Genomic DNA, 57,671 nt, shown 5'->3' with positions numbered 1-57,671 from the left:
GATTATCTTTCCGTTTTTAAGGAGATAGTCCAGAAAAGGGTGCAGAGAATCAGGCGTCGAATCGTGTACCTGGCTTAGAATGTCCTGAGTGGTGTTTGTGTTTTCTTCCATTTAAAGGAAAGCCTCCATAGAATTGATGGAATTTTGCATGAAAGTCAAAGAGCGCTTTATAAAGCAGTCTGACAAAAAGGTCAAAACCGAAAGCGCGAAGCAACTGGCCGTAAAACCAGAAAAAATGCAAAAGCTGCTGAAAAAGGTTACAAAAAAAGGAAAAATAATTTTGCCCGGTATATTGCCGTAACAGCTTCTGTTCGGGGACAGTGGTAAATGTTAGTTGACTTTTTTGCAATATCCCTAGTAGCCATTTTGTGTCGAATGAAGGAAAAATTGATATTTCAGTTAATATACATATCCAGAGGTGGAAATAATGAGTTTTTTTGAAGCAATGAAAAAAGTGGCTTCCAAAGCCAGGGAGGCTTCCCGCAAGGTTTCCTGTGCCGAGGGCTCAGCCAGAAATCTGGCCATTACCGAGCTCGCCGAACTGCTGCAGGCGGAAAAGGATTTCATTTTTGCGGAAAACCGCAAAGACCTTGAGGCAGCCCGAAAGAACGGGCTCGATGCCGCCCGGCTGCAGCGTCTTGAAATTACGGAATCCGTGCTGGAATATATGATCAAGGGATGCGAGGAAGTCGCCGCACAGGGTGATCCTGTCGGTGAAATTTCAAAGATGGAAAGGCGTCCCAACGGCATGATGGTCGGGCGCATGCGTGTGCCCATGGGCGTCATAATGATGATTTTCGAATCCAGACCGAACGTTACGGTTGATGCGGCTGTTCTGTGCCTCAAGGCCGGAAACGCGGTCATCCTGCGCGGAGGCTCCGAGGCTATTCATTCCAACCTTGCTCTGGCTGCACTGCTGCGCAAGGCTTTGGAACGGGCCGGACTTCCCGGAGATGCGGTGCAGGTCGTAGAGGTCACCGATCGTGAGGCGGTGAGTGAACTGCTCAAGATGGACGAGTACATAGACGTGGTCATTCCCCGTGGCGGTGAAGGTCTGATCCGTGCCGTTGTTCAGCAGGCGACCATGCCTGTTCTCAAGCATTACAAAGGGGTCTGTCATATCTTCGTGGACAAGAGCGCGGAAATACCCAAGGCCATGGATGTGATCAAGAATGCGAAAGTCCAGAAGCCCGGCGTATGCAACGCTCTGGAGTGTCTGCTTGTTCATGAGGACATTGCCGAGGATTTCCTGCCTTCGCTCGGAACCCTGCTCAGTGCCTGCGGTGTGACCCTGAAAGGCTGTCCCCGCGCCATGCCCCTGCTGGGAGAAAAGGCCGTTGCCGCAGAATTTGACGACTGGGGCCGCGAGTTTCTGGACCTGACCCTGGCCGTCAAGGTTGTCTGCGGACAGGATGAGGCTCAGGAACATATCGCCCGTTACGGTTCCAACCACAGCGAGGTCATCCTGACCAGAGACCATGCACGGGCCATGCGTTTTATCCGCGAAGTGGATGCGTCCATGGTCGGTGTAAACGCCTCCACCCGTTTCAATGACGGCGGACAGCTTGGACTTGGTGCCGAAATCGGCATTTCCACTTCCAAACTGCATGCCTACGGTCCCATGGGAGCTACCGAACTTACGTCGACCAAGTTCGTCCTGCTCGGAGACTGGCACATACGTAATTAGTTTTTCAGGTGACGCCGGGGTGTCCCGGTGATACCGGCGGGCCCGGGGGAAACTCTGCAATGTTCCCCCCGGGTATTTTGTCCGTCAGGCGCATCCGTCCTTCCATTATCCGGTGTCCGGAAGTCTTTGGCGGTTTTTCCCCGGCAGGGGGAACCCTCAGACGTTTAGGAACCGGGCAAACCACGGAACTTATGAAAATCGGTCTTTTCGGCGGCAGTTTCAACCCCGTTCATTCCACACATATTGATGTGTCCAAGGCGGTCATGGATCGTCTGGGGCTGGACCGGATACTTCTTATTCCGGCAGGCAATCCCTATCATAAGGGCAGGGAAGATATGCTTCCCTGTGAAATGCGTTATGAGATGGTCCGGCTGGCGGTGGAAAACCGGCCCGGCCTTGAGGTCTGTGATATCGATATGGGGGCAGACGGTCCTACCTACACCGTGGATACTCTGACCGAGGCCGCAGCGCGTTTTCCGCATGACGAGCTTTTTTTCATCATGGGGCAGGATTCTTTTGAAACTTTTTCCCTGTGGAAAGACTGGCGGAAAATCCCGGAACTGGCCAACATCGTGGCCGTCAGCCGTGCGGAAGCCGATCACGGCGCAATGGCCCGTGAACTGGCCCGGATATTCACCGGACTTGAGCGGACCGGAGAGAATGTCTGGAAGATACATGGCGGAAAATCAATTTACATCATTGATGATTTAGATTTTGCCATAAGTTCCACCCTGGTCCGGGAGGTCTGGGAAAACGGCGGAGATGTTGCGCAATACGTGCCCGGAGCTGTCGCGGATTACATCCGTTCTCACGGCCCGGAACTGAAACGGTTCTGGCGTTGAAATTGCTAAACTAAGGAAAGACTGATCAATTTTCCATTTGATGCGCTTCGCGTTTTTGATAATTTGATTTCGCCGCCGGCGGCCAAAGGGGATAATCCCCTTTGGAATCCCTAACTGTTTTTAAATTATTATGTTAAGATAGATGCTTAGGCCTGAAATCCTTGTGGGGCCAAAGCAATAACCATATCGCAATATGGCTTTAATCAAAGTCTTTCTAAGTTAATAGTCATGTCTAGAAAATAAATATTTATTCTCGCGGTTTATACTGATTTTTTATCAAACATTCAGTTGACTCATGATCCCGGCCATGACCATGTCCGGCGAGAGATCCCGCAAGCATTTGCGGTCCTTGGTGCAGTGGTTTTTCCCGTGCAGGGAGCAGGGACGGCAGTCCATTTCCGACTCCAGTATCACATCCCGCTTACCGGAAGGGTAAAACCCCCAGGCCTTTGAAGTCGGCCCGAAAAGAGCTGTGACCGGAGTTCCTACAGCGGCGGCCAGATGCATGGGGCCGGAGTCGCCGGTTACGAGCAGCTCGGCTTCGCGCAGGATTGCGCATGTTTCGCGGAGCTTAAGCTTGTTGGTCAGATTTCGGTCATTGCCATGGTCCGTAAAAACATTATTATCCCTGCCGATTATGATCCTGCAGATGCCTTTTTTGTCCAGCAGATTTATAAGTTCGGTCCAGTTTTCGCGCGGCCAGGCCTTGTCCGGGTGGGTGGCGTATGGATGAAGGGCCACGAATTTCCCATCTAATCCCAGTTTCTTTTTGAGATCGCGGGCAAAGGTTGTTTCCGCATCGGTCAGGTGAATGCGGGGCCGGAGCCGTTCTGCGGCAACCGGTTCGCGTTTCAGTGCAGCGGCGTAGCGCTGAGTCACGTTCAGGCTTTCAAGCTTTTTCCGCAAACCCTGACTGCGGGTAAGTTTGAACAGCCTGCGTTCAAGGGAAAATTTACTGTACCGGGTGACTTTGCCTTTCCATCTGGCACCGAGTATTGCGGAGCGCAGAGTCGAGTGCAGGTCAATCAGTTCACAGCCTGCGTATTCGGCAGCTATTTCCCCGGATTTTCTTATCCACGCAAGGTCTCCGAGATCATTTTTTTCCAGCCCGATCACATTGCTGATATGTGGATTGTTCTCCAGTACGGGCACATTGCCCGCCCTGGTTATGACGGTGAACGAGAACCCGTATTGCTCGGCCCAGTACTCCATAACCCCGGTGGTCAGGACCACGTCGCCGAGTGCGCTCAACCTGAAAATTACTTTGTGGGAATTTGTATTCATGACGCGCACATTCTAATGTCCAGCCTTGCGGAGTCAATGTATATTTTCCGGTCCGGTCTGCAGCAGCCGGAATGCCTGATCTGCAAGCGAATCCTCCTATGCCGGAAAGATGTCCATGCAGTGATGTATTGCATTATTTCAATTTAGGACTTATTTTGAACCATAACCGTCTGGAATCCGGCTGAGCAGACCTATTTCTGTTGCGCCACTATCTGGCTTCTGGTAATGCTCCGATTATCTGATCCGTTACAGACCGGTGCTTTTGCAACCCTAACAAAAAAATTAATGCTGGAATTAATACTTGCTGTAAGTGCAGCCTCACTTATATCCGCTTACTGTTCAGTCAGCGAAGCCGTTCTTTATTCCTTTCCCTGGAGCAAGATCGAAATCCTGCGTCGTGAAGGACGCAAGTCCGGTCAGATACTTCACAAACTCCGTACCAATGTCGACAGGCCGATAACGGCTATCCTGACTCTCAACACGGTGGCGAACACTGCGGGGGCTTCCTTTGCAGGTGCGGCATGGATCGCGGTTTACGGACCGCAGAGCCTGCCCTGGTTTACCGTCGGATTCACAATCCTCATACTACTCTTCTCAGAGATTCTCCCCAAAACAATAGGGGTGGTCTACTGTCAGCCGTTGGGAAGGGCGCTCGCCCGGCCTACGGAAATTTTAATCTATATATTCCTTCCGGTAATCTGGATCTGCGGATTCATGTCCCGCCTTGTGAGCAGGAAAGGATCCGGTCCCCAGGCCACGGAAGAAGATATAAGAGCAATGGTCAACCTGACCCGAAGATCCGGGGCGATCAAACCGTATGAAGCCCTCTCGATTGCCAACATCCTGTCGTTGGACGACAAGATTGTTGAGCAGATCATGACCCCCCGGACCGTAGTCTTCTCACTTCAGGCGGACATGACCGTTGCCGAGGCCCACGACAAATTCAGCGCGTGGCCTCACAGCCGTATCCCTGTTTATGAAGGGGATGATCCTGAGGATATTGTCGGTGTCATTTACAGACGCTCGGTCTTTGAAGCGCTTGCAGATGACCATGACGACGTCAAACTCTCGGAATTGATGAAGCCGGTCCGGTTTGTGCTGGAGAATATAACTCTGGACAAGCTGCTGGTGAAATTCCTCGAAAGCCGCATGCACCTTTTTGTGGTGCTTGATGAGTACGGGGGAATGTCCGGGGTTGTGACCCTTGAGGACGTAATGGAAGAGATACTGGGCAGCGAGATTGTCGATGAAACCGATCAGGTGGTGGACATGCGCGAACTCGCACGCCGCAGACGAAAAGAACTGCTCGTCGGCACGGACGATGTCCGGGCGGACGTTTCCAAATAGTACGGAGTTTATAATGGCCAGAAAAGGTGGAAAAGGCGTCTATATTGCCGCCCTTATCCTTTTTCTCGGTGGTCTGGGCTATCTGATTTATTCGGGTATATCCCAGGACAGCGTGTATTTCCTCAATGTTTCCGAAGCTCTTGCGATGGATGAAAGCGAGCTTGGACAGGCCCGACTGTTCGGTAAAGTCGCCCCGCATAATATCGCCCCCAAGGAGGGCGGGCTCGGCGTGTCTTTTGATCTTGAGGATCAGAAGGAGGCAGTCCGGACCATTCGGGTTGATTACAGCGGAGCAGTTCCGGACACCTTCAAGGAAGGGGCGGAAGTAATAGTGGAAGGGAATTTCGTTAATGGTAACAAGGAATTCCGGGCCACATCGCTGATAACCAAGTGTCCTTCCAAGTATCAGAAGAAAAACCGGGAAGGTTAGTCTCCGGCCGGAATCAGCGAGCCTGCCGCCGTGCGGTTCGTTTTCCGTCTTTAAACAGCTTTTATCCATTTATGGAGTAAATATTATATGCAGCTTTTTGCCAACCTTATGCTCCTGATTGCCCTTCTTGCGGCACTCGGGGCAGGGGCTTACGCATGTCTTTCCCTGCTTACCGGCAGACGCAATGTCCTGGTCCTCATAGAACGGGCCAACATGGCTGTTGCCGGTTTTGTGCTTCTGGCAGGCGTCATTATGACCGTGGCCCTTGTTTCAAGAGATTATTCATTCAAATATGTTTACGAGTACGTGGACAACACCCTGCCCATGTTCTACACCGTTACGGCTTTCTGGGCCGGCGCGGACGGTTCCCTGCTTTTCTGGATGCTTTCCATAGCTGTTATGGGAGTTGTGTTTTCCCGGATGAAACTTTTCAGTGAGTTTTCTGAAAAGACCCGGTTGAATTACTGGCTGTTCTACATGCTCATTCAGGCATTTTTCCTGCTCATACTGACCAGTTGGTCCAACCCTTTTCTCGAACTGGTTCCGTCGCCTACAGACGGGCACGGGCTTAATCCGCTGCTGCGCAACCCCGGAATGATTTTTCATCCGCCGTTGCTCTTTCTCGGATATGCCGGATTCACCAGCCCGGCGGCGCTTGCCCTTGCAGCCTATGTTTCCGGTGAAACAAAATCCTGGGTATCCTTCTGCCGCAACTGGAACATTCTCGCCTGGATATTCCTTACAGCCGGTATAGTACTCGGCTGCTGGTGGTCCTACATGGAATTGGGCTGGGGCGGCTACTGGGCCTGGGACCCGGTGGAAAACGCATCGCTCATTCCCTGGCTCAGCGCATCCGCTTTCATGCATACGGCGATCATTCAGATTCGGCGCAGGGCGCTGCAGCGTGCCAATGTCTTTTTGATGGGGCTGACGCTGCTTCTGTGCATATTCGCCACCTATCTTGTCCGTTCCGGAGTCGTGCAGTCGCTGCATGCCTACGGTGAAAACGGCGTCGGTCTGCCGCTGCTCCTGTTCATGCTCGCCAATCTGGCCTTTATCGGGCTTGTCCTGGCATTCGGTCCCAGACCGGAGTTCCGGACGCTGTCCGGTCTCGGCAGCAGGCAGGGCGTGCTGGTCATGGCCGCCTGGGTTTTCCTCGGCATCGGTCTGGTCGTAGGACTGGGCACCATGTGGCCTGTTATCAGTAAGATGTGGAGTACCAACCCCGTAGGGCTGGACGCGAGATTCTATAACAGGGTCTGTCTGCCTCTGTTCAGTCTGCTTATACTTCTTTTCACCGTCTGCCCCTGGTTTGACTGGAAAGAAGGCGTTGCGGACAAAAAGGGACTTTTTCTGGTGGGCGGTGTTTTTGTCGGAGCAGGGGCCGTAAGTTACATCTGCGGACTGCATAATCCGCTTGCGCTCGTAACAAGTGCCGCTTCTGTTGCGTCAATTGTCGGGATACTCGCGCTGTTTATCCTTAAGCCCGGCATGCGCAAGGCCGGTTCGGTCATCGGCGTTTACGGACTGCATCTGGGGGTGGCGCTTATGTTTCTCGGCGTTGCCTGGTCCGGTCCGAACAAAGTTGAACAGGAATTTGTGGTCAAGCAGGGCGATAGCGTCCAACTTGGATCATATACAATGACATTTAAAAAGCTGGTCGAAGGGCAGACCCCTGAACTGGCCAGCATTACATCCATAATCGAGGTCAGCGAGAACGGAAAGCCCGTGGGCTTACTCAGTCCTGAACGCAGACTTTACCGTAATTTCAGGCAGCCTTTTGCCGAGGTTTCGGTCATACCCGGACTCGGCAGCGAACTTTACGCAACCCTGCTCAGTGTGGATGAAAAAGGAAACGCGACCCTGAAGATGAGCATCAATCCGCTGATCAACTGGCTGTGGATCGGCGGAACGCTTACGTGCCTCTTCGGTCTGGCGGCTTTCCGCAAACCTCGTTTAAGCTAGGCGGAGAACCGTGGCGAACAGTGAAAGCATAGCTCTCAAGGTACGGAACGCAGCCAAGTTCTTCGGGACCAGGCTCATATTCAAGAATGTCAGTTGTGATGTCCGGCGCGGGGAAATAATGCTCGTGGTCGGACGTAACGGTGCGGGTAAGACCACGCTCCTGAAGATCATGTCCGGGCTTTCGAGACCGTCGGCCGGATCGGCGGAGATTCTTACCGCGCCCGAAAAAACTGCATATCTCGGACATTCCACCTTTATTTACCCGCGTATGAGCGGGCGGAGCAATCTTTCCTTCTGGGCATCCATGTACGGACTGTCTCCTTCCCGTGACAGGCTGGCGGAACTGCTGGCCAGAGTCGGGCTGGAAAGGGCGGCCGAGGAACCTGCCGGATCATATTCGCGCGGCATGGCCCAGCGTCTGAACCTTGCACGGGTTTTTCTGGTTGAACCGGAACTTCTTTTTCTGGACGAACCGGGAACCGGGCTTGATCAGGCTTCGCTGACTCTGTTGCGCGATGAAATTGTTTCCTTGCGGGACAGCGGAACCGCCGTGGTCTGGATAAGCCATGACGTGAATCACGACTGCACGCTTGCGGACACCGTGCTCGGCCTGTCCGGTCACAAAACCGGTTATCTGGGGCCTGCATCGGAATTCGATCCCAAGTCGATCGCGGGGGTGGACAATGCTTAGACGCGGACTGACCATAGCAGCGAAAGACCTGCGTCTGTCCATCGGCGGAGGCCAGGGGCTGACTCAGGCCGTTCTATTGGGACTGCTGCTCATTTTCGTGTTCAGCCTTTCCCGTCCCGCAGGACAGCTGGTGGATCCGCAGGCGGCTTCGGCCATTTTCTGGCTGGCTTCATCCTTCGGGCTGGTTCTGGTCTTCAATACACTGTTCGCGATGGAGGAGGCCAACGAGGCCCGTTTGGGACTTCTTTCCTCTCCCGTTCCGCTTCACGCGGTCTGGCTGGGAAAAGGTGTCGCCGGACTGGGGCTGCTGCTTTGTTCGCAATTGGTCTTTCTTCCGGCCACGATTGTTTTTCTCGGGCAGGATTTCAAGGGATCACCCGCGTTGTTCTTTGCCACGCTTCTTGCTTCCGACTGGGGGCTTGTGGCGCTCGGTGCACTGCTTGGAGCCATTTCCCAGGGGCAGGCTGCACGCGAATCGCTGCTTTCGGTGATTCTTTTTCCCCTGCTGCTTCCGGTTCTTCTGGGGGCCATCCAGCTGATGACTTCCGTCTTTTCGGGAGTTCCGCTTATGGATGCGCAATCGTGGATGGGAATCATCGTGGCTGCTTCGGCGCTTTTCAGCGGAGCGGGGCTGATCCTTTTTCCTTTCGTATACAGCGGTGAACAATAAGATGTTGGCCGAAAACATAATTGTCAAATACGGAGCATTTTAATGAATCTCGCAGTTGCAGCACTGATATCCGGCATAGCCTTGTGCGTGGGCCAGTACTTCATCTGGATGTACGCCCCCATTGAGGTTACCATGGGGCTGGTACAGAAAATATTCTACACCCACATGCCGCTTGCCGCCTGGGCCATGATCAGTTTTTTTGTGGTCTTTGTCTTCAGCGTGGCATACCTGCTCAAAAGAGATATAAAGTTTGATTACATGGCCGGAGCCGCCGCCGAGATCGGAGTTGTCTTCAGCGGTCTGGCCCTGATTACCGGTTCCCTGTGGGGCCGTGCGGCCTGGAATGTCTGGTGGACCTGGGATCCTCGGCTGACGACCACACTTATCATGTGGTTTGTTTATGCCGCTTATCTGGTGCTGCGCACCTCCCCCATGTCTGCCGAACGCCGTTCCCTGGTATGTGCCGTGCTTGGAGTCGTCGCGTTTGTCGATGTCCCTCTCGTTTTTTATTCCGCGAGACTCTGGAGAAGCGTGCATCCCAACGTGCTTGGTGCCAAGGGAGGCGGGATGGAGCCGGAAATGCTGACGACGCTGCTTGTGAATATCGCGGCGTTCGGCCTGTTCTGGCTTGTCCTTTTGGCGGTGCGTTACCGTCAGATCAGACTCAGCGGTCGTCTGGACGCCCGGATGGTCTGGGATAATGATTAATAATTCAGGAGTATAAATATATGAATAATGAAACCTACCTGCTTACCGCCAACATTATTGTTTGGGCTGTACTCGCCGGTTATCTGGCCTTCATCGCGTTCAAGGGTGCTTCCATGGAACGCCGCATCAGGCAGATGGAGTTGCTGGATAATGATAAATAACAGAACTGATATGAAAGGCTTTTCCCTGTCCGCCGGACAGAAAACCATCATCTGGCTCCTTGGAGCTTCACTTGTGACGGTTTTTATCGCTTCGCTGACCTACCGTATGAATCATCCCGGAAACAAGGTTGAATATCAGCAGGAAGGCGGGAAGGGCGGGATGCCCGGAGGCATGGCCTCTGTAAATGAGGATGCCATGAAGCATGTGCGGGAACTTATGGCCCGCATGCGCAAGGACCCGGATAATATGGAAATCCAGCTTGAGCTGGCCAATTCCTTTATGATGATCAGGGCTTATGATCGCGCAAAACCTTTCTTCGATAAGGTTCTGACCAAGGAACCGGACAACGTTCAGGCGCTCATGGGACTCGGGATGTGTTATTATCAGGCCGAGAATTTCAAGGAGGCTGCCGGAGCCTTTGACCGTATTATCGCACTTGATCCGGATGACTCCATGGCTCGGTTCAATACAGGGATAATCAAGAAATATTATCTCCATGAACATGAGGCCGCAGAGAATGAATTTCGTCAGATCATATCGAATCCGAAATCTCCGGATGACATGAAGAGAAGGGCGGAAGAAGAGCTTAAGAAAGAACCTGTTCAGGAACAGTGATTTTAGGGGGGCGCATTTGCGTCCCCATTTTTGTATAAAAAACTGCAGCGATTTGGAAACGGCTGAAACTAAAGTACTGTTAAGTACGATTAGCTCCGGCCGTTTTTTTGTGTCCGGAGCCGTATATTGTTCAGCAGATGATAGCCTCAGTTCCCGTTTTCGGCTTTTATGCGGATATTGGTTACAGCAGTTATGCAGGATTATAGGAGTAAACTCCTGCCGATGATACATGATAGTATGTTTGCATATTTGTAATAACAAAAAAGTGGTTTTTACGTATAAGTAAAATTCGTCTGTTTTATTCGCAATTTGCTGCGAATCATTGACAAGTTTGCCGAATTGCGGATATTCAGAAAGCGCTTAGTCGGTTATTCTGTGATTCTCTGAATTTTGTCCGTCTTGCCGGATCAGGACAGGAAGAGAGTTTGGGAAGATTGAGCCGCAGCAGAGGTTTTCAACCTCAGCTTTCGCATGATAGGGTATTTCACGTTTCATCTTGTGCCTTATGTTCGGGACACGAGCTGTGACGTAGAGGAATATGGAATTCTGGCGAAAAGCCTAAAATCAACGCAGTCAAGGAGTGTTATGATGAAACGTTCTATGCTGACTCTGCTGGTAGCGTTTATGCTCACCATCGGTAGTTTCGGTTCCGCATTTGCGGGAGGTACAATTATTCTCGGTGTTCCGGGCGCTCAAAGCGGCGACCTCGCTTCCTACGGACTTCCCACTGTGGAAGCAGCAAAACTGGTTGTAAAAGCAATCAACGATGCCGGCGGAGTTAACGGAATGCAGGTTGTTATTTCTACTCAGGATGACCAGTGCAAACCCGAATTCGCCACCAACGCAGCCATGAAACTGCTGTCTGACGGCGCAACCGTTATCCTCGGCCACATATGCTCCGGCGCAACCAAGGCAGCTCTTCCCATCTACAAAGATGCCAACCTGGTCTGCATGTCTCCCTCGGCAACCAACCCCGCTCTTACTCTCAGCGGCGACTATCCCAACTTTTTCAGAACCATCGCATCCGATGATGCCCAGGGCGCTCTGGCCTGCAAGTTCGCTACCGAAAAACTCGGCCTCAAGAACATCGCCATCATTCACGACAAGGGTGACTACGGTAAGGGATTTGCCGAATGGACCAAGAAGTACGTTGAAGAAGCCGGTGTCAAAGTTGCACTTTTCGAAGGCGTAACCCCCGGCGCAGTTGATTACTCCGCAGTTGTCCAGAAAATCAAGGCTTCCGGTGCAGACGGCGTTATCTTCGGTGGTTATCATCCTGAAGCTTCCAAGATCGTAATCCAGATGCGCAAGAAAAAAATGACCATCCCCTTCCTTTCCGATGACGGCGTAAAGGCCCAGACTTTTATCGACATCGCCGGCGACGCAGCTGAAGGTGTATACGCAACCGGTCCTCAGGACATCACCGGCAACCCCATGTACAAGGTTGCTCTTGACCAGTACAAGGCTTCCCACTATGGCGCCGAGCCCGGAACATTCTTCTTTGAAGCATACTCCGCAGCCCAGGCTCTGCTGAAGGCCATTGAATTCGCTCAGTCCACCGAATACGGCAAGATTGTTGACGCTCTCCGCAATCATGAAGTTGAAACTCCCGTTGGTAAAATCAAGTTTGATGCCAAGGGTGATGCCATCGGTGTAGGTTTCTCCGTATACCAGGTCAAAAACGGCGAATACGTGGAAGTAAAGTAATCTTCCAAGTTCCCAAAACACAGTAATTCCGGTTCAGGGGACGGGCCTACACTGGTCTGTCCCCTGAGTCTTGATTCAGCAGGGTCTTAAATGGAATATTTTCTGGAACTATTCTTCAGCGGTCTGACCAGAGGAAGCATATACGCGCTTATAGCCCTCGGTTACACCATGGTTTACGGCATTATCGAACTGATCAACTTCGCACACGGCGAAATATATATGATCGGGGCGTTTGTGGGGCTGACGGTAGCAGGGGTTCTGACCAGTTTCGGTTTTCCTGAAGTCTCTATCATGATTCTGGCCACGATGGCAGCGATAGTCTATGCTGCAGCATACGGGTATACTATTGAAAAAATAGCGTACCGTCCGCTGCGCTCCGCGCCGAGACTTTCGCCGCTTATTTCCGCCATCGGCATGTCAATATTTCTGCAGAATTACGTGATGCTTGCGCAGACTTCAGACTTTCTTTCCTTCCCCTCCATGATTCCCGAATTCGGTTTTCTCGAAAAATATGCGTCAATGGTCGGTTCATCCGACCTGGTAATCATCGTGGTGGCTGCAATTGTCATGGTGGCTCTTAACCTTTTCATCAAGTTCACGAGAATGGGCAAGGCGATGCGTGCTACAGCTCAGAACCGTAAAATGGCCATGCTTGTCGGCATCAATGTAGACAACGTCATTTCCGCCACTTTTGTCATCGGTTCTTCGCTGGCTGCAGTAGGGGGCGTGCTTATTGCTTCCCATATCGGTCAGATCAACTTTTACATTGGATTCATTGCGGGTATCAAAGCGTTCACCGCGGCTGTTCTGGGCGGTATCGGTTCCGTTCCCGGTGCCGTGCTCGGCGGATTGATTCTGGGATGGACCGAGAGTTTCTGCACCGGGTATGTATCCAGTGACTATGAGGATGTCTTCGCATTCGCTCTTCTGGTTCTCATCCTGATCTTCAGGCCGTCCGGGCTTCTCGGAAAGGCTCCTGTTCAGAAGGTTTAACGGTCTTGGGCATGCGGCCCGCAGGAAACTGTTTCTGCTGACCAAAAAAAGAAAAACGGATATATTTTGATATGGACGGCTTGAAAAAATCAATAGTGGCTGGCTTGTGGTTCATGTTTCTGACCCTGCCCATTATGGGGGTCTTCGTGAACTCGATAGATCAGTCCGTTACCTGGCATCTGGACCGGGTCCTTTATGTGGGGGCGGCCGCGTTTGTCCTTTCTTTTGTCTGGCGTTTCCTGATGGAGCGCAAGGAAAAGGGGCGCAAGGCCGAGGAAGAGTCCGGCAAGGAAAAAATAACCATCATGAACCGGCTGCTGGCCAATCCCAGAATCTACTGGCCTGCTCTGATCGGTATCAGCCTGTTTGCTCTGGCATTCCCGAAACTCTTTTCAATGTATCAGGTCAACGTCATGACCTCCGCACTCATCTACGTGGTGCTTGGTCTGGGGCTGAACATTGTTGTCGGTCTTGCAGGGCTTCTTGATCTGGGGTTCGTGGCCTTCTACGCCGTAGGGGCCTATTCCTACGCCCTGATGAACATGTACTGGGGAATCAGCTTCTGGGTCGCGCTGCCTATCGGCGCTCTTCTCGGAGCATTCTGCGGTATTCTGCTCGGTTTTCCTGTGCTCAGGCTTCGGGGTGACTATCTGGCTATCGTTACTCTCGGTTTCGGGGAGATCATCAGGCTCGTTCTTGAAAACTGGGGTGAGTTCACGCATGGACCTTCCGGGATATCCAACATTGCCAGACCTGAATTTTTCGGGCTTGCCAAGGGATTCGTCGCCCAGGTTGATTTTATGTACTACCTGATGCTGGCCTTGGTCGTATTCACCATTTTTGTTGTCAACCGGCTGAAAAATTCACGTGTGGGCAGGGCATGGCAGGCTCTGCGCGAAGATGAAATCGCGTGCCAGGCTATGGGGATTGACAAGATGAAGACCAAGCTCATGGCCTTCTCCCTGGGTGCTACCTGGGCCGGGATGGTCGGAGTTGTCTTTGCCGCAAAGACAACCTTTATCAACCCTGCATCGTTTACCTTTCTTGAATCGGCAATTATCCTTTCCATCGTTGTTCTAGGCGGTATGGGATCCATCCTCGGGGTTATTCTCGGTGCGCTGGTCCTCATTCTTATGCCGGAATATCTGAGAGAGTTTTCACAATACAGGATGCTTATTTTCGGCGCCACCATGGTGCTGGTGATGGTTTTCAGGCCTCAGGGGCTTGTCCGTGACGTGCGAAAGAAAATAGATATCAGTGCCGTGAAAAAGGCTTTGGGTGACGTCAATGAGTAATGAAAAAAGAACGGTTCTGGAAGTAAAAGGCGTCTGCAAGGACTTCGGCGGCCTGCGAGCTCTTGATGATGTCGATCTTGATGTGAAGGAAGGGGAGATTGTGGCCCTTATAGGCCCCAACGGTGCAGGCAAGACTACTTTCTTCAACTGCATTACCGGTATATATACTCCCACCTACGGGGATGTGAATATTGATCCACGTGGAAAAGGATTCACCCGTATCAACGGGCGTAAGCCGAATAAAGTGACCGAGCTTGGAATGGCCCGTACATTTCAGAATATCAGGCTCTTTCCTTCCATGTCTGTCATCGAAAATGTCATGATAGGTTGTCATTGCCGCACCAAAGCAACTTTTCTCGGTGCCGTACTGCGCGGTCCGGGTACCAGGCGGGAGGAGCAGGAGACTATCCTGAAAAGCTACGAACTGCTGAAGGAGTTGGGACTGGAACAGTTCGCGGATGAACTGGCCCGCAACCTTCCGTATGGAGCACAGCGCCGACTGGAAATTGCCCGCGCCCTGGCTACGGATCCATTCCTGCTGCTGCTTGATGAGCCTGCAGCCGGTATGAACCCGCAGGAAACACTGGAGCTGGAAGAACTCATCGTGTCCATCAAGGAAAGACACAAAATTTCTGTTTTGCTTATCGAGCACGACATGAAAATGGTCATGTCCCTATCGGACCGCCTGTTCGTGCTGGAATACGGACGGGAAATAGCCCACGGTACACCTGAGGAAGTCAGCACGAATCCCGCTGTCATCAAGGCATATCTCGGAGAAGACCTCGATGCTTAAGCTTAAGAACGTAAATACCTACTACGGAAACATTCAGGCCCTGCGCAATATCAATATCGAAGTCGAGCAGGGAGAGATCATAACTCTGATCGGTGCCAACGGAGCCGGGAAAACAACAACTCTCATGACCATAAGCGGGGTTGTGCCTCCAAGGTCAGGAGAGGTTTTGTACAACGGCGTGCCCATTCACAGGAAAAAACCAGACAATATCGTTAAGATGGGTATCTCGCAGGTCCCGGAAGGGCGCCTCATCTTTCCCGATCTGACTATTGTCGAAAATCTGGATATGGGCGCTTTCCTGCGTGATGACAAGGCCGGGATAAAGGAAGATATGGACCATGTCTTCGAACTGTTTCCCATCCTCTGGGAACGCCGCAGGCAGGCCGGTGGTAACCTTTCCGGCGGCGAACAGCAGATGCTGGCCATTTCAAGAGCGCTGATGGCTCGTCCCAAGCTTCTGCTGCTTGACGAACCTTCGCTTGGTCTTGCGCCGTTGATCATCAGACAGATTTTTGAAATAATTAAAAAAATTAATGAGGAGAGCGGGACCACCGTTTTTCTTGTAGAGCAGAATGCCAACCTGGCGCTGAAGACTGCGCACAGGGGTTATGTCATGGAAAACGGGGAGATTACGCTCTCCGACAGCAGCGAGAATCTGCTGGCGAACGAGGACATAAAGAAGGCGTACCTCGGACTCTAACGAAAAGTTAATTGTTGACAAAACTCGGCCCCGCAAATATGCGGGGCCGAACACTTTTAAATATCTTTTCCGTTCCGGCCTTGAGTCCGGCGCGAAAAAGTATATACTCTGTTCAATACAGATTGAAAATCCCGGCAGGGAAGTACCTGCCAGAACCCGAATGAAGCTGACGGCAGCGAGTCCTGTTGACCGCCGGAAGACCGGGCTTAAGCCTTGAGAGGAATCATCTATCTAATGATTTCTCTTTTCTTTTAGATAATATTTCAAATCCTTTTGAGAGGGCAACATGGAAAAGGTAGTAGGTCAGGCTCTGACTTTTGACGATGTTCTGCTTTTGCCCGCCTATTCGGAAGTTCTTCCCGATCAGGTGGACGTTTCCGCCAAACTCACCGAGGAAATCACCCTCGGAATTCCCCTTGTAAGTGCCGCCATGGATACCGTTACCGAGTCCATGATGGCTATTCAGATGGCCCGCCACGGCGGCGTCGGCGTAGTCCACAAGAATATGAGCATCCGCAATCAGGTGCGCGAAGTTGAAAGGGTCAAGAAGTCCGAATCCGGAATGGTCACCGATCCGATCACTGTGCATCCCGATGACACCGTAGGCAAGGCTCTCGACCTTATGGCCGAGTTCAAGATTTCCGGTTTCCCGGTTGTAAAGGGAGATCATCTTGTCGGCATCATAACCAACCGCGACGTTCGTTTCATCACTGACCGCAACACACCCATTTCCGAGGTGATGACCAGCCGCAACCTGATCACCGTGCAGAAAGGGATTTCCTCCGAAGAGGCCAAAAGGCATCTGCACACCAACCGCATCGAAAAACTGCTGGTTGTTGATGAGGAAAACAAGCTGACCGGTCTGATCACCATCAAGGATATCGACAAGGTCAAGAAATACCCCAACGCTGCCAAGGATTCTCAGGGCAGGCTTCGCGTGGGTGCGGCTATCGGCGTCGGACGTGACCTGATGGACAGAAGCTCCGCTCTTGTCCAGGCCGGTGTCGACTTTCTTACCCTTGACTCCGCTCACGGACATTCCAAAGGAATTCTGGACGCCATCCGCGAACTGCGTTCATGTTTTCCGGATACCCAGATCATCGGCGGCAACATCGCAACCTATGACGGCGCAATGGCTCTGATTGATGCCGGTGTAAATGCCGTTAAGGTCGGTATCGGCCCCGGTTCCATCTGCACCACCCGTGTTGTTGCCGGAGTCGGCGTTCCTCAGGTCACCGCCATCATGGAAGCCGCCAGAGCCTGCCAGGAACGCGGTGTATGCGTTATCGGAGACGGCGGGATCAAATTTTCCGGTGATGTTGTCAAGGCACTGGTCGCAGGAGCCAACACCGTCATGATGGGCTCCATGTTTGCCGGAACCGATGAAAGCCCCGGAGAAAAAGTTCTTTATCAGGGTCGCAGCTACAAACTCTACCGCGGCATGGGTTCCATTGACGCCATGAAGAAGGGCAGCTCCGACCGTTATTTCCAGAAGGACACCAACAAGCTGGTTCCTGAAGGTATTGTCGGCAGAGTTCCCTACAAGGGACCCGTTTCCGACAGTATCTACCAGATCATCGGCGGACTGCGTTCCGGCATGGGTTATGTGGGATGTGCCAACATCGCAGAAATGTCTGAAAAGGCCCAGTTTACCCGCATGTCTCCCGCAGGATTCAAGGAAAGTCACGTCCACGACGTAATCATTACCAAGGAAGCTCCCAACTACCGGGTTGATTCCTACTAATCTTCAGGAGTCGTCATGCAGCACGATAACAAAGTAATCATTCTGGATTTCGGGTCCCAGTTCACACAGCTGATTGCCCGCAGAATCCGTGAGGCGGGAGTGTATTCCGAAATTCACCCCTGCAACGCGGACCCTCGGAAAATCAAGGAACTCAGGCCCGGAGCGCTGATTCTGTCCGGCGGACCTTCGTCCGTACTGGAAAAGGATTCTCCGCAGCTTGACCGCTCTCTGCTGGAGATGGGCGTACCCGTACTCGGCATCTGCTACGGTATGCAGCTGATGACCAATGATCTGGGCGGAAGAGTTGTTTCCTCCTCTGATCGAGAATACGGTCGCGCTGAATTCTGTGCATCCGGTGACTGCGTTCTCTGGGACGGTATCGACGATGCCGACAAGCTCACCGTGTGGATGAGTCACGGAGACCGTGTGGAAGCAATTCCCGAAGGTTTCAAGGTCTGCGGTACTACCGAGTCCATTCCTTTTGCGGCCATGGCCAATGAGGAAAAGAAAATGTACGCTCTGCAGTTCCACCCGGAAGTTGCTCACACCGAGAGCGGTACGACAATCATAAACAACTTCATATTCAAAATAGCCGGACTGCAGGCCGACTGGTCCATGTCCTCCTTTGTGGAAAGAAGCATTGAAGAGATGCGTGAGAAGATCGGGGACAACAAGGTTGTTCTCGGACTTTCCGGCGGAATCGATTCCACGGTTGTTGCAGTTCTGCTGCATAAGGCCATCGGAAAAAGACTGCACTGCATCTTCGTGGATAACGGTCTGCTGCGCATGCACGAAAGGGAAGAAGTAATCGGATTTCTCGAAGAGCACTTCGACCTGAATGTGAAATGCGTGGACGCTGCAAGGCTGTTCCTTGATAAGCTTAAAGGTGTTGAGGATCCCGAGAAAAAACGCAAGATCATCGGCTACACGTTTATCGACGTGTTCAATGAGGAAGCCACTGCGCTCAAGGACGTCAAGTTTCTTGCTCAGGGAACCCTTTATCCCGATGTTATCGAGTCCGAATCATTCAAGGGCCCTTCCGCAGTAATCAAGTCCCACCACAATGTGGGCGGACTGCCCGAAGATATGGACCTCGACCTGGTCGAGCCCCTGCGTGAACTCTTCAAGGATGAGGTCCGCAAGGTCGCCTATGAACTGGGCCTTCCGGAACACATTATCTGGAGACAGCCTTTCCCCGGTCCGGGACTGGCTATCCGTGTTCTCGGCGACATTACCGATGAACGCCTTGAAATACTGCGTCAGGCAGATAAAATCGTACAGCACGAAATGCATGCAACCGGCTGGTACCGCAAGGTCTGGCAGGGATTTGCAGTGCTGCTGCCGCTTAAGACCGTCGGAGTCATGGGCGATGATCGTACCTATGAGCATGTCATTGCACTGCGCATAGTGGACAGCATCGATGCCATGACCGCGGACTGGAGCCGTATCCCCAATGATATCCTTGCCCGTATGTCCAACCGGATCATCAATGAGGTCAAGGGAGTCAACAGGGTTGTGCTGGATATCTCTTCCAAGCCGCCGGCAACCATTGAATGGGAATAGTTACCGATAAGTTTGCGGACGACTTCTGTCCGCATCTGTAAAATATACCCGGATTCCGCTCACGGCCTGGATGCTGTGAACGGAATCCGGTTTTTTCGTCCAGAAGAGCCGGATGTTGCCAAAATATTACATTAACTTGAATCGGGGCCAATTTCGGGTTGGATAATACGTAGATAAAGTTTCCGAAATCGGTTACAAGACTTCAGCAATTCGTGTGGGGGCCTGCGCGGCAAATCCTTTTAGGGAACAGGGTGCAGGCTTGCAGTATGTACAAGGTTTATCCGCCACAATGAACAAGGATTAAATATGTTCGGTATCGGTTCAACAGAACTTCTTGTTATTTTGGTCGTGGCCCTGATTCTTATCGGGCCCCAGAAGCTCCCTGAACTTATCAAAAATCTTGGACGCGGTCTTTCCGAAGTCAAGAAGATGTCCAATGATGTGAAGAATACTCTGGATGCTGAGATTTCAGCTGCTGATGACGAAAGGAAGGCCAAGGAAGCAGTGGAAAAGGAAGCTGCCCGTAAGAAAGCGGAAGCTGAGGCCATGGAGCGCGCTCGCCAGGCAGAGGCGGAAAAACAGCAGCAGACTGACGATACTGACTCCAAGCCCGAAGCAGAACAGCCGGTGGCAGAAAATTCTGTGAAGCAGGAAAAAGCCGAGGCCGGAGAAACTGCAGAAACCGCAAAGACCGAAGCCGAGGGTGAAAAGGCATGAGTCCGGCGGAGAAAGATTCGCACGAATTAGAAAAGGAGAACCCCGAAGAAACGGAAAAGGTTGAAGAACCCTCTGAACAGTCCGGGGAAAATCCAGAAGACGCTGAAGACGCGGCCGGTAACGGCGGCAATAGCGGGACGGATTCGGAAACCGCCCTTCCTGCCGAAAGCAACGGCGATATTGTAGCAGCGGACAGCGGGGATGCTGAGGAAGATGATGAGGAGCTTGATGAAGACGAAGCTCCCATGACTTTTCTTGAGCACCTTGAGGAACTGCGCAAGCGTTTCATACGAATTTTCATAGCCTGTGCAGTCGGTTTTCTGGCCTGTTATTCTTTTGCCAAGCCTCTTTTCTCTCTGCTCATGGCTCCGCTGGTGGCGGTTCTGCCGGAAAACTCCACACTCATTTTTACTTCCCTGCCCGAAGGGTTTGTAACTTACTTGAAAGTGGCCTTTGTCGCCGGGATTTTTGCAGTCTCGCCGTACATCTTTTCCCAGGTATGGGGATTCATTGCGCCGGGGCTTTACGAGCATGAGCGGAAATGGATGATCCCGCTGGCTTTTCTTTCCGCATTTTTCTTCGTGGGAGGAGCACTTTTCGGATATTATGTGGTGTTTCCCTTCGGATGTGAGTTTTTTATGGGCTTTGCCGATGAGTTCATCAGGCCGATGCCCACCCTGAATGAGTATCTGGGCTTTTCGCTCAAACTCCTCTTTGCCTTCGGTGTGATTTTCGAGCTTCCGCTGTTTATTTTCTTTCTCGCCCGTCTGGGTGTAGTCACGGCTGAAGGGCTTCGCAGCAAGCGTAAATATGCCATACTGGTATGTTTCATCTGCTCAGCTATCCTGACTCCGCCGGATGTCATGACTCAGACGCTGATGGCCGCACCGCTTATCCTGCTGTATGAAATAGGCATATGGGTAGCCTACTTCTTCGGTAAACGCGGCGGACGCAAGGCTAAGAAGCAAGCCGGAGGACCTGATGATTCCGGACCGGATTCTCCCGGACCTTCCGGTGAAGATCAGGCCGGACATGAGCAAGCTGATGCCGGAACTAAACCGGATGAATCTCCTGCTTCGGCTGAAAACGCGGATGTGGATTCTGAAAAATCCCGGAAGGATAAGTCGGTTTCCAAAAGTTCGGGCTACGAAGAAGATATGATTGAAATGTAATGCCCCACGGCGGCACAATATAAGAGAGGTTGATTTTGTCACAGAGATCCGCATCGATTTCCCGCACAACAAAGGAAACGGATATTGCCCTGACCATAAATCTGGACGGGAACGGGCAGACCTCCATCTCGACCGGAGTCGGGTTTGCCGACCACATGCTCACTCTCATGAGTTTCTGGGCCGGTTTTGATCTTGATCTCAAGTGCAAGGGAGACCTTGAAATCGATTCGCATCATACTCTGGAGGATATTGCCCTGGTTATGGGGCAGGCCATTCAGGAAGCCATGGGCGACCGCAAGGGCATCAACCGTATCGGTTTTGCCAAGGTCCCCATGGATGAAGCCCTTGTGGAGGTTGTTATTGACCTTTCCGGTAGAGCCTATCTTGTGTATGATGACGACATGTTGCCCCCGATTATCGCCGGGGACGAGAAGGATGTCTGGCGTGAATTTTTCAAATCCCTTGCCTTCAAGGCAGGAATGAATCTGCACATCAAGTTCGAATACGGACGCAACGGGCACCACCTTCTGGAAGGTGCGTTCAAGGCTCTGGGGCTTGCTTTCCGCAATGCTCTGGCCGTTGAAAGACGAGGTGTTTCCAGTACAAAAGGGAGTCTCGACTGATGATGAAAAGAGTTTTTCCCCTTATCCTGATTTGTGTTTTGTCTCTGGCGTTCCTGAACGGTTGTGCCAGCAAGAGTGAGATTGTGAAGCTGCCGCGCCCGGTGGGAACCATCGCTGTGGCAGGTTTTACCAATCCTGTTTTCAACTGGGAGCTTCTGGCCGGCTACCTTCCCCATGAAGGTCAGCCTATCAAGCCGGAGGTTCTGCAGCAGCTGGATGAGAAAATGGTCGCGGTTCTTGCCCGTCATGGCGTGAAAGGGTACGCCCGTCCGGCAATTACAAGACAATGTCAGGAAATTGAGGTTTTTGAAAATATGGGGTCCCGGCGTGAGGCCGCATTTTCTTATTGGATAAAAGTAGGGGAATGCATGACAGCCGATTACATTCTGGTCCCGCAGGTTATTTTCTGGCAGGATCTTCGCGGAATGAAAAAGGCGGATTACAACATCCAGCCTGCATCCGTTATTCTAGACCTGTACCTTATTGATGTTAACAACAAGCGTATTGTCAGACGCTACCATTTTGACGAAACCCAGCAGCCCCTTACGGCGAATATGCTGAACGCGGATACGTTTTTCAAACGCGGAGGCAAATGGGTCAAGGCCATGGAGCTTGCTGACGAGGCCCTTGAGACTGGACTTACGGAGCTTGGTTTATGATTATTTTTCCCGCGGTGGATATCAAGGACGGCGTGTGTGTACGCCTTTCTCAGGGACAGGCTGACGCCGTTACTGTTTTTTCCAGCGACCCTGTTGCCCAGGCAAATTACTGGGAAAACCAGGGCGCACAGTATCTGCACGTAGTAGATCTGGACGGTGCGTTCAGCGGAGTTCCCAAGAATTTTGAACTGATCCGGAAAATATGTTCCCAATTGAGCATACCCGTTCAGCTTGGAGGAGGCATCCGCGATATAGCTACCGCCTCCAAGTACATTGAAGCCGGTGTTAAGCGTTTGATTATCGGGACCATGGCTCTTGAGGATGAGAAAACATTTGCCGAACTGTGTGCAAAATTTCCGGGCCAGATCGGTGTATCCCTTGACGCTGTAAACGGACAGCTGAAGTCCAGAGGGTGGGTTGAGGATGCCGGAATATCGGTCTTCGACATTCTCCCCCGGATTGAATCCGCCGGTGCTGCGTTTATTATTTACACGGATATCAGCAGGGACGGCATGCAGACCGGAGTGAATGTCAACGCTCTTTCCGATCTTTGTGCCAAAACTAAGCTTCCGGTAATTGCCGCCGGAGGTGTTGCTACCCTTGAAGATATAATAAATCTGTATCCGCTCGCTCCCAAGGGGCTTGAAGGTGCGATTTCCGGCAGGGCCATTTATACCGGTTCTCTTGATTTCGCAGAAGCCATTGAATGGCTGCAGAATAACTAGTCTGAATTTATTTTATCAACTCTGATTCAACGGAGAGGATTATGAAAAAAGTCGAAGTAAAGGGTATGAGTTGCATGCATTGTGTAGCGTCCGTTGAAAAGGCTCTGAGCGGCCTTGAAGGTGTAACGGATGTTAAGGTCAGCCTTGATGACGCCAGCGCCACTTTTGAAGAAGCTGCTCCTGTCGATCCTGAAAAGGTGAAGGAAATCATCAACAAGATCGGTTTTGAAGCCGGAGAGGTTAAGTAGGACCTTTTCTGACTGTTGTTATTAAGTATGGCGGGAATCGGTATACCGGTTCCCGTCTTTTTTTTCGTTTATCTCCATGTTCAAAAGAGCTTTTTCTGCTGAATGCAACCGATGTTTATCAGTCCATCCGCTTGCGTTTATTCCGTAAAATGATTAGTTGCTAAACCAAAGACAATTCCTCTTCTGGACGTTCTAGGTTCAGGAGTAATGTTAATCTCAACGCAGAGGTTCGGTTCATGTCAGAACATGTAGTTGTCATAGGTGCCGTTGCGCTTGGTCCCAAGGCTGCCTGTCGCTTCAAGCGCATCAGGCAGGACGCAAAGGTCACACTCATTGATAGAGATGATGTATTTTCATACGGCGGTTGCGGAATACCTTATTTTGTATCCGGTGATGTTTCGGAAGCAAACCAGCTCCGCAGCACGGCTTTTCACATGGTGCGCGATGAACCCTTTTTCAAGGATATCAAGGGAGTCGATGTGCTTTCTTCCACGGAAGCAACCAGTATCGACCGCGCCAACAAGCAGGTCCACATCAAAAATTTAAAGACCGGAGAGGAAAGCGTCCTCGATTACGATCAGCTCGTAATCGGCACCGGCGCGACCCCCCGCAAACTCAACCTGCCGGGTGAAGATCTTGAGAACGTTTTTTACGTCGGCAACATGCATGACGCTGAACGCATCAAGCAGGGCATAACTCAGGGTAAATACGGCAAGGCCGTTGTGGTCGGCGCCGGGTTCATCGGCCTTGAAATGGCTGAATCCTTTGCCGACATGTGGGGTATAGAGACCACTGTTATAGAAATTTTCGATCAGATTCTTCCGCGTATGTGCAGCCCTGTTCTGGCAAGAATGGGCCAGCTTCATATGGAAGAGCAGGGCGTCAATTTCGTTCTCGGTCAGACAGTTTCAAGCATTGAAGGCAACGGCAAGGTTGAAAAGGTTGTCACTGCCGGAGGCGAGGTTGAGGCTGATCTGGTTATCATCTCGGCCGGAGTTATCCCCAACGACAAGCTGGCCCGTGAATGCGGACTTGAGTGCAGCGAACGCGGCGGTATCATCGTCGACGAGGCCATGCGGACTTCCGATCCGCTGATTTTTGCAGGCGGGGACTGCGTTATCATCAAGAATGCGGTAACAGGTGACCCCATGTTTCTTCCCATGGGTTCAATGGCCAACAGGCAGGGCCGTGTAATCGGCGGCAACCTTGCCGGGCATGATGAAAAATTTCCTCCTGCAGCAGGTTCCTGGGTAGTGAAGATTTTCGAACGGGCCATGTCCGGAACAGGAATGAGTCTCGGTGCTGCAAGGCAGGCCGGATTCGATGCCGTAAGCGTAATGCTCATTATGGCGGACAGGGCTCATTTCTATCCTGAAAAGGACATGATGACCCTTGAAATGGTAGTGGACAAGGCCACGCGCAGGGTTCTGGGTATTCAGGGATTTTCCGCCGGTGGCGATGCCATGGTCGGCCGCATCAACGCGGTTGCTGCAATAATGAAATTTCAGCCCAAAATCGAGGATGTCAGCAACCTTGAGGTCGCTTACTCCCCGCCGTTCGCATCGGCAATGGACGTTCTGAACGCCATTGCAAATATGGCGGATAACGCTCTTTCCGGAATGAACCACGGACAAGGTCCGGATATTTTCGCAGAGTACTGGGCTGACCGTGAAAGCGGCGATTATTGTTTCCTTGATGTCCGCGAACATGCTGATGCCGAGCCTTTCCTGGAAAAATATCCGGAATACTGGCACAATGTTCCGCAGGGTGAAATTCCGCAACGCTATGATGAGATTCCACGCGACAAGAAACTTGTTCTCGTGTGCAATACCGGAGGCCGTTCCTATGAAGCGCAGGTAATGCTTGACGCTCTTGGCTTCAAGGAAGTTCTCAATACACATGGCGGGATGGCCGTCATCAAGGCTTACGGAGTGGACATCTAGTTTAAGCCCTGATAGTTGATATGAGCGCCGTTCCTTGTAAGAGGGGCGGCGTTTTCTTTTCCGGTATGTTTTTTTATCTTTTGTGAAATAAATATTTTTCCTGGTTGCTATGCATTTATCTTTTCTTTATTCTTGAAGTTAATCTTTCAGATGGATAATTGTCTGCCATAAGCATAATAAGGAAGTGAGGGCGTATGAGGTTCCTGATTATTGATGATGATGAAGCCGTCCATATGTATTTAACACAGCTTTTGTCGCCGTATGCACGCTGCGAAGCCGCTTTCAGCGGTGCAGAGGCGATTGATATGTACAGAAAAGCGCATGAGGAAAATGAACCGTATACCACTGTTTTTATGGATATCCTTATGCCTGAAATGGATGGGCATGAGGCTACACGTAAATTGCGTGAACTGGAAAAGGAACTGCTTGTAACCGGTCCGGATGAATTCAAGCTGGTAATGATTACCTCTTTGAAGGATACCAAGAACGTCAGTCAGGCCTTTTTTAAAGGATATGCCAGTTGTTATATAGTGAAGCCGTTCAATAAAGTTCATGTCATGAGCGAACTACGTGAAAATCACATCCTTTAATCCACAGCAATAATTTTGTTTTCAAAGCGGTCGTTTTAGGCCGCTTTTTTTGTTTGTGGTAATTGGATCCATTGCCGGACCTATGGAGTTGACGGACGGTTAAGTGTGGTACATATTCGTCCCGACACCGCTTATGAACCTGTTTAATATATCTGAAGGGAGAATTGACCAATGTCTGTTAAAAAGATTACTTCACTGGTTCTCATGATTTTCCTCTGTCTATCTGTTTCCGGTTGCGGAGTTGTTCTGCTGGGTGGTGCTGCTGCCGGCGGAACATATGTATATGTTGCAGGAAAAGCCACGCAAAAGTATAATGCCGATCTGGGCACTACCTATAAGTCCGCTATTGCAGCCTGCAAGGAACTTAATCTCAAAATAGACAGCGCCAAGAAAAGGCTCAGTGACGCATCAATCAAAGCTGTCGATGTTGATACAACCGTTTATATTGATTTGAGCAGTTCCTCGTCCAAGGTTACCGAGGTGACCGTGCGTTACGGAATTCTCGGTGATGAACAGGCGTCTTCCCGCATTCTGGCTGCGATAAAAAAGAATTTATAGCCGAGATACAGCTGGTCCGGGTGGATTATTGTAATATCCGGATCAGTATTTACCGCGTGTCTTCGGAGTAAAAATGAATACCTACCATGACTCCAATGAAGGGAGCCCCGAAAATGATCCGGAACAGGAACGGGCATGTCCTGTTCTGGCAAAAGTCCACTTACGTCATGCCCCCGGTTCAGGGCTTGGAAGTTCTGGTCATTCTGATTGTCGCACCTCGATAGGTCACTGCATCCGGCTGGTTGAAAATATCGATCAGGGGGTGCTTGTCTTTGATCAGTCGAATGAAATTGTTTTTATGAATAGAAGTGCCTGCGACCTTTTAGAGACAGAGCTTTCGGCATTCAATATTGCTAAATTTCAGTCCCTGTTCCCCGCTAAGGAACTGCAGTTGTTTGAGAAACATTTTTCTTCTGCCTGGACCTGCGGACATGTTGAAAAGTGCGACTGCAGGCTTCAGCTGCCTTCCGGCAATCCTCTTGATCTGCGCCTGAAGTTCGTTCCCCTAAGTTCTTCCGGGGGGAGGCCTGAGGGAATGCAGGTGATCATCGCGGATATAACTTTTGAATACAAAATCATGCAGGAGCTTAAACAGTCCGAAAGAATGTCCCGTGCCTTGTTTGACGGTGCAGGTGATGCCATTTTTGTTCACGGAGTGAACGGAAGGTTTACCGATGTCAACAAGGTCGCCTGCGAGCGGCTGGGGTATTCGCGAGCGGAGTTGCTGACAATGACTCCAGCAGAGATTCGTGCCGATAGCAGCGATACCTTTTTTGCCGGATTGCCGGACCGCGCAGGAAGGGCCAAGGGAGTCGAGGAGGTCTACCTCGTAACCAAAGACGGAACACAGCTCCCCGTGGAAGTAAACTCCCGCATGATCTGCCTGGGCGGGAAAAATAAAATGCTGACCATTGCCAGGGATATCGCGGAACGCGTTGATGCCTACAAGACTTCCGCCCTGAATCGTAAGCGCTTCAAGGCCCTGTATGAAATGGCCCATATGAATGAAACGTCCATCCATGCATTTTTTGAATTTGCCATCCGCCACGGCATTGAACTCAGTGAGAGCGAATACGGCTTCATTGTCCGGCTTGAAGGGCACGGCAGCAGTGTGCAGTTCCATGACTGGATCAGTATGGACAGGGCAGGGATTTCAGGAATTATTCCAAAACCGGACAACCTTGCCGAATGCGGTTCATGGGTGCAGGCCATCACCGGTAGGACCTCTTTTTACTGCAACAACGTGGATCAGCATGAGTGTCTGCAGCCGTTCCCGGACGGCCTTGTTGATAACTATCTCGCTCTTTCCATTTTTGAGGCCGGTCGGGTTGTTGCTGTTGCTGTTGTTGCCAAACGCAATGGCGATTACACCGGCGATAATCTCAGAAATCTTGAACTTCTTTTTAACGGGATGTGGAACGTTCTGGGTCGGAGGAAGTCCGAGCAGCAACTACGGCAGTCCCTGCGTGAAAAGGAAACCCTGCTCAAGGAAGTTCATCACCGGGTAAAAAACAATATGCAGGTCATCTGCAGCCTTCTGAATCTGCAAACGGATTATATAAGTGACCCCAAAGACCTTACCCTGATCAGACACAGCATAGACCGGGTTCGCTCCATGGCCTACGTTCACGAACAGCTGTACCGTTCGGACGACCTTACCAGCATTGATTTCGGCCAGTATATATCCGGATTGGGTCTCAAGTTGTTCAGTTCATACGGGGTGGCGAATACAATCAATTTTTCGACACGACTGGAAGCCATCATGCTGCCGATTGAGCAGGCCCTGCCTTGCGGGCTGATAGTAAGCGAATTGATAACAAACGCTATCAGCCATGCTTTTCCGCAGGAATACGCGGATAAACCCAAACAGGTTTCAGTGGAACTGTTTCTTGAAGGTGATCTGGTTATTATCAGCGTAGCGGACAATGGAGTCGGGTTGGCAAACGGATTGGAACGGTCCGGAAGCCTGGGACATGTGCTTATTGATACTCTGGTCAGTCAGATAGGCGGAACGCTGGAAAGAAAGGAGGACAAGGGAGCCAGGTTTATTATCAGTTTCAGGGCCCGTTAAGGCGATCCCCCCTTTAAGGATTAATCTGTAAAGGAGGGATCATTTTTGGGTGCTCTGTTTCAGCGAGTTCCGTTTTCTTCGGTATGGCTGCATATTATCTCTTGTCCTTTGCCGAGTCCATTTGCCTGAAATCTGCGTTCATAATGAAGGTTCGGCTGTCCTGAGTGTTCCAGTTGTCTTGGCTGATTATGAACAGTTCATTCGGATTTTCCAGCAGCAGAACAGGACATGCTGCCGGTGCCTTGCTTTTTTCTTTGCGCTTGTCTTTCTTCATGACTGTCTCCATCGGTTAAAAGGTTTATCCAGCTATTGATTATATAACCCTTTTAAAGAGGCAAAACAACGTCCCTGCAAATAAAAATTTGAAAAAACGCCAAACATCCTATAATTGTAGATGAATTTTATTTTCGCATTAACATGTCTAAATTGCAGAATAAAATTATTAAAGCGGCGTAACTTGCGGATATAATTGCTCCGTTTTTTATTGCTCGGGAGACAGTTTAAAAAGACTCAGCAGAGTATGCTGTACGGGTGAGAAATTATCGTCGGAAATGATGTAGATGTAGGTTGTCCCGTCCGGTGCGGTGATAGTGTCCAGACCTTCAAAGTTGTCTCGGGGAAGCGGATTTTTAATTTCGAACAGAGTGCATGGAACTATTCCGGCACCGGAGCTTATTTCATCTGCTCCGAAAGTTGAGAATCTGATGCCCAGACTTCCGGGGCCGGTATAGCGGCGTTCCAGAACCAGTATTTTGTTGCCTGGAAGGTTGCCGGCTGACGTGGGCCGGAAATCATCGCTGCGCACGTAGGTGAATTCTGTCCACGAACCGTCTTTTACTACGGCCGCATAAGAATGGTTTCCCTGTGACGGTTCCCCTTCGGATAAAACCATGAGACGCTGGTCCGGGAGCAGCAGAAGAGATTCAAGCCCCGCATTTTCGGGGAGATCCTTTACCGCCTCAGGAACAGGAAAGTTAACCGGGGTTCCTGCCAGACTCAGTTCCTTATTATCAAAACGGTTTATGCGGTGAACTCGTTCAAAAGAAACAAGATAGCCTGATCCCGGAGCCCGGCTCAGCCCCTCTGCGTCGGCGTTGTATTTGATTGCGTATGTGTTGCCTTCCGTATTGCGCAACTGGCCGAGCTGTGCTTCCGCGTCCGTGCCTGCAAGTTCTCCCTCCGGAGTGTACTTTATCCCGGCCTTGATCCAGAATCCCATATCGCTTACAGCCAGAAATGTTTTGCGGTCCGGGCTGACCAGCAGATCGGAAAATCCGCCGAAAGCAGGATGAGGACTGCTTAGCAGCAGAGTCCCCAGATATTTTATGCGGGTATTGTCAAAACCGGTTTTTTCTCCTGCCGGAGGTCCTACCGGGCTTGAGGCGAGTCTGACCATAATCGGATTTTTGACCGGTTGCTTGGCATCTACATTCATGGTGGACGGCCCGAAATAAAGACCGATGGGAGTGCAGCAGAGAATGAGTACGAATATTATGATTTTCAGCATTTGTTTCTCCGGAATACATGGTATGGATTTAGTTAACATGCTGCACTTGCTGTTGTATAGATTGAAGATGCGGTACGCTTCTTGAATAGTCCGGAAAGAGCCGGGGCGTCCTTTGTTTCCGGTAGATAAGTGATAGTTGTGGGTTACGCGTGCGGGATTTTGATTCGGAAGAAACCCTGCGGCACCCTTGAATCCGCCATTTTTTGAGGTTACAGGCTTTTTGTGAAGCGTACCTGGCATATAAACGGAGAATTCTGTCGGTGAGATACCTGCTGGCTTTTACAACTTTGGTTGTTATCATGTTCACTTCTGCAAACGCATCTGCGGAAAGTGAAAAATTCAACATTCTTTTTCTCAATTCCTACCAGAACGGGTACGCATGGTCTGATGATATTCTCAAAGGAGTTCGGGATGTTCTGAACTCCAGCGGCCTGACTGTGGACCTGCATATTGAGTATATGGATACCAAGCGTTTTCAGCGCGAGGAATTCATGGACATACTTCATTCCTACTATGCCTATAAATATAAGGGCTACAAATTTTCTGTCATAATTGTTTCGGATAACAATGCCTTGAATTTCATGCTCCGGTTTCAGGATTCCCTGTTTCCGGGGGTGCCGGTTGTTTTTTGCGGAATCAATGACTTCAAGCCTTCTCTCATCGGCGATAGGGAGAATTATGCCGGAGTGCTGGAGCACCCGGATATCCGTGCTAACCTCAATCTTTTTTTGCGGCTGGTCCCCGGATTGAGCAAGGTCTCTGTAGTCGGAGACAATTCGGTTACTTCACGGGCCATACAGGCTCAGATACGTCAGGCCGAGCCTGATTTCAGAGATACTCTGACATTTGATTACTGGAACGATCTTTCGCTTGATGAATTGCTGGCAAAGGCCCGCAATATGGATCGGGATGAGATACTGCTTTTTACTCCTTTTTATAAAGGTGCCCACGGAGAACTTTTCAGTGCGGAAGAAGTTCTGGAAATTATTTACGATAATACTGATGTGATGATTTCCAGCGTCTGGGAATTTCTGTTGGGACACGGTATCGTGGGCGGCAAGCTGCTTTCCGGAATAGAGCAGGGGACCCAGGCGGCTCACATGGCTGTAGGAATCCTGAAGAACGGCCAAATGCCCAGGATAAGGGTTGTCACCCCCACGAATGAGCGATTCATGTTCGATTACAATGTGCTCGAACGTTTCAAGATAGACCGGGCACTTCTCCCTGATGACAGCGTGATAATCAATACGCCGGATTATTTTTACAAATTGAACAAGCAGGTTTTCTGGAATATTATTGTATCCATACTTGTTCTCAGCCTGATTCTGGTCATGCTGGTCATCTCCATCCTGCAGAGACGCAAGGTGGAAAAAAGGATTACGGCCCAGCTGTCTTTCCAGGAAATACTGATGGATACTCTTCCGCTGCTTATCTGCTGGAAAGACCGGGATCAGCGTTATCTTGGCGCCAACCATTCATTTACCGATTTTTTTGAAATAGGTTTGCCAACGTCCATTATAGGGTATAGCGATTCAGAGCTTGGAACCGACAACAGGTTTGCAGCACAGGCCGCTGTATGGGACCGGAAGGTGATTGAGACCGGCAGGCCGATCCTGCGCATAAGCTGGGCTATGATTCGGGAGGGGATAGACCCCGTCTGGCTTGAGATCAACAAGGTTCCCCTCTACAACGAAAGGGGGCAGGTGGTCGGAACCCTTTCCACTGCCCAAGATGTCACGCTGAGGGTAAATCTGGAAAAGCAGTTGCTGCAGTCGCAGAAAATGGAGGCCATAGGCACGCTCGCAGGTGGCATCGCCCACGACTTCAACAATATTCTTACCTCGATAATGAACTCGGTAGAGCTTGCTCTGAGCGATATTGAAGAGGGAACCATAACCTGGAAGGATCTTGACCGGGCCATCAAGGCGGCACAGCGCGGAAGCCGGGTGGTCAAGCAGATCCTTACTTTCAGCCGTCCTTCTCAGGAAGGGTTCAAGCCTACGGATATAGGTGAGGTTGTCCAGGAAACAGTGGACTTCATCAAGGCTTCGCTGCCGCGTAACATCGAGGTGTCGGCAGTTGTACCGGATGGCGCGCCTCTGGTCATGGCCGACCCGACCCAGATACATCAGGTGATAATGAATCTGTGCACCAACTCCTTCCAATCCCTGCGCGGCGCCGGCGGGAGTATTGTTGTCGCCCTCACTACCGTGGAAGTAGGCGACGAGCAGGCCCAGTTCATGCGGGTTTCTCCGGGAGTTTACCTGCGCCTTGAAATTTCCGACAACGGTCCGGGAATTGATGTGGATATTCTGGACAAGATTTTCGATCCTTTTTTCACCACCAAGGGCAAGGCCGAAGGCACCGGACTCGGACTTGCCGTTGTGCACGGACTGGTCAAGGGGCATGGCGGTGGAATTTCGGTAAGCAGCAGCCCGGAAGTGAAGACCTCGTTTGAAATTTATCTTCCGGTCCATGGACAGTTGCGGGATGTGGTTCATGCAAGCCTTGGTGCAATTCCGCATGGACAGGAGAATATTCTGTTTGTGGAGGACGATGAGGATCAACTGGAAACCACACCGAGAATTCTGGAAAGTCTGGGCTACAGGGTTACGGCGCTTGCTTCTCCACAGGATGCTTTCCAGGCTGTTCTGGAAGATCCGGGCCGTTTCGATATGATGATTACGGATTATGATATGCCCCACACCAATGGAATAGAACTTGCCAGAATGGTGCAGGATGTTGCTCCGGAACTGCCTGTAATGATAGTTTCGGGCAGGCGTACGGTTCTTTCCTACCTGAGCGATGAGGATGCCGGGATAATTAATGTCAGAAAGGTTCTGATGAAACCATACAACAAGACCATTATTGCTGATGCTGTGCGGGAAGTTCTTATGTCCCCGGAGAAGATAGATGGGTAGAATTCTTATTATAGACGATGATGTTCAGGTCTGTGAAACAATAGAAAGCCTTATTGCCCGTGCCGGGCACGATGCTGTAAGCGCTTACAACCTCAAGGACGGCCTTGCCCGGGTCAGAGAAAACGATTTTGACGTTGTGTTTCTGGACATATCGCTGCCGGACGGCAACGGACTTGACTGTCTGCAAAAGGTAAAGGAATCATCCGGGTGCCCGGAAGTGATAATACTTACCGGAAAGGGCGATGCAGACGGAGCCGAGCTTGCAATACAGGGCGGAGCCTGGGATTTTCTGGTCAAACCGTCATCTGTGAAACAGATATCCCTGTCCATGCGGCGCGCACTTGAGTTCCACAACGAAAAAAAGAGCAAGACCCAGTGTGTAGCCCTCAATCTCGATAATATCGTGGGCAAGAGCATTGAAATAAAAAACTGCTATGATCTGGTGGCGCACGCCTCCGGCTCGGATGCAAACGTGCTGGTCAACGGAGAGACGGGAACCGGTAAGGAACTTTTCGCGCGAACAATTCATGATAATTCCAGAAGGGCGCAGAATAATTTTGTAGTTGTCGACTGTGCCTCGCTTACCGAGACTCTGGTGGAAAGTACCCTTTTCGGGCACAAGCGCGGAGCTTTTACCGGTGCACAGGCGGACCGTAAGGGCTTGATTCCGCTTGCGGACAAGGGAACTCTGTTCCTTGATGAAGTAGGGGAGATGCCTCTTGCCGTTCAGAAGTCGTTTCTGCGTGTTCTGCAGGAACGCACTTATCGCCCGGTTGGTGAAAACAGGGAGTTTAAAAGTGATTTCAGGCTGATTGCCGCAACAAACCGTGACCTTGAAGTGATGGTTCGGCGTGGAGAATTCCGTCAGGACCTGCTTTACCGCATACAGACTATCCATATTCATCTTCCGGCTCTGCGGGAGCGGGGCGGTGATATAGAAGAGTTGACTAATTTTCATCTGGCCAAGTTGAGCCAGCGTTACGGGGTGCCGCCCAAGGTGGCCAATTCCGATTTTTACGATGTGCTTAATAATTACGACTGGCCCGGAAACGTTCGGCAGCTTTTCAATATTGTTGAGCAGGCTTTTGTTGCGGCCGGGAGCGGTAATACCATATATGCCATGCATCTTTCTGATGCGCTGCGTATAAAAATGGCCAAATCCAACCTCCGGAAGAGTCACCGCGGGGAATCAGCAGAAGTACATGACCGCACGGATAAAACCCTGTCTGAAAAAACGGACAAGCCTGTTGAGAAAAAGGTCGCTGCCTTTTCGGAAACCGTGGGCGGTCTTCTCAGCGACGCTCTGCCTCCATTAAAGATATTCAAGGGGATGGCTGAAAAGCGTTATCTGGAGGAGCTTTTGTCCCGGTACCAGGGGGATGTTTCGACAATTCTAAATGTCTCCGGGCTCTCCAGATCCCATTTCTATGCATTGCTCAAAAAACACGAGATCAGGGACTGACGCAGAGCTTCCCTGGTTTTTTCGTGTAACTGGTCTGTAGCCAGCCTGACTGGAGCCCGGAACTGCATGACGGTTGATGCGTATTTCTGTCAGTTGCGGGGCCGGAATTTATATATTTTCAATGAATTTGGCTGAGTGGTGGCTTAGTCTGTTTTTTAAGACATATCCCTGTCCGTTTTTTTGGACAGGGATTTTTTGCGTTTTACGAAATAGATACCCCCTGTGGCGTGGCATTTCGCTCTGTGGCAGGGATGTTACGGATTTATGTTGGATTAAAGACATTACTGATTGTCCAGAATATCGGACAAATAGGTGGAGCTTTGTGTCAACGTAATCGATTATTTTCGTTAACATGTTGAATATATGTCTATTTATCTCTGAAACAATCTTGGCACGTTAATTGATAAATGGGGCTGCATGAGTGTTCAACCTTGCTCAGGGTTCCGATTGTCGACGCAAGGTTTATCATACTTGGTGAGGTTATCCATAAAAATCTCTTAAGGAGCTAACTTAATGGCTAAGAACATGAAAACTATGGATGGTAACACTGCTACCGCCCACATCGCTTATGCGATGAGCGATACAGCCGCCATCTATCCCATCACTCCTTCATCCACCATGGCTGAAGTTGCAGAAGAATGGGCATCCCAGGGTCGTAAAAATATTTTCGGCCAGGTGCTCAATGTAAAACAGCTTCAGTCCGAAGCTGGTGCAGCCGGTGCCGTTCACGGCGCGCTTGCTGCAGGTGCACTTACTTCCACCTACACAGCCTCGCAGGGCCTCCTGCTCATGATCCCCAACATGTACAAGATCTCCGGTGAACTTCTTCCCGGAGTTTTTCATGTTTCCGCCCGTGCTCTTGCTGCGCAGGCTCTTTCCATCTTCGGCGATCATCAGGACGTAATGGCCTGCCGTCAGACCGGTTTCGCAATGCTGGCATCAAGCTCTGTTCAGGAATGTATGGACATTGCCCTGATCACCCATCTGGCCGCAATCGAATCCAGCGTGCCTTTCATGCACTTTTTCGACGGATTCCGTTCTTCCCACGAAATTCAGAAGATTGAAGTCATCGACTATGATGACATCAAGGGACTGGTTGACTGGGACGCAGTTGCTTCTTTCCGCGCAAGAGGAATGAACCCCGAAAACCCCTCCATCCGCGGTACTGCTCAGAACCCCGACATTTACTATCAGGCCCGCGAAGCCGCCAACTCTTTCTACGACCAGCTTCCCGGCATTGTGCTGAGCTGCATGAAGAAAGTCGGCGATCTTACCGGACGCCGTTACAAACCTTTCGACTACGTAGGTCACGAAGCAGCCGAAAGAGTTATCGTAGCCATGGGTTCCGGCTGTGAAGCTATTGAAGAAGTTGTCAACAAGCTCGTTGCCGAAGGTGAAAAAGTCGGTCTTGTTAAAGTCCGTCTGTATCGTCCTTTCCTTACCGAGCATTTCCTGAAGGTTCTGCCCTCTACTGTAACCAACGTGACAGTTCTGGACCGCACCAAAGAACCCGGCGCTCTCGGCGATCCCCTGTATCAGGACATCTGTACCGCATTTGTTGAAAGCGGACTCGATCCCGTTGTTACTGCCGGCCGTTACGGTCTGGGTTCCAAGGAATTCCGTCCCAACATGGCCAAGGCCGTGTTCGACAACATGAAGGCTGCCGGTCCCAAGAACCACTTCAACGTGGGTATCGAAGACGACGTTACTTTTACCTCCCTTGAAGTCGGTCCCGAACTGGACACCACCCCCGAAGGCACTGTTCAGTGCAAGTTCTGGGGTCTCGGTGCTGACGGTACTGTCGGCGCCAACAAGCAGGCCATCAAGATCATCGGTGACAATACCGATCTCTACGCACAGGGATATTTCGCATACGACTCCAAGAAGTCCGGCGGTATCACCATGTCTCACCTGCGTTTCGGCAGCAAGCCCATACAGTCCACCTATCTGGTGACCAGTGCGGACTTCATCGCATGCCATAACTCCAGCTACGTACATCAGTACGATCTGCTGGAAGGAGTCAAGGAAGGCGGAACCTTCCTGATCAACTCTCCCTGGTCCGCCGAGGACATGGAGAAAGAGCTTCCGGCTGCCCTGCGCCGCACCATCGCAGAGAAGAACCTCAAGCTCTATACTATCGACGCGGTTAAAATCGCAGCAGGCGTAGGCCTTGGCGGACGCATCAACATGGTTATGCAGACCGCCTTCTTCAAGCTTGCCGATGTTATCCCCTTTGAAGATGCTGTTGCCTACCTGAAGGATTCCATCAAAAAGGCATACGGCAAGAAGGGCGACAAAATCGTCAACATGAACGTTGCCGCTGTTGATCAGACTGTTGAAAACCTCGTTGAAGTAGCTGTTCCCGAATCTTGGAAAAACCTCACTGACGACGAAGTGGCCGTTTCAGATGATCCGGAATACATCACCGATGTTGTCCGGCCCATCCTGGCTCAGAAGGGTGATAACCTGCCTGTTTCGGCCTTCGAGCCAGACGGCCTCGTCCCTCTTTCCACCGCTCAGTATGAAAAACGCGGTGTTGCCATCAACGTTCCGGAATGGCTGCCTGAAAACTGTATTCAGTGCAACCAGTGTGCGTTTGTCTGCCCTCATGCAGCAATCCGCCCCGTGCTCGTTACTGAAGAAGAGCTCAAAGACGCTCCTGAATCCTTCGTCACCGTTGACGCCAAGGGTAAGGAACTCAAGGGACTCAAGTTCCGCATGCAGGTTTATGCTCAGGACTGCCTCGGTTGCGGTAACTGCGCAGACATCTGTCCTGCCAAGGAATCCGCTCTGGTGATGAAACCCACCGCCACCCAGATTCCCACCGAAGTGCCTAACCTTGATTTTGCTCTGACCATTCCTGAAAAGGACAAGCTCATGAGCAGAAGCTCCGTCAAGGGTTCGCAGTTCCAGCGTCCTCTGCTTGAGTTCTCCGGCGCATGTTCCGGTTGTGGTGAGACCCCCTACGTTAAAGTTCTCACCCAGCTGTTCGGCGAACGCATGATCATTGCCAACGCAACCGGTTGTTCCTCCATCTGGGGCGCATCCGCACCGACGACTCCCTACTGCGTCGACAAGAACGGCCGTGGTCCTGCATGGGGTAACTCCCTTTTCGAAGATGCCGCCGAATTCGGATACGGCATTGAAATGGGTGTCTCCCACCGTCGTGAAAAACTGGCCGACCTCGTTGCTGAAGCAATTGAAGCCGGCGTTCCTTCCGAACTCGAAGCCGACATGAAAGCATGGCTGGAAAACCGCAACAACGCCGGTCTTTCCGAAGAGTACGGTCAGAAAGTCGTAGACGGCATTTTTGCTGCTGCTCCTTCCGACCTGCTGGCTGAAATCGCTGACATGGAAGACCTCTTCACCAAGAAATCCCTCTGGGTATTCGGTGGAGACGGATGGGCATACGACATCGGTTTCGGCGGCGTAGACCACGTTCTCGCTTCCGGACGCGACATCAATATCCTGGTCATGGACACCGAAGTTTACTCCAACACCGGTGGACAGTCCTCCAAGGCAACTCCTCTTGGCTCCATTGCCAAGATGGCTGCAAGCGGCAAGAGCACCGGTAAAAAGGATCTCGGCCGCATGATGATGAGCTACGGATATGTCTACGTGGCATCCGTATCCATGGGCGCAAACAAACAGCAGTTCATGAAAGCAATCCAGGAAGCTGAAGCTTATCCCGGACCTTCTCTGGTAATCTGCTACGCTCCCTGCATCAACCAGGGTATCAGAAAGGGCATGGGCAAGACCCAGCTCGAAATGAAACTGGCAGTGGATTCCGGCTACTGGCCGCTGTACCGCTTCAACCCCGCACTTGTAGAAGAAGGCAAGAACCCCTTGACCCTCGACTCCAAGGCTCCCGATGGAACCATGCAGGAATTCATGGGCGGTGAAAACCGTTATGGCCTGCTTGAGCGCACCAATCCCGAAGCATCGAAGGAATACCGCGCAACTATCGAAAAGCAGTACAATGACCGGTACGAAATCCTGAAATATATGGCTGCCGCTGATTACAGCGAAAGCAACTAACACCACCCGCCGTCTGCGGACGGGCCTTTCACAGGGGGCCCGTCCGCAGCACCCCTTAGCGGATATGAAGGTGTCCGCATTGCGGAAAGGGGAGGGTAGTCTTGTCAACTGACTTAAAAAAGTTGAGCAGATGCCGTATAAATGTGGCCCGGTGAAACTGTTTTGCCGGGGTACGGCAAAATCACAAGTGATTCTTTTAAGGAGGAAACATGTCTGTAGGAATTCTGGCTATCGTAGCCATCATCCCGATTATTCTGGCTCTGGTGCTGATGGTTGGCATGCGTTGGCCTGCTACCAAAGCTATGCCCGTTGCATGGCTTTCCGCTGCTGTCGGAGCTATTGCCGTATGGAAACTGCCCGCTGCGTATGTCGCAGCTCTTACTGTACAGGGCATCATTACCGCTGTCGGTATTCTCATTATTGTTTTCGGTGCCATTATCATTCTTTATACGCTGCAATACAGCGGCGGTATGGAAACCATTCAGTACGGATTCCAGAACATCAGCCGTGACCGTCGCGTGCAGGTTCTGATCATCGGTTACCTGTTTGCAGCATTTATTGAAGGTGCTGCAGGTTTCGGAACTCCCGCCGCTCTGGCTGCTCCGCTGCTCCTGAGTCTCGGTTTTCCCCCCCTGTGTGCTGTTGTAATGTGTCTGGTTTTCAACTCTTTTCCAGTTACCTTCGGTGCGGTTGGTACACCGGTTATCCTCGGCTTCAAGTATCTGACCGGTCTGGTTGATGCTGCTGTGGCCGCTGCTGTTCCGGGTCTTAACTTCCACTCCATGGAAACTTTCGACCTCGTTGTCAGCCAGTGGGCTACTGTTATGCACCTGCCCATGATCTACATCCTGCCCCTGTTCATGCTCGGCTTCATGACCCGCTTCTTCGGCGAGAACAAGAGCTGGAGCGAAGGTCTCGGCGCATGGAAATTCTCTCTTTTCGCTTCAACCGCTTTTGCTGTTCCCTATCTCATCACCGCATGGATCGTCGGACCTGAATTCCCCTCCCTTATCGGTGGTCTTATCGGTCTCGGCATTGCTGTAGTAGGCGCCAAAAAAGGCTTCTGCGTACCTGAAAAAGTATGGGATTTCGGCCCCGCTTCCTCCTGGGACGCTGAATGGACCGGTTCCGTTTCCGCTGAAAACAGCGGTGAATTCAAGGCCCACATGAGCCAGTTCCGCGCTTGGGTTCCTTATGTTCTCATCGGTGTTATCCTCGTTATTACCCGTATCCCCGACCTCGGCCTCAAAGGCATGCTCGCCGGTGTTTCCATTCCGTTCAAGAGCATCCTCGGCTTCAAGAGCGTCAACGCTTCCATCGCTTATCTGTATCTGCCCGGAACCATTCCTTTCGCCCTCGTTGCCATACTGACCATCTTCATCCACAAGATGCCCGGTGACAAAGCAGCCATGGCCTGGAAAGAAGCAATCGCCAAGATGAAGAACCCCGCAATCGCACTGTTCTTCTCCGTTGCACTGGTTTCCATCTTCCGCGGTTCCGGTATCGCTGATGCCGCTCTGAACCCCAACGGATACCTCTCCATGCCTCTGGCTCTTGCCGAAGCCGTATCCGGCCTTGCAGGTCAGAGCTGGCCTGTAGTAGCATCCTTTGTTGGTGGACTCGGTTCCTTCATCACCGGTTCCAACACTGTTTCTGACCTTCTGTTCGCAGAATTTCAGTGGGGTGTTGCCACCAGCCTGAATATGCCTCATCAGATCATAGTTGCCGCACAGGGTGTCGGTGGCGCCATGGGTAACATGATCTGTATCCACAACATCGTTGCAGCAAGTGCAGTTGTTGGTCTTTCCGGCATGGAAGGCATGATCCTCAAGCGTACCGTATGGCCCTTCCTCCTTTACGGCGTTGTAGTAGGTATCGTGGCTTCTCTCATGACCTTCGTATTCCTGCCCGGTCTGTTCTAAATCAAAGACCTTCCCTCTCAGGGCCGGAGACGTCTCCGGTCCTGAGCTTTGATTGATCTGGGCATTATTGATTAGTTGTAATAATTATACTGTTTTACGTACAGGAGCAAAAACACATGTCGAATGCGAAATTGGCAAAAGAATTTGAACAGATCGTAGGCGCTGAAGGCGTCATGCATGAAGAGGCCGACCTGCATGCATACTCTTATGACTCCGCGGTGCTCGATCCCCAGGTGCCGGCACTTGTAGTCAAGCCCGTAAGCACTGAACAGCTCGGTCCTATCACCGCACTCTGCAACAAGCACGGCCTTCCCATGACTGTTCGCGGAGCAGGTACCAATCTTTCCGGCGGCACAATTCCCCACCCCGGCGGAGTTGTCGTCCTGACCAACGGTCTCAACAAGATTCTCGAAATCAACGAAGAAGATCTTTACGCAGTTGTTGAACCCGGTGTTGTTACCGCCCAGTTCGCAGCGGAAGTTTCCCGCCGCGGCCTTTTTTATCCCCCGGATCCGGGTTCCCAGGCTGTTTCCACCCTCGGCGGTAACGTGGCAGAGAATGCCGGCGGACTGCGCGGACTCAAATACGGCGTCACAAAAGATTACGTCATGGGCGTAGATTTTTATGACGTCAACGGCGACCTCATCAAATCCGGTTCACGTACCGTTAAATGCGTTACCGGTTACAACCTCGGCGGCCTGATGGTTGCTTCCGAAGGAACTCTCGGCGTATTCTCCAATATCATCCTCAAGCTCGTACCGCCGCCCAAAGCATCCAAGGCAATGATGGCAGTTTTCCCCAACGTTGAAACTGCATCCGAAACCGTTGCCGCGATCATCGCCAACCACATTGTTCCCTGTACCCTTGAATTTCTCGACAACGCCACCATCCGCTACGTTGAAGATTTCACCAAGGCCGGTCTTCCCGTAGAAGCCGGTTCCATCCTGCTTATTGAAGTAGACGGTCACCAGGCAGAAGTAATCGAAGACGCAGAAAAGGTCGTCAACATCTGTAAGAAATGCGGCGCTGATGAAGTCAAGATGGCTGAAACCGCAGCTGAACGTGAAGCTCTCTGGACTGCACGTCGTAACGCACTTCCGGCTCTTGCCCGTGCTAAACCGACCACAGTACTCGAAGACGCCACTGTTCCCCGTTCCCAGATTCCTGCAATGATGGAAGCACTCAAGAAAGTTGCCGAAAAATATAAAATCAATATCGGAACCTTCGGACACGCTGGAGACGGTAACCTGCATCCCACCATTCTTTGCGACAACCGCGACAAGGAAGAGTTCCACCGCGTCGAAGCCGCTGTAGACGAAATTTTCGATATAGCTCTTTCCCTCAAGGGAACCCTCTCCGGTGAACACGGTATCGGCATGGCTAAATCCAAATGGATGGAAAAGGAAACTTCCCGGGCAACACTCGAATATTCCCTGAGAATGAAGAGAGCCATCGATCCTAAGGGCATCCTTAATCCCACCAAGATTATCGGAGAAGTATAGGATGAATGATCTCAATCAATTAGCTCAGAATCTCATGGAGCTGGACGACCTTATGGTCGCCTGCATGAAGTGCGGAATGTGTCAGGCTGTATGCCCGGTATTTTCCGAAACCATGAAGGAAGCCGATGTAACCCGCGGCAAGATAGCTCTGCTTGAGAAGCTGGCCCACGAAATGGTCAAGGATGCGGATCAGGTCAATGAAAAGCTGAATAGATGTCTGCTCTGCGGTTCCTGTGCAGCCAACTGTCCCAGCGGTGTCAAGATCATGGACATCTTCATGAAAGCCCGTGTCATCGTGACTTCCTATAAGGGACTTTCTCCGGCCAAGAAGCTTATCTTCAAAGGTCTGCTCACCCGTCCCAAGCTGTTCAACCTGCTCACGGATATGAGTGCGAAGTTTCAGGGACCGTTTTCCAAGGTTGCGGACCAGGCTGCACACACTGCAAGCTGTGCAATGCTCAATCCTCTGATCGGAGAGCGTCACTTCAACCCCCTGGCTACGCGTCCCTTCCGCAAGGATTATCCTGAAGTGGATACCCCCAGAGGGACAAGCGGTCTCAAGGTTGCTTTCTTCCCCGGTTGCGTTGTGGACAAGATGTTTCCCAACGTCGGGCATGCGGCCATGAAGATCTTTGAATATCACGGTGTCGGAGTATTCCTTCCCAAAGGGCAGGCCTGCTGCGGAATACCGACTCTTGCTTCCGGTGACGCCGATACCATGGTCGATCTGATGAAGCAGAACATGAAGGCTTTCGAGGCCGGAAGTTTCGATTATCTGGTTACTCCCTGTGCCACCTGCACAGCTACCATACACGAAACATGGCCTAAAATGATTGAAAAAGAGGACACCCTTTTCAGGGAAAAAGTAGAAGCCCTGGCCGCAAAAACCATGGATATTAATGCTTTTCTCGTTGACGTCCTTGGTGTAAAGACTCCTTCCGAGTCCAAGAAAGGCGGAAAGGTCGTAACCTATCACGACCCCTGCCACCTTTCCAAATCCCTTGGTGTTTCGGCTCAGCCTCGTGCTCTTCTTAAAGCCAATGAAAGCTATGAATTCAAGGAAATGAACGAAGCCAACCGTTGCTGCGGCTGCGGCGGGTCGTTCAACCTTTATCACTATGACCTGTCCAAAAGCATCGGTCAGCGCAAGGCCAAAAATGTGCGTGACGTGGGTGCTCAGGTCGCCGCGACAGGTTGCCCCGCCTGCATGATGCAGCTCGGCGACATGCTTTCACAGTCCGGCGGTGGTGTCGAAGTCAAGCACGTTCTTGAGATATACGCAGACTCACTCAGATAACTGAAATAAGATTAAGTAGTCCAGGGTGGACTTCACTCTGGACTACTTTGCCGAAAAACGCTTTTATGGGGATGGTTGGAAAACGAATTTCGGGTTTGTAGGACCGTCACAGTCAGGTCCGGCCCAATATCAATTAATGCAATTGCGAGAACTGTTTCATATCCGGCTCTGAAACCTTCCAACTGTTCACGCATTACACAGGAGATTATCCCAGTGTCCAAAAATCTTTACATCACTGCCACCGAAGAGAAGAGCGGTAAATCTGCCATTGCTCTGGGCGTGATGCAACTGCTGCTAAGAGATCTGCAGCACGTAGCCATCTTCCGACCCATCATCAATGATAACCAGACAGGTGCTCGTGATCATGACATCAATCTGATCATGAACTACTTTAATATGGATATCGATTATGAGGACACCTACGCCTACACACTGAAAGAAGCCCGGGAACTTATCAACAGCGGCAAACATTCTCTGCTGCTGGAAAACATCCTCAACAAGTACAGCCAGCTCGAAGAGAAATATGACTTTGTCCTTTGCGAAGGCACAGATTTTCAGGGCAAAGATCAGAGCTTTGAGTTCGACATCAATGCTGAAATAGCTGCAAACCTTGGTTGTCCCGTACTTCTCGTCGCCAACGGACGCGGCAAGACAGCCGAGGACATCACCGCCTCCACACAGCTTGTTATTGATGCCCTTGAAGACAAGGGTGTTGATACCGTTGCTGCAGTCATCAACAGACTGAACACCACGGCCCAGGACAAGGCTGAAATTCTTTCCAGCATCAAATGCAAGACCAGATGCACCCAGGAACTGCTTGTCTACGGGATTGATGAAAATGAATCTCTGGGTAACCCCAGCATGAACGATGTCCGCAAATGGCTGGACGCTTCCGTACTTTACGGTCACGGAAGACTCGATACACTTGTTGACGATTATGTAATCGCAGCAATGCGTATTGGAAATTTTCTTGAATACATCGAAAACGGAAGTCTGATCATCACTCCCGGTGACCGTTCGGATATCATCCTGAGCTCTCTGGCTTCCAGACTCTCCACCTCCTTTCCGGATATCTCCGGGATACTGCTCACCGGCGGACTGCAGCCCAGTGCCAGCGTCCATCGTCTGATAGAAGGGTGGACCGGTGTTCCCATTCCCATTCTTTCCGTAAATACCAACACCTATCGCACCACTCAGCTGCTGAGTGAACTTTACGGTAGAATAGATCCTGAAGATCAGCGCAAGACCGCATCCGCTCTCGGCGCATTCGAAGCTCATGTGAAGACTGATGAACTCAGGCACCGCCTGGTCACCAACAAGTCCAGCAAAGTTACTCCCAAGATGTTCGAATACAAGCTGGTACAGAAGGCCAAGGCCAACAAGCAGGTTATCGTTCTTCCGGAAGGTACCGGCGAAAGAGTTCTCCGCGCTGCCGATATCCTTACCCGTCGCGGTGTTGCAGATATAGTTCTGCTCGGAAACGCAAACGAAGTTGGGACCAAAATTTCCCAGCTCGGTCTTGAAATGAACGATGTACGTATTCTCGATCCGGAATCTTCTCCTCAGTTCGAAGATTACTGCAACACTTATTTCAAGCTGCGCGAACACAAGGGCATCCGTATGTCCGATGCTCGTGACCGCATGCTGGACCCGACCTATTTCGGTTCCATGATGGTTTACAAGGGGCATGCTGACGGTATGGTTTCCGGTTCCATCACCACAACCCAGCAGACTATCCGTCCTGCTTTCGAGTTCATCAAGACCAAACCTACTGCATCCATCGTATCCAGTGTCTTCCTGATGTGCCTGAAGGACCGGGTTCTGGTTTTCGGCGACTGCGCCGTCAACCCCAACCCCAATGCCGAACAGCTTGCTGAAATTGCTTTGAGTTCAGCTCAGACCGCACGGATCTTCGGTGTTGAACCCCGTGTTGCCCTGATGTCCTACTCCACCGGCCAGTCCGGAAAGGGCGCTGATGTTGAAAAAGTCAAGGAAGCAGTTCGCATCGCCAAGGAACGTGCTCCCGAGCTGCTCATCGAAGGCCCCCTGCAGTATGACGCAGCCATCGACCCCGATGTAGCAAAGACCAAACTGCCTGACAGTGATGTTGCAGGCCGCGCAACTGTCTTTATCTTTCCCGATCTGAACACAGGGAACAACACATACAAGGCTGTACAGCGTTCTGCAGAGCAGTCCGTTGCAATCGGCCCCGTTCTTCAGGGCCTCAACAAGCCTGTAAACGACCTCTCCAGAGGCTGTACCGTACCCGACATTGTTAACACTGTGGCAATCACAGCAATTCAGGCCCAGGCCGAAAAAGGACTTATCTAGATGAAAATATTAGTGATTAACGCCGGAAGCTCTTCAATCAAATATCAGCTTCTGGACATGGCTACCGAATCCGCCCTTGCATCCGGTATTGTTGAGCGCATCGGCGAAGAAATGGGCAGCATCACCTATAAAGCCGGAGAGAAAATTACCTCCGAGCAGCCTTTTCCCACCCACCGCGAAGGCATGATTGAAATCATCAATCTGCTTACCGACGATGAAAAGGGTGTTGTAAAAGACAAAGCCGAAATCGCAGCGATAGGTCACCGTATCGTTCACGGTGGTGAACTCTTCTTCGAACCTGTGGAAGTTACCGAAAAGGTGCTGCAGGGCATCAGGGATTGTATCCCCCTTGCTCCTCTGCACAACCCCGGTCACGTCATCGGTATCGAGACCGCAATGGAACTTTTCCCCGGTGTTCGTCAGGTAGTTGTTTTCGACACTTCCTTTCACCAGACCATGGAACCCGAAGTATACATGTACGGCGTTCCCTATGAGTTCTACGAAAAGTACGGTCTCAGAAGATACGGTGCACACGGCACTTCCCACAAGTATGTCGCCCGCGAAACCGCAAAACTTCTTGGTAAACCCCTTGAAGAATGCAACATCATCACTGTTCACCTGGGTAACGGTGCATCCATTTCCGCTGTTCGCAACGGTAAATGCTGCGATACCTCCATGGGCCTGACTCCGCTTGGCGGAATCATCATGGGTACCCGTTGCGGCGATATCGATCCCGCCATCGTAGGTTTCATTGCCGAAAGAACCGGACAGACCGCTGCTGAGGTTGTTTCCACCCTCACCAACGAAAGCGGACTGAAGGGCATCTGCGGTTCCAACGACCTGCGTGATATTCACGCCCGCATTGCCGAAGGCGATGAACGTGCTGAGCTTGCTCTCAACATGGCCTGTCACCGTGTCCGTCAGTTCATCGGCTCCTATGCTTTTGAACTCGGTCATGTAGACGCTATCGTCTTCACCGCCGGAATCGGCGAAAACGATGCCGTATACCGTGCAAAATCACTTGCCGGTCTTGAAAACTACGGCATCACCATCAATGAAGAAAAGAACCTGAACTGGGACAGAACCCCGTCTTTCATCAGTGATGATGACGGAACTGTTAAAGTGGCCATTATTGCCACTAATGAAGAGCTTGAAATAGCAAACGATACTGTCAAGGCTCTCGGGCTGTAGACGGTATTCTAAGGATAAGAAGCCGGGGTGGAGGGTTGGAAGACTCCACCCCGGTCCGGAAGGTTGGTTTAAGGTCGTTCCGCCTGCGGAACGACCTTACTTGGAAACTCCCCGTGCAGCCCTAAAGAAGGGTTGTTCCAGCGGATCTTGTGGAAGGGAACCCGCGGGAGATCAACGGGGTTAATCTCGAGCGTCACCTTAGTGACTACTCAATTTATTGGGGGAAAAATGACAGTTAAAGCTGAAAGTCTTAAGCTTTTCACTGACAAGGCTGAAATCGCGTCCGCCGTCGTCTCGGAGATTTCCTCTTTTGACGATGCCGTGAAATATATCATGGATCTTTGCGGAAAGAAAGAAGCCTGTAAAATGCTGGTCTCCGGTTGCGAACAGGGGCTTTCCGGAAAAGCCGAAGCCCTGTGTGCCACTAAAACCGGAAAGACCATTTCCGCTCCTTCTTTGAGCGAAGAAGAACTCGCCGTACTTGACGCACAGTGTGAAGAAAACGGTTTTGTACTCGTCAAGGACAGTGTGCGCAATCACCTTGGCGGAATGGATATCGCATTGACCTATGCCGATTACGGCATAGCCGAAACCGGTACCCTGGCAGTAAATTGTCCTTCAGAGCAGCTGCGTCTCGCCACCATGATCAGCGAAGTGCACGTAGCTATCCTGCCCAAATCCAGAATAGTGGAAAATTCCTACGACATCGAAGGCTGGATGGAAGAAAACATGATGAAGGGTGATTACACCGCATTCATCACCGGAGCCAGCCGTACCGCGGATATCGAGCGCGTACTGGCTATCGGCGTGCACGGACCACTTGAACTTCATATTCTTCTTCTGGAGGACTAATATGCAGGACGCAAAGAATCTTAAGGAATACAGGAAGGAGATCAAGGAATCTCTGGATAACGACTTTCTCAGAAATGCCATGGACAAGTTTGCCGTGGCATACCGTGCAGGTCGCGCCAATGCTTTCAAAGATATGGACGAAAGAGCCCTTATCGGCGAAATCGCCGCAGCCAAGGATTGCGCTGCAGGCAGACTTGACGAGCTTTATGCCAAGTTCAAGGAAGAGGCCGAAAAGCGTGGGGCTGTTGTGCATCTGGCCAAGGATGCCCGTGAAGCTAACGAAATCATAGGCCGGATTGCCCAGGACGAAAAATGCAAAGTCGTGGTTAAATCCAAATCCATGACTGCTGAGGAAACCCTGCTCAACCACCATCTTGAAGATCTGGGAATGGAAGTGGTTGAAACAGACCTTGGTGAGTGGATTATTCAGATGCGCCATGAAGGCCCGAGCCACATGGTTATGCCTGCTATCCATCTTTCCCGCCATCAGGTCAGCGATCTTTTTTCCGAAGTTACCGGCAAGAAACAGGACGATGATATTCAGAAGCTCGTCAAGGTTGCACGTCGCGAACTTCGCCAGAAATTTGTTGATGCCGATATGGGCATTTCCGGGGGCAACTTTGCAATTGCCGAAACCGGCTCCATCGGACTCGTTACCAACGAAGGTAACGCCCGTCTGGTGACAACCCTCCCCCGCGTGCATGTAGCACTCATGGGGCTGGACAAGCTTACCCCCAAACTTCATGACGCATTGCGTGTGATAAAGGCTCTGCCCCGTAACGCTACCGGACAGGCCATCACCTCCTACGTTACCTGGATCACCGGGTCCAACGAGTGCGCTGCGGCTGAGGATGACAGGAAGAAAGTGCACTTCGTGTTTTTGGACAATGGAAGACGCGCTCTCGCTAAGGACCCGGTGTTCTCTCAGGTGTTGCGTTGCGTGCGTTGCGGTGCATGCGCCAACGTCTGTCCTGTCTACCGTATGGTCGGCGGCCACAAGATGGGCCATATCTATATCGGGGCTATCGGCCTCATTCTCACTTACTTCTTCCACGGAACCGACAAGGCCAAAAACCTTGTTCAGAACTGCATCAACTGTGGAGCATGTAAGGAAATCTGTGCGGGCGGCATAGATCTGCCCGGCCTGATCAAAGATATTCAGGCCAGAATTCTGGAAGAGGAAGGACATCCTCTTTATTCTTCCTTCCTGGCCAAGATGATGAAAAACCGCAAACTATTCCACAAGTTTTTGCGTATAGCCAAGCATGCCCAGAAGCCCGTCAAGGCCAAGGACGGATTCATGCGCCACCTGCCCATGATTTTCGCCCCTTCCCATGACTTCCGGGCACTGCCGACCGTTGCGGAAGTTCCCTTCCGCGATATGTGGGCCAAGGTAAAACCTGCCAAACCTGCGGAAATTAAATACAAGGTTGCTATCTTCTCTGGCTGTGTTCAGGATTTTGTTTATCCCGAACAGTCTGTAGCCACTGTGGAAAGCATGCGTAACAAGGGCGTTGACCTTGATTTCCCCATGGATCAGTCCTGCTGCGGTCTGCCGCTGCAGATGATGGGTGAAAAGGAAGCCTGCCGTGAAGTTGCCCTGCAGAACATGAGGGCTTTCGAAGCAACCGATTGCGATTATATCCTGACCATGTGCGCTTCCTGTGCTTCACACCTGAAGCACAACTACGTGAAGATGCTGGGTCACGATTCCAAATATGCCATCCGTGTTCAGGAATTTGCCGATAAGGTTATCGATTACAGTTCCTTCATGAATGACGTTCTGGGTGTGGGTAAGGATGACTTCCTTGATTCCGACGGAGATACCGTTACTTACCACGCTCCCTGCCACCTCTGCCGCGGACTTGAAGTCAAGCAGGCTCCCCGTGAACTCATGGAAAAAGCCGGCCTGGACTATAAGGAAAGCGCTGAAGAGGAAGTCTGTTGCGGATTCGGCGGAACCTACTCCGTTAAGTTCCCCAAGATCTCCGAGCAGCTTCTTGAAAATAAGCTTAACAATGCAACTGAAACCGGAGCTAAGGTACTGCTTACCGACTGCCCCGGATGCGTAATGCAGATTCGCGGTGGCGCAAAACGGAAAGGCTATGACCTTGAAGTCCGTCATATCGCTGAATACATGGCTGAGCGCAGAAAATAAATCAGGCTTGGTGTCCGCGGTTTTGTTTGCCGACCGCGGGCACCGCTCAAGCAGCGGCATGTAATTATGCCTCCAATCCCGGTACCTTCACCTCGCAACTGAAATACCGGTTACCTGCCGCACCCCGTAAGGCTTTTCCATTCGCTCGCCCGATGGAAAAGCCTTTTTCATACATGACGACGTTTAATTATCCTCGGATAAACATTCCCGCAGTTATTGTTAATAAAGTTGTAAGGGGGTAATGTGTCGTACATGTCCTGCCGAAAAAGCAGTATGTGTTTTTTAAGTGTCTGTACGACAGGGCGTATCTATATAGTTGTTGCTGAAATAATGATTATTATCTGTAGAGGGAGTGTTTATGTTTAAGAATCTATCTATCGGGGGAAGGTTTGTACTGCTTCTGGCTTCAATGTTTTTGTTTATACTTTTTATAGGTGGCATGCTTTTCGTTGAAATTGAAAACGTAGTCAAGATTGGTATTCACGAAGTCGAGTCCGGGCTGATTCAGGGACAGAAGGACAAAATCGAGGTTGCTACCAGAGCAGCGGCAGATATATTGGGCGCACAGCTCAAGACGGTCGAAGGTACAGATGCAAAAATTGATTTTGTGCGAAAAGCGGTTGATACATTTCGTTTTGAAGAAGACGGCTCCGGGTATTTCTTTGTTTACAAGGGAACTGTAAACGTTGCTCTGCCTACAAAAAAAGCCGTACAGGGAAAAGATTTAAGCGGGGCCAAGGATAAAAACGGAGTTTTTTTTGTCAGAGAGCTTGATGAGGCCGCAAGGAATGGTGGCGGATTCGTGAATTATGTTTTCGATAAACCCGGTAAGGGCGTTCAGCCCAAGCTGGGTTTTTCTGTCATGATTCCAGGCACTGATATGTGGATTGGAACCGGAGTTTATATAGATAATATCGAGGCTGAAAAAACTCGCATCAATTCGGATATTGATTCCGAAGTAAAGTCGGATGTTTTTACCATTTTTGCGGTCATGGCGGTTCTCCTTCTTCTTGTGGTGGTCCCGTTATGCATTGCAGTTGTTAGGTCCATAGTAAGGCCGATACATGCCGTTACTACCGCTGCGGGCCGGGTTGCCGAAGGTGATCTTGATGTTGTTCTGAATCCGGCCGGGAAAAATGAAATTGCGGCATTGCAGCATTCCATCAACTCCATGGTCAAAACTCTGGCCTCCAACCTCGAAAATATAGGCAGAAAAGAGGCCGAGTCCGCTGAACAGGCTCGCATAGCCCATAAGGCTGCCGAGGAAGCCGAAGAGGCGCGCAAGGCAGCTGAAGGTGCAAAACGCGAAGGTATGCTGGCCGCAGCAGACAAGCTTGAGAGTGTACTTAAAAACATAGTGCAGATTTCAACAAATGTAGAACAGGCCACCCATGATATAATGAGCGGCAGTGATTTTCAGAAGCAGCGTATAACAGAGACAGCCACAGCCATGGAAGAGATGAACGCGACTGTGCTTGAGGTTGCCCAGAATGCCACGGAAACAAACAGGGATACCGAAGAGACGCGGGACAAGGCGAGTGAGGGACAGAATGTTGTGCAGGGAACCATTCAGTCCATGGCCGACATAGAGAAACAGACCGCTGATCTTGAAAAGTTGACTGAAATGCTGAATAATCAATCCATTGAGATAGGCAAGGTCATGAGTGTTATTAATGACATTGCCGACCAGACCAATCTTCTTGCTCTCAATGCCGCGATAGAAGCTGCCAGAGCTGGTGAGGCCGGTCGGGGATTTGCCGTTGTTGCCGATGAAGTGCGCAAGCTTGCTGAAAAGACAATCGGTGCAACGGATGAGGTGGACAAGAGTATTTCGTCCATTCAAAGTCTTGCCAGGCAGAACATTACCGGAGTTAGAACCGCAGTCGAAGCAATAGCCTCTGCTGCTGAAAAATCCCGTGTTTCCGGCGGGGTGCTTTCGGAGATTGTCAGTCTTGCCTCAAATGCGGCAGGGCAGGTGCAGTCGATTGCCACGGCTGCGGAAGAACAGTCTGCAACTTCTGATGAAATAAACCGCAGCATTTCCGAAATTGATTCCTTAACAGAAGAGAACGCCCGTAACAGTCTTCTGGCTGCTGAAAGCGCAAAAGAACTTTCAAGCGAGGTCAACACGCTTGTAGCCCTTGTTGAGGAGCTTAGACGGTCATAATTCGGGTATGGCCGTAATCGGTACCCCATAAATAATTTCCGGCATTAGTTGGATCCATTGTCATTTAACTTACACTGAAACGGAGGAAGAATGATCAAACATATTGTAATGTGGACATTGAAAGAGGAAGCAGAAGGAGCTACGGCAGCGGAAAATGCCGCTAAGATGAAAGAGATGCTTGAAGCTCTCAATGGGAAGATTGAGATTTTGAAACATCTGGAAGTAAGTGCCGATATTTTTGAGGCCGCTCCTGAATGCAGCATAATCCTTTACTCTGAATTCGATAGTAAAGAGGATCTGCAGACATATGCGGTCCATCCTCTGCACCTTGAATGTGTCGGTTTTATCAAGAAGATTGTCAAAAGCCGTAGCGTTGTAGATTATGTGATCTAGCTTGGCCACTGCCGAGTTTTCAAAAGCCGGGAACATATGTTTCCGGCTTTTTTTATTTTCAGCAATGTTGTGAACATTGTTAATTGAACGATTAATAAGTCAAAAATCAATGTTAAAAATAAATTTTCAACCAATTTAGTGTAGATTTTTGTGTTTTAGTGCTTATTTAATGTTGTAGGTTGTAGAGTAATGTTTCAATCAGGTTAAATCAGTCGTTCACAGTTTTTTAACAGTTTCTTCTCGGTTTTGTTTGATAAAATATACAAAAAATATATAGTTGAAGTAAGGTGAGGTGAATTTTGACCCCTTAAATATAGTAAGGACTTGTGGATAACCATTTAACTGAAAGGAGGAGGGGTATGCTCAGGAACCTGTCTGTCGGAGCGCGGTTTTTTCTCCTACTGGCGTTGATGGTCCTCTTTATTCTTGCCACTGGAATATTTTTCCTCGGTGCAATCAGGAATATTACTGAATACGGGGTAAGTTCCACATCCCAAATAATGCTTCAGGACCAGAAGGACAAGATCATGGTTGCCACCAGGAGCATGGCCTTGTCCCTGGGTGAAGAACTGAAGCGTTTTCCCAACAGGGAGGACAAGCTGAAGCTCATCCGGGCGGCTCTCGATCCTGTCCGTTTCGAGAAGGACAAGTCCGGGTATTTTTTTGTATACGAAGGAACGGTCAATGAGGTCATGCCTCCCAACAAGTCCTTGCAGGGTCAGGATCTTGCCGGCTTAAAGGATCAGAACGGCCTGTATGTCATACGTGAACTTGCCAGGGTTGCTAATTCCGGCGGCGGGTTCGTTCGCTACTATTTCGAAAAGCCGGGAATGGGTGTACAGCCCAAGATCAGCTATGCCACCCCCATTCCGGGAACCGGAATGTGGATCGGGACCGGGGTATATCTGGACAATATAAAGACCGAGACGGACAGTATGGGAGCAGCTATGGCTGACCGTGCTGATTCCATAACCCTGAAGATTCTGCTTGGAGCAGGAGCAGTCCTGATTCTGCTAGTTCTTCCCCTTTCCTTCTATCTGGTTCGTTCCATAGTCCATCCCCTTACCGAGGCTACCGAAGCTGCAACTTCTGTTGCAGAAGGAAATCTGGACGTCAGCCTGTCTCCTGAAGGCCGTAACGAGATTGCAAGCCTCCAGAGGGCTCTTAATACCATGGTTTCCACCCTTGCAGAAAATCTGGACAGCATCAGGGCCAAGGAGGCCGAGGCTCAGGATCAGGCGCGAATTGCGCACGAAGCGGCTGAAGCGGCCCGTCAGGCACAGGCCAGGGCGGAAGGTGCAAAGAAGGAAGGAATGCTTGCGGCGGCAGACAAGCTTCAGGCCGTGATAGAGCGTGTCTCAAGCATAACCGGTGAGGTTACCGGCAGTGCGGATGAGATCATGCGCGGGAGTGAGTTCCAGAAGTTGCGGGTGGCCGAGACTGCCACGGCAATGGAGGAAATGAATGTAACCGTTCTGGAAGTTGCCAGAAATGCGTCCAGTACCAGTGAAAGTTCCGAGACCTCCATGCGCAAGGCCCGTGAAGGTGCTGCGGTGGTTCAGGATGTTATCGGCGCCATGACCAATATTCAGGACCGGACCGATCAGTTGAAGCAGTCCATGGAGCAGCTCGGCATGCAGGCTGTGGACATCGGCAATATCCTCGGTGTCATCAATGATATTGCGGACCAGACCAACCTGCTGGCTCTTAACGCTGCAATTGAAGCAGCTAGAGCCGGGGATGCCGGACGCGGGTTTGCAGTTGTTGCGGATGAGGTTCGCAAGCTTGCTGAGAAGACCATAGGGGCTACTGAGGAAGTTGAGCACAGCATAAGCGGAATACAGAAGCTGGCTCGTGAAAACACCCGCGATATGGACGCGACAGTTGAGGCTGTTGAAAAGGCTACCGGCTTGTCCCGTTCATCCGGTGAGATGCTGGATGAAATTGTAGCGCTGGCCGGTAACTCCGCAGATCAGGTCCGTTCCATAGCGACTGCTGCAGAGGAACAGTCGGCAACCTCGGATGAAATTAATCGCAGTATAGGTGAGATTGACTCCATGACCGAAGAGAATGCACGCAACAGCCAACTGGCGGCAGAAGGGACCAAGGCCCTTTCCACTGAGGTTCAGGCTCTGCTTAATCTTGTTGATGAATTGCGTAGTGAAGATTAGTTGTGATATCCTGCCCAATGTTCGGAAGTCCGGTGATTCTGTCCCGGACTTCCTTATATGGAAATATCACAACACCGGAGTGCGTCATGGGTTTTGAACTTAGAAACACTGTGGAAAACCATCTGCTGGAAAAGGCTGGGCTGCCGCAGGAGAAACTGGACGAATTCATAACCGAATCTGCTGCACATCTGAGACGGCTGATGTCCGTGCTTGATGATGCCATTGACGATGGAGATTTCGAGGAGATCATAAGCAACGCGCACCGACTGCGGGGCGGACTGTGCAATCTCGGTCTTGAAGAATTGAGCATGGTTGCGAAAAATATCGAAACCACGGCCGCAGGCAATGCCCCGGCCCATCTCAGTTGCTATTTCATGAGACTCCGTCGTGAACTCAAACCTCTGATCGGTTAGCCATGCTCAGGGGCCGGGCGGTAGTCATACACCTCCAGTCCCATTTATTTCAGATCGTCAGCACTTGTTTTTCAGGTATGCTCACGTGTTCAGGAATCGTATTGTCCTGTCTTCCGACCAGATCTGTTTTTCCATAGGCAGGTCTGCAAATCCTACATGTCCTCCGTAATCCGGAATTACCAGCGAAAGGGTCTGGCTGGAACTTGCTTCCTCCAGCGGGTAGCATTCCGGAGTAAGAAACGGGTCGTCTTTGGCATTGATAATCAGCGAAGGAACAGTGATGTTTTTCAGGAATTGCTTGCAGGAAGAGGTGGTGTAGTAGTCCAGCGCGTCTTTGAAGCCGTTGACCGGAGCTGTATATGCGTTGTCGAAATCGGTTATGTTGCGGATGGTGGAGAGCTTGTCTAGAGGGTAAAGGTCGGGATACTGCTTGTGTTTGAGTCTTATCTTGTTCTTCAATGATCGCAGAAAATAACGATTATATATGAAGTTGCTTGAAGCGCAGAGTTTTCTGGCCGAAGAAGCCAGATCGCAGGGTACGGATATTCCTATGGCCCTTTTTACCTTCGAGGGAACAATCTCAGGCTTTTCACCAAGATATTTGAGGACCTGATTTCCGCCCATGCTGAAGCCTATTAACGCTGCATCTTCGTATATGCCGTGATTAAGGCCATAGGTCAGAACCGTGTGGAGATCATCTGTCTGCCCGCTGTGGTACATGGTGGGCAGTTTATTTATTTCGTGGCTGCAGCCTCGGAAGTTGTAGGTGATGCAGTCCCATCCGGCAAGAACCAGAGCGCGTGCCATGCCAAGGACATACGGTCTTCTGGAGTTGCCTTCCAGTCCATGGGCAATGACCGCAAGACGTGAACTGCTTGCAAGGTGCCAGTCAATGTCCAGAAAGTCGCCGTCGGGAGTATCAATTCTTCTTTTAACTACAGGCGGCAGGCTTACCTTTCTGAAAAGGCGGGGAAAAATAGTTTGCAGATGGCCGGATTGAAGTGGGAGTTTGGGTTTGTAGGGAGGGGGTTGCAATAAAGGCATTTGGTAAAAATATCCGTCCTTTGGCTTTAGCTATGAAGCCGGTCAATGGTTAAATGGGATTTATTTTCAGCCAGATTATACTCATGATTGAGTACTGTCAAAACACTTATTGAAGTTGCCGAATGCGGATTGGCCGTTCCTGCTCACTGCAGCAGCAGTTTCAGGCCTATGAGTACAAGTACAACTCCGCCTATGCGTTCGGCAATGTGGCTGTATCTTGATACCCTTGAAAAGGATTTGCCCAGCCACAGGCCGAGTGCGGTAAGCGCGGATGCGGTTATGCCGATGAACAGACAAGGGACGGCGATGGGGTAATTCATTATGGAAAAGGAAAGTCCCACCGCAAGAGCATCCAGACTGGTAGCCACGGAAAGAAATACGAGCGACATCCCTTTGGTCGGGTCCTTGTAATTACTGCAGGAATCGTCTTTTTCAAATGATTCCTTGATCATTTTTCCGCCGACAAAGGCGAGCAGGAAGAAGGAAATCCATGGAGCCCAGGTTTCAACCAGAGATTTGACTGTGAGACCTGCAGCCCATCCCAGCAGCGGCATTCCGGCCTGAAAAAGGCCGAAATGGAAGGACAGCCGGAAGCTCTGCCGTCTGCTCACTTCCGGCATACACAGCCCGCAGGCCACGGCGATGGTGAATGCATCCATAGCAAGGGCTATTGAAATGATTATGATTTCATAAAACGACATGAATCTGCGGCTCCACCTTCTATTCCACGACCGCTTCGGCCTGTGTGCGGTATTTGCGGTAGATTTTGAACCCCAGCAGGGAAGAAGCGATAAAAAGGGCGACTGCCAGAATCATCTGAGCTGTGGACGACACATTGACGCCGGACCCGAACAGGGCAAAAACAACATTCTGCGGAAGATATCCAAGTGTTGATCCGAGGATAAAAGGCGCTGCCGGGATGCTCGTAACCCCGGCCAGAACATTGGTTGCCACGTTGCTCCCGAGTGGGAAGAAACGAATGGTCAGCGCCATGTTGAACGGGCTGCGGCTCAGGAACTCGTCCACCTTGCTGATACGTGCTCCGAATTTGCGTTTTATGAAGGAGCGGCCCACCAGTCTGGAATAGTAGAATGCGCAGGCGCAACCCAGTCCCGTTCCAATGGTCCCGAGGATGGAGCCTAGGGCAAACCCGTACGCATATCCGCCCATGAAACAGATGACCTGGCGGGGGAAACCCACGGCGGAAAAAAAGGTTGCCAGCGCCAGATAGGTCAGCACCCCGGTCATGCCTCTGGAGCGAACATGGCTGTCTATCCAGGCCGTGTCGAGTGCCTGTGATATTCCGGCATACCGCAACAGGTAGACTGCCAACGCCAGTACTGCGAGCATAGCGAACCCTTTCAGCAGGGCCTTTATGCCTAGTCTGGAATCGTTTTGTACGGCACTCATGAATTTTTCTCGCCGCGTTCTTTGATTTTGTAACTGAAATGTCTGCTCTGGAGCCAGCGGACACCTAACAGGTCGTAACCGCCTGCAATGGCCCGGTCCAGAGTTCCGTATTTGGATACTCCCTGATGTCTGGGCCTGTGGTTAACCTTTGTTTCCGATACCGATGCCCCCTGCATCTTCATCAGGGTGGGCAGGAACCGGTGCATCCCGTTGAACCTTGGAATTGCACGGACCATTTCGGTATCCATGATTTTAAGCGAGCAGCCGGTGTCCTTTACCGATTCTCTGGTCAGGCGGTTCCGAATGCTGTTGGCTATCTTGGATGCTATCCTTTTGATCCATACATCCCTGCGCTTCATGCGCCAGCCTATGACCATCTGATGGCCTTCG

The 57,671-nt window shown here is 51.0% G+C and carries 50 protein-coding genes (2 of these 50 only partly in view); 42 read left to right on the top strand and 8 right to left on the bottom strand.

The annotated features are described in order from the left end of the window. Positions 1–111, bottom strand: the 5' portion of a protein-coding gene (locus ACKU4E_RS07095; protein WP_320170382.1) for a tetratricopeptide repeat protein. It extends 543 nt beyond the left edge of the window; the window shows 111 of its 654 coding nt (coding positions 1–111); it begins with the start codon at positions 109–111; the stop codon falls past the left edge of the window. A 37-nt stretch (positions 112–148) separates the two neighbouring features. Between ACKU4E_RS07095 and ACKU4E_RS07090 the strand changes: the two genes are divergently transcribed. The 3 genes from ACKU4E_RS07090 to nadD all read left to right on the top strand — a co-directional run bounded on the left by ACKU4E_RS07090 (position 149) and on the right by nadD (position 2,529). Further along, the gene (locus ACKU4E_RS07090; RefSeq protein WP_320170381.1) at positions 149–301 is read left to right on the top strand and encodes a hypothetical protein; all 153 of its coding nucleotides are present in this window, start codon (positions 149–151) and stop codon (positions 299–301) included. A 126-nt stretch (positions 302–427) separates the two neighbouring features. After that, a complete protein-coding gene (locus tag ACKU4E_RS07085; protein ID WP_320170380.1) occupies positions 428–1,687 on the top strand; it encodes a glutamate-5-semialdehyde dehydrogenase in 1,260 nt (419 codons plus the stop codon). Positions 1,688–1,878: 191 nt separating this feature from the next. Further along, positions 1,879–2,529: a nicotinate (nicotinamide) nucleotide adenylyltransferase gene (gene nadD / locus ACKU4E_RS07080; protein ID WP_320170379.1), complete on the top strand. Its 651-nt coding sequence runs from the start codon at positions 1,879–1,881 to the stop codon at positions 2,527–2,529. Between the two features lie 276 nt (positions 2,530–2,805). On the opposite strand, the gene ACKU4E_RS07075 is transcribed toward nadD, so the two are convergent. Beyond that, entirely contained in the window at positions 2,806–3,813 is a 1,008-nt protein-coding gene (locus ACKU4E_RS07075) for a glycosyltransferase family 9 protein (protein ID WP_320170378.1), read from the bottom strand. A gap of 285 nt (positions 3,814–4,098) precedes the next feature. Here ACKU4E_RS07075 and ACKU4E_RS07070 point away from each other — a divergent pair, with 285 nt between their 5' ends. The 25 genes from ACKU4E_RS07070 to ACKU4E_RS06950 all read left to right on the top strand — a co-directional run bounded on the left by ACKU4E_RS07070 (position 4,099) and on the right by ACKU4E_RS06950 (position 28,502). Continuing rightward, positions 4,099–5,160 carry a hemolysin family protein gene (locus tag ACKU4E_RS07070; RefSeq protein ID WP_320170377.1) on the top strand — a complete coding sequence of 354 codons (1,062 nt, stop codon included), beginning with the start codon at positions 4,099–4,101 and terminating at the stop codon, positions 5,158–5,160. 13 nt (positions 5,161–5,173) lie between these two features. Continuing rightward, positions 5,174–5,590 carry a cytochrome c maturation protein CcmE gene (locus ACKU4E_RS07065; RefSeq protein ID WP_320170376.1) on the top strand — a complete coding sequence of 139 codons (417 nt, stop codon included), beginning with the start codon at positions 5,174–5,176 and terminating at the stop codon, positions 5,588–5,590. Positions 5,591–5,677: 87 nt separating this feature from the next. Continuing rightward, positions 5,678–7,555 carry a cytochrome c-type biogenesis CcmF C-terminal domain-containing protein gene (locus tag ACKU4E_RS07060; protein ID WP_320170375.1) on the top strand — a complete coding sequence of 626 codons (1,878 nt, stop codon included), beginning with the start codon at positions 5,678–5,680 and terminating at the stop codon, positions 7,553–7,555. 10 nt (positions 7,556–7,565) lie between these two features. Continuing rightward, positions 7,566–8,246 carry an ABC transporter ATP-binding protein gene (locus tag ACKU4E_RS07055; protein WP_320170374.1) on the top strand — a complete coding sequence of 227 codons (681 nt, stop codon included), beginning with the start codon at positions 7,566–7,568 and terminating at the stop codon, positions 8,244–8,246. After that, positions 8,239–8,916, top strand: a complete 678-nt coding sequence (locus ACKU4E_RS07050) for a heme exporter protein CcmB (RefSeq protein ID WP_320170373.1) — start codon at positions 8,239–8,241, stop codon at positions 8,914–8,916. Before ACKU4E_RS07055 ends, ACKU4E_RS07050 begins: the two co-directional genes overlap by 8 nt. Before the next feature lie 42 nt (positions 8,917–8,958). Then, positions 8,959–9,624 carry a cytochrome c biogenesis protein CcsA gene (ccsA, locus tag ACKU4E_RS07045; protein WP_320170372.1) on the top strand — a complete coding sequence of 222 codons (666 nt, stop codon included), beginning with the start codon at positions 8,959–8,961 and terminating at the stop codon, positions 9,622–9,624. 20 nt (positions 9,625–9,644) lie between these two features. Continuing rightward, entirely contained in the window at positions 9,645–9,785 is a 141-nt protein-coding gene (locus ACKU4E_RS07040) for a CcmD family protein (RefSeq protein WP_320170371.1), read from the top strand. Next, on the top strand, positions 9,775–10,401 hold the full coding sequence (locus ACKU4E_RS07035; RefSeq protein WP_320170370.1) for a tetratricopeptide repeat protein: 627 nt from the start codon (positions 9,775–9,777) through the stop codon (positions 10,399–10,401). Before ACKU4E_RS07040 ends, ACKU4E_RS07035 begins: the two co-directional genes overlap by 11 nt. A gap of 588 nt (positions 10,402–10,989) precedes the next feature. Then, positions 10,990–12,108 carry a branched-chain amino acid ABC transporter substrate-binding protein gene (locus ACKU4E_RS07030; RefSeq protein ID WP_407944110.1) on the top strand — a complete coding sequence of 373 codons (1,119 nt, stop codon included), beginning with the start codon at positions 10,990–10,992 and terminating at the stop codon, positions 12,106–12,108. A 90-nt stretch (positions 12,109–12,198) separates the two neighbouring features. Next, complete coding sequence (locus ACKU4E_RS07025) at positions 12,199–13,101, top strand: ABC transporter permease subunit (protein ID WP_320170369.1); 903 nt, start codon at positions 12,199–12,201, stop codon at positions 13,099–13,101. A 71-nt stretch (positions 13,102–13,172) separates the two neighbouring features. Further along, positions 13,173–14,396: a high-affinity branched-chain amino acid ABC transporter permease LivM gene (gene livM, locus ACKU4E_RS07020; RefSeq protein ID WP_320170368.1), complete on the top strand. Its 1,224-nt coding sequence runs from the start codon at positions 13,173–13,175 to the stop codon at positions 14,394–14,396. Further along, entirely contained in the window at positions 14,389–15,189 is an 801-nt protein-coding gene (locus tag ACKU4E_RS07015; RefSeq protein WP_320170367.1) for an ABC transporter ATP-binding protein, read from the top strand. The genes livM and ACKU4E_RS07015 overlap by 8 nt, the downstream gene beginning before the upstream one ends. After that, positions 15,182–15,889 carry an ABC transporter ATP-binding protein gene (locus tag ACKU4E_RS07010; protein ID WP_320170366.1) on the top strand — a complete coding sequence of 236 codons (708 nt, stop codon included), beginning with the start codon at positions 15,182–15,184 and terminating at the stop codon, positions 15,887–15,889. Before ACKU4E_RS07015 ends, ACKU4E_RS07010 begins: the two co-directional genes overlap by 8 nt. A gap of 286 nt (positions 15,890–16,175) precedes the next feature. Further along, entirely contained in the window at positions 16,176–17,633 is a 1,458-nt protein-coding gene (guaB, locus tag ACKU4E_RS07005; RefSeq protein WP_320170365.1) for an IMP dehydrogenase, read from the top strand. A gap of 15 nt (positions 17,634–17,648) precedes the next feature. Then, positions 17,649–19,196: a glutamine-hydrolyzing GMP synthase gene (gene guaA / locus ACKU4E_RS07000; protein WP_320170364.1), complete on the top strand. Its 1,548-nt coding sequence runs from the start codon at positions 17,649–17,651 to the stop codon at positions 19,194–19,196. A 306-nt stretch (positions 19,197–19,502) separates the two neighbouring features. After that, a complete protein-coding gene (tatB, locus tag ACKU4E_RS06995; RefSeq protein WP_320170363.1) occupies positions 19,503–19,913 on the top strand; it encodes a Sec-independent protein translocase protein TatB in 411 nt (136 codons plus the stop codon). After that, complete coding sequence (gene tatC / locus ACKU4E_RS06990) at positions 19,910–21,085, top strand: twin-arginine translocase subunit TatC (RefSeq protein WP_320170362.1); 1,176 nt, start codon at positions 19,910–19,912, stop codon at positions 21,083–21,085. The genes tatB and tatC overlap by 4 nt, the downstream gene beginning before the upstream one ends. Before the next feature lie 35 nt (positions 21,086–21,120). After that, positions 21,121–21,708, top strand: coding sequence for an imidazoleglycerol-phosphate dehydratase HisB (gene hisB / locus ACKU4E_RS06985; protein WP_320170361.1), 588 nt, complete (start codon positions 21,121–21,123; stop codon positions 21,706–21,708). Beyond that, positions 21,708–22,367, top strand: a complete 660-nt coding sequence (locus ACKU4E_RS06980; protein ID WP_320170360.1) for a hypothetical protein — start codon at positions 21,708–21,710, stop codon at positions 22,365–22,367. Before hisB ends, ACKU4E_RS06980 begins: the two co-directional genes overlap by 1 nt. Beyond that, on the top strand, positions 22,364–23,092 hold the full coding sequence (gene hisA, locus ACKU4E_RS06975; RefSeq protein WP_320170359.1) for a 1-(5-phosphoribosyl)-5-[(5-phosphoribosylamino)methylideneamino]imidazole-4-carboxamide isomerase: 729 nt from the start codon (positions 22,364–22,366) through the stop codon (positions 23,090–23,092). Before ACKU4E_RS06980 ends, hisA begins: the two co-directional genes overlap by 4 nt. Before the next feature lie 41 nt (positions 23,093–23,133). After that, on the top strand, positions 23,134–23,340 hold the full coding sequence (locus tag ACKU4E_RS06970; protein WP_320170358.1) for a heavy metal-associated domain-containing protein: 207 nt from the start codon (positions 23,134–23,136) through the stop codon (positions 23,338–23,340). Positions 23,341–23,576: 236 nt separating this feature from the next. Continuing rightward, positions 23,577–25,283 carry an FAD-dependent oxidoreductase gene (locus ACKU4E_RS06965; protein ID WP_320170357.1) on the top strand — a complete coding sequence of 569 codons (1,707 nt, stop codon included), beginning with the start codon at positions 23,577–23,579 and terminating at the stop codon, positions 25,281–25,283. Positions 25,284–25,477: 194 nt separating this feature from the next. Continuing rightward, positions 25,478–25,873, top strand: coding sequence for a response regulator (locus ACKU4E_RS06960; protein WP_320170356.1), 396 nt, complete (start codon positions 25,478–25,480; stop codon positions 25,871–25,873). A gap of 171 nt (positions 25,874–26,044) precedes the next feature. Continuing rightward, entirely contained in the window at positions 26,045–26,431 is a 387-nt protein-coding gene (locus ACKU4E_RS06955) for a DUF3568 domain-containing protein (RefSeq protein WP_320170355.1), read from the top strand. Between the two features lie 73 nt (positions 26,432–26,504). Next, positions 26,505–28,502, top strand: coding sequence for a histidine kinase dimerization/phosphoacceptor domain -containing protein (locus ACKU4E_RS06950; RefSeq protein ID WP_320170354.1), 1,998 nt, complete (start codon positions 26,505–26,507; stop codon positions 28,500–28,502). 94 nt (positions 28,503–28,596) lie between these two features. Here the strand turns inward: ACKU4E_RS06950 and ACKU4E_RS06945 are convergent, their stop codons facing one another. Beyond that, complete coding sequence (locus ACKU4E_RS06945; RefSeq protein ID WP_320170353.1) at positions 28,597–28,776, bottom strand: hypothetical protein; 180 nt, start codon at positions 28,774–28,776, stop codon at positions 28,597–28,599. A gap of 207 nt (positions 28,777–28,983) precedes the next feature. Continuing rightward, entirely contained in the window at positions 28,984–30,009 is a 1,026-nt protein-coding gene (locus ACKU4E_RS06940) for an esterase-like activity of phytase family protein (protein WP_320170352.1), read from the bottom strand. A gap of 299 nt (positions 30,010–30,308) precedes the next feature. Here ACKU4E_RS06940 and ACKU4E_RS06935 point away from each other — a divergent pair, with 299 nt between their 5' ends. From ACKU4E_RS06935 to ACKU4E_RS06870, 14 genes are all read left to right on the top strand, one after another. Then, positions 30,309–32,930 (top strand): ATP-binding protein, encoded by a 2,622-nt coding sequence (locus ACKU4E_RS06935; protein WP_320170351.1) that lies wholly within the window; start codon positions 30,309–30,311, stop codon positions 32,928–32,930. Beyond that, entirely contained in the window at positions 32,923–34,392 is a 1,470-nt protein-coding gene (locus tag ACKU4E_RS06930; RefSeq protein WP_320170350.1) for a sigma-54 dependent transcriptional regulator, read from the top strand. Before ACKU4E_RS06935 ends, ACKU4E_RS06930 begins: the two co-directional genes overlap by 8 nt. A gap of 513 nt (positions 34,393–34,905) precedes the next feature. Continuing rightward, positions 34,906–38,430 (top strand): pyruvate:ferredoxin (flavodoxin) oxidoreductase, encoded by a 3,525-nt coding sequence (gene nifJ, locus ACKU4E_RS06925; RefSeq protein ID WP_320170349.1) that lies wholly within the window; start codon positions 34,906–34,908, stop codon positions 38,428–38,430. 209 nt (positions 38,431–38,639) lie between these two features. After that, complete coding sequence (locus ACKU4E_RS06920) at positions 38,640–40,352, top strand: L-lactate permease (RefSeq protein WP_320170348.1); 1,713 nt, start codon at positions 38,640–38,642, stop codon at positions 40,350–40,352. 116 nt (positions 40,353–40,468) lie between these two features. After that, a complete protein-coding gene (locus tag ACKU4E_RS06915) occupies positions 40,469–41,854 on the top strand; it encodes an FAD-linked oxidase C-terminal domain-containing protein (RefSeq protein WP_320170347.1) in 1,386 nt (461 codons plus the stop codon). A 1-nt stretch (position 41,855) separates the two neighbouring features. Then, positions 41,856–43,151, top strand: a complete 1,296-nt coding sequence (locus tag ACKU4E_RS06910) for a (Fe-S)-binding protein (RefSeq protein WP_320170346.1) — start codon at positions 41,856–41,858, stop codon at positions 43,149–43,151. A gap of 213 nt (positions 43,152–43,364) precedes the next feature. Further along, a complete protein-coding gene (pta, locus tag ACKU4E_RS06905; RefSeq protein ID WP_320170345.1) occupies positions 43,365–45,482 on the top strand; it encodes a phosphate acetyltransferase in 2,118 nt (705 codons plus the stop codon). After that, the gene (locus ACKU4E_RS06900) at positions 45,483–46,673 is read left to right on the top strand and encodes an acetate kinase (RefSeq protein ID WP_320170344.1); all 1,191 of its coding nucleotides are present in this window, start codon (positions 45,483–45,485) and stop codon (positions 46,671–46,673) included. A gap of 228 nt (positions 46,674–46,901) precedes the next feature. Continuing rightward, entirely contained in the window at positions 46,902–47,525 is a 624-nt protein-coding gene (locus ACKU4E_RS06895; RefSeq protein ID WP_320170343.1) for a lactate utilization protein, read from the top strand. Between the two features lies 1 nt (position 47,526). Then, positions 47,527–49,683 (top strand): L-lactate dehydrogenase (quinone) large subunit LdhH, encoded by a 2,157-nt coding sequence (ldhH, locus tag ACKU4E_RS06890; RefSeq protein ID WP_320170342.1) that lies wholly within the window; start codon positions 47,527–47,529, stop codon positions 49,681–49,683. A 358-nt stretch (positions 49,684–50,041) separates the two neighbouring features. After that, positions 50,042–51,850, top strand: coding sequence for a methyl-accepting chemotaxis protein (locus ACKU4E_RS06885; RefSeq protein ID WP_320170341.1), 1,809 nt, complete (start codon positions 50,042–50,044; stop codon positions 51,848–51,850). Positions 51,851–51,940: 90 nt separating this feature from the next. Then, positions 51,941–52,243 (top strand): Dabb family protein, encoded by a 303-nt coding sequence (locus ACKU4E_RS06880; RefSeq protein ID WP_320170340.1) that lies wholly within the window; start codon positions 51,941–51,943, stop codon positions 52,241–52,243. A 359-nt stretch (positions 52,244–52,602) separates the two neighbouring features. Next, positions 52,603–54,414, top strand: a complete 1,812-nt coding sequence (locus ACKU4E_RS06875; RefSeq protein WP_320170339.1) for a methyl-accepting chemotaxis protein — start codon at positions 52,603–52,605, stop codon at positions 54,412–54,414. Positions 54,415–54,500: 86 nt separating this feature from the next. Further along, entirely contained in the window at positions 54,501–54,827 is a 327-nt protein-coding gene (locus ACKU4E_RS06870) for an Hpt domain-containing protein (protein ID WP_320170338.1), read from the top strand. An 81-nt stretch (positions 54,828–54,908) separates the two neighbouring features. Here the strand turns inward: ACKU4E_RS06870 and ACKU4E_RS06865 are convergent, their stop codons facing one another. From ACKU4E_RS06865 to ACKU4E_RS06850, 4 genes are all read right to left on the bottom strand, one after another. Beyond that, positions 54,909–55,871, bottom strand: coding sequence for an alpha/beta fold hydrolase (locus ACKU4E_RS06865; RefSeq protein ID WP_320170337.1), 963 nt, complete (start codon positions 55,869–55,871; stop codon positions 54,909–54,911). Between the two features lie 143 nt (positions 55,872–56,014). Then, a complete protein-coding gene (locus tag ACKU4E_RS06860) occupies positions 56,015–56,572 on the bottom strand; it encodes a manganese efflux pump MntP family protein (protein WP_320170336.1) in 558 nt (185 codons plus the stop codon). A gap of 19 nt (positions 56,573–56,591) precedes the next feature. Continuing rightward, positions 56,592–57,281: a VTT domain-containing protein gene (locus ACKU4E_RS06855; protein WP_320170335.1), complete on the bottom strand. Its 690-nt coding sequence runs from the start codon at positions 57,279–57,281 to the stop codon at positions 56,592–56,594. Next, a protein-coding gene (locus ACKU4E_RS06850; protein ID WP_320170334.1) for a glycosyltransferase family 2 protein crosses the window boundary here: on the bottom strand, positions 57,278–57,671 show its 3' portion. Its footprint extends 341 nt past the window's final position; 394 of the gene's 735 nt are visible here — the last part of the coding sequence; its start codon lies off the right edge, out of view; it ends in the stop codon at positions 57,278–57,280. Before ACKU4E_RS06850 ends, ACKU4E_RS06855 begins: the two co-directional genes overlap by 4 nt.

This window comes from Maridesulfovibrio sp. (genome assembly GCF_963677005.1).
In the GTDB taxonomy this organism is placed as follows: domain Bacteria; phylum Desulfobacterota; class Desulfovibrionia; order Desulfovibrionales; family Desulfovibrionaceae; genus Maridesulfovibrio.
The sequence above is the reverse complement of the archived record's forward strand: the minus strand, read 5'-3'. Positions and strand labels throughout refer to the sequence as shown.

Bases quoted from the DNA above. Each gene is read 5' to 3' on its own strand.
- ACKU4E_RS06950 (WP_320170354.1), top strand. From the start codon at position 26,505: ATGAATACCTACCATGACTCCAATGAAGGGAGCCCCGAAAATGATCCG.
- ACKU4E_RS06855 (WP_320170335.1), bottom strand. From the start codon at position 57,281: ATGAGTGCCGTACAAAACGATTCCAGACTAGGCATAAAGGCCCTGCTG.
- ACKU4E_RS06920 (WP_320170348.1), top strand. From the start codon at position 38,640: ATGTCTGTAGGAATTCTGGCTATCGTAGCCATCATCCCGATTATTCTG.
- ACKU4E_RS07035 (WP_320170370.1), top strand. From the start codon at position 9,775: ATGATAAATAACAGAACTGATATGAAAGGCTTTTCCCTGTCCGCCGGA.
- ACKU4E_RS07010 (WP_320170366.1), top strand. From the start codon at position 15,182: ATGCTTAAGCTTAAGAACGTAAATACCTACTACGGAAACATTCAGGCC.
- nifJ (WP_320170349.1), top strand. From the start codon at position 34,906: ATGGCTAAGAACATGAAAACTATGGATGGTAACACTGCTACCGCCCAC.
- ACKU4E_RS06900 (WP_320170344.1), top strand. From the start codon at position 45,483: ATGAAAATATTAGTGATTAACGCCGGAAGCTCTTCAATCAAATATCAG.
- ACKU4E_RS07040 (WP_320170371.1), top strand. From the start codon at position 9,645: ATGAATAATGAAACCTACCTGCTTACCGCCAACATTATTGTTTGGGCT.
- hisA (WP_320170359.1), top strand. From the start codon at position 22,364: ATGATTATTTTTCCCGCGGTGGATATCAAGGACGGCGTGTGTGTACGC.
- ACKU4E_RS06910 (WP_320170346.1), top strand. From the start codon at position 41,856: ATGAATGATCTCAATCAATTAGCTCAGAATCTCATGGAGCTGGACGAC.
- ACKU4E_RS06965 (WP_320170357.1), top strand. From the start codon at position 23,577: ATGTCAGAACATGTAGTTGTCATAGGTGCCGTTGCGCTTGGTCCCAAG.
- ACKU4E_RS07015 (WP_320170367.1), top strand. From the start codon at position 14,389: ATGAGTAATGAAAAAAGAACGGTTCTGGAAGTAAAAGGCGTCTGCAAG.
- ACKU4E_RS06885 (WP_320170341.1), top strand. From the start codon at position 50,042: ATGTTTAAGAATCTATCTATCGGGGGAAGGTTTGTACTGCTTCTGGCT.
- ACKU4E_RS06960 (WP_320170356.1), top strand. From the start codon at position 25,478: ATGAGGTTCCTGATTATTGATGATGATGAAGCCGTCCATATGTATTTA.
- ACKU4E_RS07075 (WP_320170378.1), bottom strand. From the start codon at position 3,813: ATGAATACAAATTCCCACAAAGTAATTTTCAGGTTGAGCGCACTCGGC.
- ACKU4E_RS06870 (WP_320170338.1), top strand. From the start codon at position 54,501: ATGGGTTTTGAACTTAGAAACACTGTGGAAAACCATCTGCTGGAAAAG.
- ACKU4E_RS07030 (WP_407944110.1), top strand. From the start codon at position 10,990: ATGAAACGTTCTATGCTGACTCTGCTGGTAGCGTTTATGCTCACCATC.
- ACKU4E_RS06940 (WP_320170352.1), bottom strand. From the start codon at position 30,009: ATGCTGAAAATCATAATATTCGTACTCATTCTCTGCTGCACTCCCATC.
- ACKU4E_RS06865 (WP_320170337.1), bottom strand. From the start codon at position 55,871: ATGCCTTTATTGCAACCCCCTCCCTACAAACCCAAACTCCCACTTCAA.
- guaB (WP_320170365.1), top strand. From the start codon at position 16,176: ATGGAAAAGGTAGTAGGTCAGGCTCTGACTTTTGACGATGTTCTGCTT.
- ACKU4E_RS06895 (WP_320170343.1), top strand. From the start codon at position 46,902: ATGACAGTTAAAGCTGAAAGTCTTAAGCTTTTCACTGACAAGGCTGAA.
- tatC (WP_320170362.1), top strand. From the start codon at position 19,910: ATGAGTCCGGCGGAGAAAGATTCGCACGAATTAGAAAAGGAGAACCCC.
- ACKU4E_RS06930 (WP_320170350.1), top strand. From the start codon at position 32,923: ATGGGTAGAATTCTTATTATAGACGATGATGTTCAGGTCTGTGAAACA.
- ACKU4E_RS07025 (WP_320170369.1), top strand. From the start codon at position 12,199: ATGGAATATTTTCTGGAACTATTCTTCAGCGGTCTGACCAGAGGAAGC.
- ACKU4E_RS06955 (WP_320170355.1), top strand. From the start codon at position 26,045: ATGTCTGTTAAAAAGATTACTTCACTGGTTCTCATGATTTTCCTCTGT.
- guaA (WP_320170364.1), top strand. From the start codon at position 17,649: ATGCAGCACGATAACAAAGTAATCATTCTGGATTTCGGGTCCCAGTTC.
- ACKU4E_RS06980 (WP_320170360.1), top strand. From the start codon at position 21,708: ATGATGAAAAGAGTTTTTCCCCTTATCCTGATTTGTGTTTTGTCTCTG.
- ACKU4E_RS06875 (WP_320170339.1), top strand. From the start codon at position 52,603: ATGCTCAGGAACCTGTCTGTCGGAGCGCGGTTTTTTCTCCTACTGGCG.
- ACKU4E_RS07060 (WP_320170375.1), top strand. From the start codon at position 5,678: ATGCAGCTTTTTGCCAACCTTATGCTCCTGATTGCCCTTCTTGCGGCA.
- ACKU4E_RS07085 (WP_320170380.1), top strand. From the start codon at position 428: ATGAGTTTTTTTGAAGCAATGAAAAAAGTGGCTTCCAAAGCCAGGGAG.
- nadD (WP_320170379.1), top strand. From the start codon at position 1,879: ATGAAAATCGGTCTTTTCGGCGGCAGTTTCAACCCCGTTCATTCCACA.
- ACKU4E_RS07070 (WP_320170377.1), top strand. From the start codon at position 4,099: ATGCTGGAATTAATACTTGCTGTAAGTGCAGCCTCACTTATATCCGCT.
- tatB (WP_320170363.1), top strand. From the start codon at position 19,503: ATGTTCGGTATCGGTTCAACAGAACTTCTTGTTATTTTGGTCGTGGCC.
- ACKU4E_RS07065 (WP_320170376.1), top strand. From the start codon at position 5,174: ATGGCCAGAAAAGGTGGAAAAGGCGTCTATATTGCCGCCCTTATCCTT.
- ACKU4E_RS06935 (WP_320170351.1), top strand. From the start codon at position 30,309: ATGTTCACTTCTGCAAACGCATCTGCGGAAAGTGAAAAATTCAACATT.
- ACKU4E_RS06860 (WP_320170336.1), bottom strand. From the start codon at position 56,572: ATGTCGTTTTATGAAATCATAATCATTTCAATAGCCCTTGCTATGGAT.
- ldhH (WP_320170342.1), top strand. From the start codon at position 47,527: ATGCAGGACGCAAAGAATCTTAAGGAATACAGGAAGGAGATCAAGGAA.
- ACKU4E_RS07090 (WP_320170381.1), top strand. From the start codon at position 149: ATGAAAGTCAAAGAGCGCTTTATAAAGCAGTCTGACAAAAAGGTCAAA.
- ACKU4E_RS06945 (WP_320170353.1), bottom strand. From the start codon at position 28,776: ATGAAGAAAGACAAGCGCAAAGAAAAAAGCAAGGCACCGGCAGCATGT.
- livM (WP_320170368.1), top strand. From the start codon at position 13,173: ATGGACGGCTTGAAAAAATCAATAGTGGCTGGCTTGTGGTTCATGTTT.
- ccsA (WP_320170372.1), top strand. From the start codon at position 8,959: ATGAATCTCGCAGTTGCAGCACTGATATCCGGCATAGCCTTGTGCGTG.
- ACKU4E_RS06970 (WP_320170358.1), top strand. From the start codon at position 23,134: ATGAAAAAAGTCGAAGTAAAGGGTATGAGTTGCATGCATTGTGTAGCG.
- ACKU4E_RS06880 (WP_320170340.1), top strand. From the start codon at position 51,941: ATGATCAAACATATTGTAATGTGGACATTGAAAGAGGAAGCAGAAGGA.
- ACKU4E_RS07050 (WP_320170373.1), top strand. From the start codon at position 8,239: ATGCTTAGACGCGGACTGACCATAGCAGCGAAAGACCTGCGTCTGTCC.
- ACKU4E_RS06915 (WP_320170347.1), top strand. From the start codon at position 40,469: ATGTCGAATGCGAAATTGGCAAAAGAATTTGAACAGATCGTAGGCGCT.